We start from the raw sequence: 57,671 nt of genomic DNA, 5'->3' as shown, positions 1-57,671 counted from the left end.
GGGCCGACCTGTCCCACGCGGTGCTCAGGGACGCCCGGCTGGCCGGGGCGCGGCTGGACGAGGCCGTGCTGGTGGGGGCCGACCTGCGCGGCGCCGACCTCACCCGGGCCCGGCTCGCCCGCGCCGACCTGCGGGACGTCGCCATCGAGGGCAGCCGCTGGGACCGGGCCGCGCTGATCGCCGTCACCGGCGTCCCCCGGGACGCGCCGGAGCTGCGCGGCGCGGCCGTGGCGCCCGCCGTCCCAGCCGGGAGGACGCCCGCGAGGACACCCGCGAGGACACGGACGGACGGCGGGCAGGTCGGCGCCGAGCTGGCCCCCGCCGTCGTCGGCGTGCCGTACGGCTACCACTTCGAGAGCAGCCGCCTGCCCGAACCGGTCGCCTACCACCCCGACGGCGGCGTGCTCGCCCTGGGCGGGGAGGACGGCGGGGTTCTGGTCTGCGACAGCGTCACCGGGTCCGCCCTGCGCACGCTGCAGGGTCACCGGGGCCGCGTCTACAAGGTCGCCTACGGCGAGGCCGGGCTGGTGACCGGCGCGAGCGACGGGACCGTGCGAGTGTGGGACCCGGCCACCGGAGAGCTTTCGCACGTCCTGCGCGGCCATCCCGAGGGAGTGTGGCCCGTGGTGACCTCCGGTGACATGGTCGCGGCTGGCGGCGCGGACGGTGTCATGCGGGTCTGGGCGTCCGGAGGGCTCGCGTGGGAGCTGCCGGGCCACACCGCCCCGATCTACACGGCCGTGTTCCTGCCGGGGCTGCTGGTGACCGGCGACAGCACGGGGGCGATCCGCGTGTGGGACCTCGCCACCGGGCAGGTGCGCCACCATCTGCACGGCCACAGCGGAGCCGTCTACAGGCTCGTCCTGAGCCCCGACGGCACCCACCTGGCCGCCGGGGACGGGCAGGGCGTGCTGCGGATCTGGGACCCCCGCACCGGCGCCGCCCTGCACGAGCTCACCGGTCACCCCGGCCGGATCTACTCCCTCGCCTTCCATCCGGAGGGCCGGTTGCTCGCCTCCGGCGACACCGAGGGAGCCGTACGGCTGTGGGACCCGGTCACGGGCACGGCCGCCGGCAGCCTGCCCGGGCACCGCGGCGCCGTCTACCAGGTCCTGTTCGATCCCACGGGCGAGCTGCTGGCGACCGGCGACAGCGACGGGGTCGTCCGGATCTGGGACCACCGCACGGGCCAGGCGCGTGCCGAGCTGACCGGGCATCGGGGGTCCGTGTGGCCGTTCGCGTTCCGCCCGGACGGCCGGCAGCTCGCGACCTGCAGCAACGACGGCACCGCCCGCCTGTGGGATCCGCACACCGGTCAGTGCGTCCAGACGCTGCGCGGCCACGGCCGCCGCATCACGTCGGTCCGCTTCTCCGCCGACGGCGGCATGCTCGCCGCCTGCGGCAACGACGGCTACGTACGGCTGTGGGACCCGGTCACGGGCCGCGGCCTGCGTTCGCTCACCGGGGCGGCCGACCGGCTGGTGTCGGCCGTCTTCAGCCCGGCCGGCCCGCTGCTGGCGACCGCGAGCAACGACGGCGGCGTCTACCTGTGGAACCCGGTGGCAGGGACGTACGAACGCGAGCTCAACGTGGAGACCGACCATGTGTGGGCAGAGGCGTTCAGCCCCGACGGGCAACTGCTGGCCACCGCCAACGACGACGACAGCGTCCGGCTGTGGTATCGCCCCTCCGGGCGGCAGGTCGCCAACCTCGCCGGGCACCGGGGTCGCGTCAGGTCGATCGCCTTCAGCCCCGACGGCAGGCTCGTGGCCACCGGCTGCGATGACCGCAACGTGCGGCTGTGGGACGCGTCGACCGGCCAGTGGGCGGCGACGCTGAGCGGCCACGACGACCGGGTGTACGCGGTGGCCTTCTCCCCCTCGGGCGACCTGCTGGCGAGCGCGAGCAACGACGGCACCGCCCGCCTGTGGGAGGTCGCCTCCGGCGAGTGCCTGCACGTGCTCGCCGGCGGCGGGCGGCTGTGGACGGCCGCCTTCAGCCCCTCGGGTGACCTCCTGGCCACCGCCGGGGACGACCTCGCCGTCCACCTGTGGGATCCGGCCTCCGGCGCGCGCGTCGACACCCTCGCGGGTCACGGCCGCCGCATCTGGTCGGTCGCGTTCCATCCCTCCGGCGACCTGCTCGCCAGCGCCGGGGACGACGGCGTGGTGATCCTCTGGGACGTCCCCGCACGCGAACGCCGCGCCACGCTGCTCGGCCTGCCGGAGGGATGGGCCGCGTTCTCGCCCGGCGGGCTGTACAAGCTGGAAGGCGACGTGACGGGCCAGTTCTGGTACGCGATCGGCATGTGCCGGTTCGAGCCCGGCGAGCTGGACGAATACCTGCCCGAGGTCAGACGGCTGGCCCTCGACGAGCCGTTCTGACCGGCAGTCCACGCCCAGTGCTCGCAGGGCGCTGTCCTCGCAGCGCCCGGTGCGCGGAGGCGCAGTACTCGGAGGCTCGGTGCTCGGAGGCGCAGTGCTCGGAGGCTCAGTGCTCGGAGGCTCAGTGCTCGGAGGCTCGGCGCTCGGAGGCTCAGTGCTCGGAGGCTCAGTGCTCGGGGCTCGGCCGTCGGGGGCCCAGTGCTCGGAGGCGCAGTGCTCGGGGGCCCAGTGCTCGGGGGCCGGTGCGCGGAGGCTCAGTGCTCGCGGGCGGTGCGGAGCCCGGAGATGACCATGTGGGCCAGCAGGGCGTGGCTTTCGTCGAGGTCTTCGGCGAGCTGGAACGCGCCCGCCGCCTCCAGGACGGCGAATCCGTGCATCGCGGCGCGCAGGCAGCGGACCGCGTGGGTCGCTGCCGAGCCCTCCAGCCCGTACGCCCGCAGCGCCGCGAGCATGATGCCGACCAAGCGGTCTGCCGCCTCGGCCGTCTCGGGCCGCGGCGCCTGGATCAGCGCGGAGTAGCGGTGCGGATGCCGGGCGGCGTAGGAGCGCCAGCCGTCCATCAGGGCGCGCAGCGCATCGTCGCCGGACCGGCCGAGCACCGCCTCGCTCGCGATCTCCGTCAGCTCGCCCATCACCCGCCCGGAGACAAGGACGCGCAGCTCGGCGAGGTTGCGTACGTGCTTGTAGAGGGAGGGCGTGGCGACCCCCGCGCGCCCGGCGATCGCGGACAGGGTGAGCGCGTCGGGGCCCTCCTCGTCCACGACCCGCAGCGCGAGGTCGACGACGGCGTCCGGGGACAGAGCCGCCCTAGCCACGAGCCGCCTCCTTGAGGAACGCGAGCATCGCGGCGGCGACCTCCTCGGGGTGCTGCGCGTGCGGGTAGTGCCCGGCGCCGTCGATCATCACCACCGTCCCCAGCCCGGGCGGCATGCCGGCGACGACGCCGTCCGCCTCGGCGCGCGGGTCGGCCCAGTCGGGATCGCGGGTGCCCATGACGACCAGGGCGGGGCAGCGGATGCCGCCGAGGTGGGCGCCGGCGTCCGCGGGCGCGGACGCGCCCATCGCGCTCACCACGGCCATCCGGCCCGGCCTGCGCAGGTCGTTCTCCAGGGCGGCCAGATAGTCCGCCCAGTCGGCGGGCTTGACGCCGGGGTAGGCGTGGTCGAGGTAGCTCTTCCACAGCCCGGTGCTGCGAAACAGCGCCACCCCCATGAGCCGCGTTACGCCCTTGCGGTAGTGGCCGTTGCTCAGCAGGCCGCCCAGGTCGGGCTTCTGCGGGCGGGTGAAGGGGCCGATCTCCACGAGGGCGGTGACCAGCTCCGGCCGCCGCGCCGCCGTGATGGTGGCCGCTCCCCCGGCGAACGAGTGCCCCACGACGACGGCGGGTCCGCCCAGGTGCTCGATCAGGGCGACGATGTCGTTCGCGGTGTCGGCGCGGGTGTAGGAGTCCCAGCCGAGGCTCGACTCGCCGTGCCCGCGCAGGTCCATGGTCGCCACGCGATACCCGGCGACGGCCAGCGCCGGGGCGAGGAATCGGTAGGTGTTCCGGGTGATCCCCATGCCGGGGACCATCACGACCAGCGGGCCCTCCCCCGTCACGTCGTACGCGATCTCACCGTCGCCGACCTTCAGGAACTCGGTCACGCAATCCTCCAAGCTCATTTGCATAGCCCGTAGGCTAATGCCATTAGCTAAGGCGCGTCAAGGCCGGCAGGGCGACATCGGGCAGGATCGGATGGAGGGCGCTCGGGCGGCGGAACGACGGCGACCGCGACGTTCGGTCTGTCCGCCACAAGGGGCGCCTTTACAATGTAGATTCGCAAGGGGTCGCGGGAGTCCATGCGACTTACAGGGAGCGAATCGCCGGCCGCCGGGCCGGCTTGGCGGGCACAGGGTTGCTCACAGCTCGCGCACCGCTGCCGCGGCCGGCGTGCCCGTGGGACGGGGAGCCGAGGCCGCCGACCCCTCTACGGCCCACATCAGGACCGGGACGCCGCCGGGAGTGCGGACCTCGTCGGACGCGCCGGCCGGCGGCGAGGCGGGAACGCGCGGGCCGCGCTCTCGGGGGCCACCGCTCTCCGGTGCCTTCAGGCCCGCGTGGAGACGCGGGCGGCTCAGGCCCGCGTGGAGACGCGGGCGGCTCAGGCCCGCGTGGAGACGCGGGCGGCCAGGTCCTGCCAGACCTTGTCGACCTGGGCGTCCAGCTCGTCCAGGGAACCCTCGTTGCCGATCACGATGTCGGCGATCCTCAGCCGGTCCTCGCGGGAGGCCTGGGCGGCGATCCGGGCGCGGGCGTCCGCCTCCGGCATGCCGCGAAACCGCAGGAGACGCTCCAGCCGGACCTCGTCGGGCGTGTCCACGACGATCACCACGTCGTACAGGGCGGCCAGGTTGTTCTCGGCCAGCAGCGGCACGTCGTAGACGACGACCGCGTCGTCCGGGGCCTCTCGCTGGAGTTGCTCACTGCGCTCGCCCACCTTCGGGTGGACGATCCCGTTGAGGACCTTCAGCTTCTCGGCGTCGGCGAAGACGATCGCGCCGAGCCGTTCCCGGTCGAGCGTGCCGTCGGGGCGGAGCACGTCCTCGCCGAACGCCCCGACGATCTCCGCGAGCCCGGGGGTGCCCGGCTCGACGACCTCTCTGGCGATCTTGTCCGCGTCGACGACGACGGCGCCGCGGGCCGCGAGCCGGCGCGACACCTCGCTCTTGCCCGAACCTATGCCGCCCGTGAGCCCAACCTTCAGCACGTGCCGCAGCCTATCGGGCGGGCCGGGAGCGCGGAGCTACGGGCGACGACGAACCCAGGTCCCGCGGAAATTCCGAGCTCGCGAAGGAATTTTCGTGGGTGGAGCGGAGCGGGCTTCGCGAGGACCGGAGATTCCTTCCGGCGCAGTGACCCCCCACTAGGGCTCCCGGCGCAGGTGGACCAGCATCAGGTGATCCTGCACCCGTTCCCGCTGGGTCTCCCGGTAGCCGAGGCGGCGGTAGAGCCGCAGATTTCCCTCCGACAGGTGCCCCGTGAACAGGTCGAACGCCGCCGCCCCGGGCACGGCCTCGTGCATCGCCGCCAGCAGCGCGCTGCCGATCCCCTGCCCCTGCCGGTCGGGCGCGACCACGAGACGGCCCACCAGGCAGGTCGAGCCGGACATCTGCCCTCGGACCGCGCCGACCAGCCGCCCGCCGTCCGTCGCCTTCAGCACGACCGCCGCCTCGATCACCGTACGCACCTGGTCGAGCGACTCGACGAGCGGCGCGATGAACGGGTCGCCGTAGAGCTGTGCCTCGGTCACGTACGCGGCCCGCTGCAGGGTGAGGATCTCCCCCGCGTCCGCGGGCAGGGCCCTCGTGATCTCCACCACGAGGGCCACCCTATCGGCACGCCTGCCTCCGCCGGGCGCGGGCCGGATTCCCTGAGCTCACCCGCCGCGGCCGGCCACCGTGGTGCGCCGGCCGATCTCCCGGTGCGGGTACGCCGCCGGGTCGGGCTCGTCCGCGCGCAGGTCGTCTGGCCCCCTCGATCCAGACAGGCCCGGTCACCGGCTCCCCGAGATCGCGGGTGCCAGAGCGGGCCGGGCCGTGGTGAAGGACCCCGCGCAGCGGAAAGGCCCCGCCGAAGCGGGGCCTTTCGTCGTGCTATGTGAGGCTCAGATGTGACCTCCGGTCAAGGGAGACCGGGTGTCAGCTCTGGCCGCCCGCCAGCTTCTCGCGCAGGGCGGCGAGGGCCTCGTCGGAGGCGAGGGCGCCGCCGCCGCTGGACTGCGAGCTGGTCTCGCCGCTGTAGGACGACGGAGCGGCCTCGTTGGCCGCCGCCTCCTCCTGGCGGGCCTTCTCGATCTGCGAGCGGTGCGCCTCGAAGCGGGCCTGGGCCTCGGCGTACTGCCGCTCCCACTCCTCACGCTGCTTGTCGAAGCCCTCGAGCCACTCGCCGGTCTCGGCGTCGAAGCCCTCGGGGTAGATGTAGTTGCCCTGGTCGTCGTAGGTCGCCGCCATGCCGTACAGCGTGGGGTCGAACTCGACCTCGGCACCGACGCCCTCGTTGGCCTGCTTGAGGGACAGCGAGATGCGGCGGCGGTCCAGGTCGATGTCGATGATCTTCACGAAGATCTCGTCGCCGACCTGCACGACCTGCTCCGGAATCTCCACGTGGCGCTCGGCCAGCTCGGAGATGTGGACCAGGCCCTCGATGCCCTCCTCGACCCGGACGAAGGCACCGAACGGCACCAGCTTGGTGACGCGGCCGGGCACGACCTGGCCGATCTGGTGGGTCCGGGCGAACTGCTGCCACGGGTCCTCCTGCGTCGCCTTGAGCGACAGCGAGACCCGCTCGCGCTCCATGTCGACGTCGAGAACCTCGACGGTGACCTCCTGGCCCACCTCGACGACCTCGGACGGGTGGTCGATGTGCTTCCAGGACAGCTCGGACACGTGCACCAGACCGTCGACGCCGCCGAGGTCCACGAACGCGCCGAAGTTGACGATCGAGGACACGACGCCCTTGCGGACCTGGCCCTTCTGGAGGGTGTTGAGGAACGTCTGGCGAACCTCGGACTGGGTCTGCTCCAGCCAGGCACGGCGGGACAGGACCACATTGTTGCGGTTCTTGTCCAGCTCGATGATCTTGGCCTCGAGCTCGCGCCCGACGTACGGCTGCAGGTCGCGGACGCGGCGCATCTCCACCAGGGAGGCGGGGAGGAAGCCGCGCAGGCCGATGTCGAGGATCAGGCCACCCTTGACGACCTCGATGACCGTGCCGGTGACGATGCCGTCCTCGTCCTTGATCTTCTCGATCGTGCCCCAGGCGCGCTCGTACTGGGCGCGCTTCTTGGACAGGATGAGGCGGCCTTCTTTGTCCTCCTTCTGGAGAACCAGGGCCTCGACGTGCTCTCCGACCTCGACGACCTCGGCCGGGTCGACATCGTGCTTGATCGAGAGCTCGCGCGACGGGATAACGCCCTCGGTCTTGTAGCCAATGTCGAGCAAGACCTCGTCTCGATCGACCTTGACAACGGTGCCTTCAACGATGTCGCCATCGTTGAAGTACTTGATGGTCTCGTCGATCGCGGCGAGGAAGGCCTCCTCGGAACCGATGTCGTTGACCGCTACCTGCGGGGTGCTCGAGGTGGCCTCAGTGCTGCTCGTCATGTGTGGAATTGCTCCGAACCGGACAGATGTCGTTGTGACAGAAGCGCGGCGGGCCGTTTTTCGTTCACCGGATGATGCTGCTTTCCTGGTAGCCACCAGATGACCGAGCGCGAGCCCGCTCCGTCCGTGACGCGCGCGAGCCCACAGCGCAGCGATCAGCATATGAGACGGAGCGAGCTGGGTCAATCCGAGGCAACCAGACGAACGCCTAGTACGTGATCACCGACTTGGCCCGGGCCGGTGAGAGCGTTCCCCGGAGTTTACGCGGCACCGACACTCGGGCCGGATCCCCATCCGACGTATAACGCTCTCCTGGGTGTTTGTCGAGCCAGTCGAGCCAGTAGGTCGTGCACCAGCGCCGGCATTCACCGTGTTTTCCGTTGGACTGGATCCTCGGGATCGCGTAACGCGGGAAGTTTTTCGCGTAGGGCGAAACCGTGGGCTGCGCCCCGGCCAGGAAGACGGCGTCGAAGTGGTAGCGGGTGCCGTCCCACGTGCCGTCGTGCGCCCTGCTCAGCTTCCTCGGCCGCGATCCGTACGGCAGCGCGAAGGTCGTCGAGGCCGGCGCGCCGATCTTCTTCAGCAGCCGCTCCTGCCGGACGATCTGCTCGCTGACCCGCTTGCCGGAAAGCCGGCGGAGATCGGGATGGGAATAGGTGTGGTTGGCCACCTCGAAGCCGTGGTCGAGCAGCCACTTCACCGCCTGTCTCTGCCGCTCCCGGTCGCGCAGCCCGAAGGGGTCGCGGTTGACCCAGAAGGTGGCCGTGGGCCGGAAGTTCGGGTACTTCGCCGCGACCTCGTAGATGATGCCGACGGCCGTGTCGTTCCTCGGCATGCCGTTCTGGTCCACGGCGAAGTGGCTGGGGTGACCGTCGTCGAAGGTCAGGACGACGGGATGGGTCCCGGCCGGAATGTCGATCTTCCTGGCGGCCAGTTCGGCCGCGGTGATCGGCACGTAGCCGCTCCTGGCCAGGCGCTCCAGCTCCTTGCGCAGCTGAGCGGGAGTCCGGTCGATGGACGCCAGCCGCTTGGGCAGGATGCGGTGGTACATGATCACGGGCACCAGGCCGGCCTCGTTGGCCTTGACCTTCCTGGCCGACTCGGCGGTCGCCTTCGGCGGGGCAGCGCTGGGCGACGGCGACGGCGAGGGCGGGGTCGCCCGCACCTGTGACCGCTCCTCGCCCGCGGACCTGGGCAGCAGCACGAGTGCGACAAGACCGATCACGACAACGACGACATTGGCGATTGCAGTCATTCGGGCAAGGTTGCGCACAGTTATTTGACCTTACTGCCCGGCCTGTCCGTATTCACATGTGTTGCAATTTTCCTGTGGACTGGAGCCTGCGTGCCTGCGGACGGCATGGGCACGTCACCTACGCCCCGGACGAGGAGGCGCTGCGCAACCGCCTGCGCGCCGAGACCGCGCTGGGCGAGGCGTGGCGCTGCCTGCGCTGCGGCGACTTCACCCTGGGCCCACCGCGCGGCGCCGGACCGGCCGGCGACGCGCCCGTCGTGCTGCGGGGCCGGGCGCTGCGGGACGCCGCCGTGCTACGGCTGATCGCCGTCTTCCGCTGGGCCAAGGCCGTGCTCGTGATCATCGGAGCGTACGGCGTGTGGCGGTTCCGGGCCCACCACGACGCCGTACGGCGCGCGTTCGACCAGGACCTTCCGCTGGTCAGGCCGCTGGCCCAGAAGCTCGGATGGAATCTCGACCAGTCGGGCGTGGTGCACACGCTGCGGACCGCGCTGGGCGCGCGGACGACGACCCTCACCTGGATCTTCCTCGCCCTGCTCGCCCTGGCGGCCCTGCTGCTGACCGAGGGGGTCGGCCTGTGGCTGCTGAAGCGATGGGGCGAGTACTTCTCGGTGATCGTCACCTCGGCGTTCATCCCGGTGGAGATCTACGAGATCGCCGAGAAGGTGAGCCCGTTCCGGATCGTGATCCTCCTGATCAACATCGCGGCCGTGCTGTACATCGCGTTGAGCAAGCGCCTGTTCGGACTGCGTGGCGGGCGGGCGGCGTACGAGTCGGAGCGGCACGAGGCGAGCCTGCTGGAGGTCGAGCAGGCGGGCCTGGCCATGGCCGGGCGGGACCACAGGCACACCCGCCCGACCGGCCAGCCCTGACCCCTTGACCAGGCAAGGGCTCAGTGACCGGCGTCCTCCCAGGTGGTCCCGACGCCCACGCTGACCTCCAGCGGCACGCTCAGGTCATAGGCCCGGCACATCTGCGTGCGCACGACCTCGGTCAGCTCCTCCAGCTCGCCCGGCGCGACCTCGAACACCAGCTCGTCGTGGACCTGGAGCAGCATGCGGGAGCGCATGCCCTCGATCGCCTTCTGCACGTTCAGCATGGCGACCTTGATGATGTCGGCGGCCGAGCCCTGGATGGGCGCGTTGAGCGCCATCCGCTCGGCCATCTCCCGGCGCTGCCGGTTGTCGCTGGTCAGGTCGGGCAGGTAGCGGCGGCGGCCGAGGATGGTCTCGGTGTAGCCGTCCTTGCGGGCCTGGGCGACGATCGACTCCAGGTAGTCGCGGACGCCGCCGAACTCCTCGAAGTACTCCTCCTTGAGCGCCCTGGCCTCCGCGACGGGGATGTTGAGCTGCCCCGACAGGCCGAAGTCGGACAGGCCGTAGGCCAGGCCGTAGTTCATGGCCTTGATCCGGGCGCGCAGGTCCGCGTCCACCTGCTCGGGGGGCAGGTCGAAGACGCGGGACGCCGTGGCCTGGTGGAAGTCGTGGCCCGACTCGAAGGCCGCGATCAGCGACTCGTCGCGGGACAGGTGCGCCATGATCCGCAGCTCGATCTGGCTGTAGTCGGCCGTCAGCAGCGTGTCGTAGCCCTCCCCCACCACGAAGCCCTTGCGGATGCGCCGGCCCTCGACCGTGCGGATGGGGATGTTCTGCAGGTTCGGCTTCTCGCTCGACAGCCGCCCGGTGGCCGCCACGATCTGGTTGAAGGTGGTGTGGATCCGCCCGTCGTCGGTGATCTCCTTGATCAGTCCCTCGACCGTGGTGCGCAGCTTGGTCTGGTCGCGGTGGCGCAGCAGGATCACCGGCAGCTCGTTGTCGGTCTGCTGGGCCAGCCAGGCGAGCGCGTCGGCGTCGGTCGTGTAGCCCGTCTTGATCTTCTTGGTCTTGGGCAGGCCGAGCTTGCCGAACAGGATCTCCTGCAGCTGCTTGGGCGAGCCGAGGTTGAACTGCTCCCCCACCGCCTGGTGGGCGGCCTCGACCGCCTGCTTGACGGCCGCGCCGAACTCGGCCTCCAGCGCCGCGAAGTACTGCCGGTCGGCGGCGATGCCGGCCCGCTCCATCTCGGCCAGCACCCGCACCAGCGGGAGCTCGACCTCGGTCACGAGCCGGGTGCCGCCGCGCTTGGACAGGTGGGCCTCCAGCGCGTCGGCCAGGTCGCGCACGGCCTGGGCCCGAAGCGCCAGATCCCGGGCCGCGCCCTCGTCGGCGTCCTCGAACAGGGAGGTCTGCCCGCCGGGCGCGGACTCCGCCCGTAGCTCGCGGTGGAGGTAGCGCAGGACCAGGTCGTCGAGCGGGAACGAGCGCTGCCCCGGCATCGCCAGATACGCGGCGAGCGCCGTGTCGCAGGTGAGGCCGCGCAGGTCGTGCCCGTGGGCCCACAGCGCCAGCAGCGGCCCCTTGGCGTCGTGCACGGCCTTCGGCCTGTCGTCGTCGGCCAGCCAGGCGCCCAGCGCCGCCTCGTCCTCCTCGGTGAGGCGCGTGGGGTCGAGGTAGGCGGCGCCGCCCGGCGAGGCGATCGCCAGGCCCTCCAGCCGCCCGGTGCCGCTGCCGTACGCGCCCTGGAAGGCCAGCCCGGCGCGGTCCTCGGGGAGGGCGGCCAGCCAGTCTGCCACCTGGCCCGGCTCCAGCACGGTCACCTCGAGCTCGAAGCCCTCGCCCGCCTCGGGTTCCGTGGTGCCGAGGGTCTTGAACAGGCGCTCGCGCAGCTCACCGCGGATCTGCAGCGCGTCGAGGAGCTTGTTGACCTCCTCACGGTCCCACACGCCCATGGTCAACGCGGACACCTCGGCGTCGACCGGGGCGTCGCGCTTCAGCTCGGTCAGCATCCGGTTGTGGATCACCTGGCCGAGGTGCTCGCGGAGCTTGTCGCCGACCTTGCCCTTCACCTCGTCGGCCCGCCGGACCAGCTCGTCCAGCGAGCCGTACTCGGAGATCCACTTGGTGGCGGTCTTCTCCCCCACACTCGGGATGCTCGGCAGGTTGTCGCTCGGGTCGCCGCGCAGGGCCGCGAAGTCCGGGTACTGCGCCGGGGTGAGGCCGTACTTCTCCATAACGGCCTCGGGGGTGAAGCGCGTCATGTCGCTGATGCCCCGCCTGGTCATCAGCACCGTGACCTTGTCGTCCACGAGCTGGAGCGCGTCGCGGTCGCCGGTCACGATGAGCACGCTCATGTCCTCGCCGGAGGCCCGCGTCGCCAGCGTCGCGATCAGGTCGTCCGCCTCGAAGCCGGGCACCGACAGGTGGGGGATCCGCAGCGCGTCGAGCAGCTCGAAGATGAGCTGCATCTGGCCGCGGAAGTCCTCGGGGGTCTCCGTCCTGTTGGCCTTGTAACCGTCGTACGCCTCGTGCCTGAAGGTCGGCTCGCTCCGGTCGAAGCACACCGCGATGTGGCTCGGCTGCTCGTCGCGCAGGATGTTGGCCAGCATCGAGGTGAAGCCGTACACCGCCTCGGTGTGCTGGCCGTCGGTGGTCATGAGGTTCGCGTCCTTCAACGCGTAGAACGCGCGATAAGCAAGAGAATGCCCATCCAGAAGCAGCAGACACGGACGGGTGGGGGTCGCTTCACTCTTCGGCACACCCGCAGCCTAGTCTCCCTGTACGACAGAAAACCGATGGTCTTCCCACAGGAGGCGTCCCCTTGACCTTGACGAATCCCGAGGAGTTGATGTCGTCGATGAACGCGGCCGGGGACCACCTGCATCGGCGGATGGGCATCGAGATCCTTGAGGCGAGCGCCGAGCGGGTGGTCGGGCGCATGCCCGTCGAGGGCAACACCCAGCCGTTCGGCCTGCTGCACGGCGGCGCCTCCTGCGTGCTGGCCGAGACGCTCGGCTCGACCGGCGCCGCCCTGCACGCCGGCGCGGGCAGGATCGCCGTCGGCATCGAGATCAGCGCCACCCACCACCGCTCGGCCACGTCCGGCCATGTCACGGCGGTCGCGACGCGGGTGCACGGCGGCCGCACCCTCGCGACGTACGAGATCGAGATCACCGACGACCTCGGGCGGCGGGTGTGCACCGCACGCCTGACCTGCATGCTCCGCGACGCCGAGTGATCCCCCGCGTCGCTCCGGCGAAAGCGGGCATACAACTCAATGATTCCGTAACAGAACGGCCTTGCGACTTTCTTTGCACACCTGCCCCTCAGGTCGCTACCGTGGTGCCCCCAGAGCCCGTGGGGACCGAGTAGACAACGTGCGGAGCCGGGGAAGCTGTGTACGGACCCAAAGGTCCACACGGGCTCACCATGGCCTCCCTCCCGCGCCACCCCAGCGTCTTTCCGGAGGGCGGCCAGGCGGCTACCATGATCGGATGCCCCCCTCGCGGCGTCGGAGATGGTGCGCCACGGCCGCCATCGTCCTCGTACCGGTCTGCTCATCCTGCTCAGGCGGCCCGCTGTCATCGGGAGGCACGGCGAGCCCGTCGGCCACCCCCACCTACATCCTGCCCGCGGAGACGGCACGCCCCGGCGAGACCGTGATCCGTCCCTCTCTCGCCGTGGACGGCCTGACCCGGTTCTGGCTCATCGGCTTCCGCGACGGCATGCCGAGCCTGCTCGGGAGCCACGCGGAGTGGCAGGCCAAGGGACGCTTCGCCCGCGCCAGGATCGTCGTGCAGAACACGGATCGGAGCAACGCCAAGTTCGAGGCCAAGCGCCAGGTCCTGGTCGCGTCGGACGGGCGCGAGTTCCACGTCGACAACTCCGCTCAGGAGATCAAACGGCAGCCCGACGAGATCATGGTGGGCAGCTTCGTCCGCATGGAGTTCGACCTGTGGTTCGACGTGCCGAAGGACGCGCGCATCACGAAACTCCGGCTGTACGGGGAACCCCCGTTCGGCTCGGTCACCCCGACCAAGGGCGTCGAGTTCCCCGTCGGCTGACCGCACGCGTCCACCGCATGGAGGGGCCGGACGGGGAACTCTCCCCGGCCGGCCCCTCCTTCACCGTGCGCCGTTCACACTCCGGCTCAGTGCTGTCCCAGCGCGCCGCCCAGGTACGCCTCCCGGACCTGCGGGTCGTCGAGCAGGTCGGCCGCCGGAGCGGTCTTGACGACCTTGCCGGTCTCCAGGACGTACGCCCGGTGCGCGATCTGGAGGGCCTGCTGCGCGTTCTGCTCGACGAGCAGGACCGTCGTACCCCGGCGGTTGATCTCCTGGATGATCGAGAAGATCTGGGCCACGAGCATGGGCGCCAGGCCCATTGACGGCTCGTCCAGCAGGAGCACCTTGGGCTTGCTCATCAGCGCTCTGCCGATGGCCACCATCTGCTGCTCGCCGCCGGACATGGTGCCGCCCGCCTGGTTCTTGCGCTCGGCCAGCCGCGGGAACAGCTCGAAGACCTCCTCAAGGTCCTTCGAGAAGTCGCCGGACCGGGCGTAGGCGCCCATGAGCAGGTTCTCCATGACCGACATGCCGGGGAAGACGCCCCGGCCCTCCGGGGACTGGCCGATGCCGACCAGCACCCGCTTGTGGCCGGGCAGCTTGCTGATGTCCTTGCCGTCGAAGACGATGCTCCCCGACGACAGCGGGCGCAGACCCGAGATCGTCTTGAGCGTGGTGGTCTTGCCCGCCCCGTTCGCCCCGATGAGGGTGACGATCTCTCCCTCGCCGACGTCGAGCGAGACGCCCTTGAGTGCCTCGATCTTGCCGTAGTGGACGTGGATGTCCTTGATCTCAAGAAGCATTCGCGGGTGCTCCCAAATACGCCTCGATGACCCTCGGGTCGCTCTGCACCTCAGCCGGGAGACCTTCTGCGATCTTCTGCCCGAAGTCCAGTACGGCGATGCGGTCGCTGATGCCCATGACCAGGGCCATGTCGTGCTCGATCAGCAGAATCGTACGGCCCAGGTCCCGGATGCTCTTGATCAGCCCCTGCAGCTCGATCTTCTCCGCCGGGTTCATGCCGGCGGCCGGCTCGTCGAGCAGCAGGAGCTTGGGGTCGGTCGCCAGGGCCCGGACGATCTCCAGCCTGCGCTGGTCGCCGTACGGCAGGTTCTTGGCCGTCTCGTCGGCCCGATGTGCGATGCCGGCGAACTCCAGCAACTCCATCGCGCGCTCCCGGCCCTGCCGCTCGGCGTGCCGGTGCCACGGCAGGCCGAGCGCGGCGCCGACCGCGCCGGTGCGGTTGTGCGCGTCGAAGCCCACCAGGACGTTCTCCAGAGCCGACATGCTGTGGAACAGCCGGATGTTCTGGAACGTACGGGCGATGCCGCGCTTGGTGACCCTGAACCGCTTCAGGCCGCTGATCTTCTCGCCGTCGAAGCGCACCTCGCCTGAGGTCGGCCGGTAGACACCGGTGATCACGTTGAAGACCGTGGTCTTGCCCGCGCCGTTCGGGCCGATCAGCGCGAAGATCTCCCCCTGCCTGATCGTGAGATCGACCCCGCCGAGAGCCTGCACGCCGCCGAAGCGCATGGTCACGGCGCGGAGTTCGAGCAGCTGCGCCTCATCTGGCTCGCTCACTTGGCCACCTCCTCTGCCATGCCATCCGATCCGGTGCCGGATGACCGCGTGCCGCCCGATTGCGTGCCGTCCGGCTCGCTGCTGTTGCCGGCCACGGAACGGCGCCGGCGCGCGGGCAGCAGCCCCTCCGGACGCAGCGCCATCATCAGCACGAGCGCCGCGCCGAAGATGAGGATGCGATAGTCGGCGAAGCCGCGGAACCGCTCGGGGAGCCAGGCGACCAGGAAGGCCCCGATGATGACGCCGGGGAGGTTGCCGGAGCCGCCGAGCACCACGGCCGCCAGGATGGTGGCGGACAGGATGAACGGGAAGTTCGGCGGCTGGATGGCGATGACCTTGCTGGCCCAGATGACACCCGTCAGACCGCCGATCATCGCGCCGACGAAGAACGCCAGCAGCTTGAACTTGAAGGTGGGCACGCCCATCAGCTCGGCCGCGTCCTCGTCCTCCCGGATGGCCTCCCAGGCGCGGCCGACCCGGCTTCGCTCAAGGCGCTTGGCGAAGATCACGACGAGTACGATCGCCGCCAGCAGCAGGTAGTAGTACGGCAGCGGATCGAGCGCGAACTCCACGCCGAAGAGCGACGGCGGGTGAGGGATGTTGGTGATCCCGCGCGCCCCGCCGATGTAGTCGGTGTTCTGTGCGGTGATCCGGACGATCTCCCCGAAGCCCAGCGTGACGATCGCCAGATAGTCTCCGCGCAGCCGCAGCGTGGGCGAGCCGAGGACGATGCCCGAGATCGCCGTCATGAAGATCCCGACTACCAGGACGCCCCAGAAGTTCCAGCCGTACTTGGTGCCGAAGATGGCCATGGTGTAGGCGCCGATGGCGTAGAAGGCGACGAAGCCGAGGTCCAGCAGGCCGGCCTGGCCGACCACCACGTTCAGGCCCACTGCCAGCAGCACGAAGGTGCCGATCGGGCTGAACAGCAGCGACGGCCAGTGCGAGTGCGGAGACATGAACGACCCGATGAAGTCGCTCGGGGCGATGATCGCCAAGAGGATCAGCAGGCCGTAGACGGTCCAGCGCGCCCAACCCGGCGCCCCCGCCCACCAGTCGCGTACCGCGTCGCTGAAGCCGCCGACCGTTCGCCGGAACGCCGTGAACGGGTTCCCACTGTGAATGTTGGAGTTTGCGTTCATGCGCGCGCTCGCTGGAGGGATTCACCGAGGATGCCGGTGGGACGGAACAGGAGGACGAGGACGAGGACGGAGAAGGCGATGACGTCCTTCCATTCCGAGCCGAAGAAGATCGCGCCCCAGTTCTCGATGAGACCGAGGGCGAGCCCGCCGAGGAGGGCGCCGCGCAGGTTTCCGATGCCACCGAGCACCGCGGCGGTGAACGCCTTGACGCCGAGCAGGAAGCCCACGTTGTAGCGGAGGTTCTCGAACTCCATGGCGTACAGCAGCGCGGCGACGCCGGCCATCGCACCGCCGACCAGGAACGTGGTACGGATGATCTTGTCGATGTTCACGCCCATGAGCGTGGCGGTCTCCGGGTCCTGGGACGTCGCCCGGATGCCGCGCCCGATCCGGGTCCGGTTCACGAAGACGTCGAGCAGGATCATCATGACCACGGCCGAGACGATGATGATGACGTGATCGTTCCTGATCTCCGTGTTCCCGATCGTGAAGAGCGAGTCACGCTCCAGGAGCCGCGGCACCGGGACCTGGAGGCGTCCCTGGGACGGACGGTCGAACACCTCGGGGATGACCACGAGGGCGAAGAACTCCTGGAGGAAGATCGAGGCGCCGATGGCTGAGATGAGCGCGGCGAGCCGGGAGGCGCCGTGCCTGCGCAGCGGCCGGTAGGCCACCCGCTCGAGCACGACGGCCGCGCCGCCGGAGGCGGCCATGGCCACCAACATCAGCAGAAGCAGCGTGCCGACCAGCGCCAGCCCCGTGAGCGGTCCGGTGACCCCTATCTGCAGGATCACGAACAACGCCGCGAAGGAGCCGATCATGAAGATCTCGGAGTGGGCGAAGTTGATGAGGCGCAGCACGCCGTACACCATCGTGTAACCGAGGGCGATCAACGCGTAGATGGCGCCGCTGGCCAGACCGCCCACGGTGGAGGGCCCGACCTGGTTGAGGAAGTCGTTGAGCACGGTGGTCGCTTTCGAACCGGGGCGACTGTGGTCGCCGGGCAGTAAGGAGCGGAAGCAGCGGTGTGCTCCCGCTCCCCAGCGTTCTCAGATCGAACCGGGCACGTCAGCCGAGCTGCGCCTGCGTGCTGTCGCCCAGCCAGCTCAGATTGCCATCCTTCACCTGGTAGATGTGAATGATGTTCGCGGCGATGTCACCGTTGGGGCCGAACTTGATCTGCTTGGAGACGCCCTTGAAGTCGACCGTCGCGAGGAAGTCGTTGATCTTCTCCGACGTGGTGTTGCCGGCCTCGATCGCCTTCAGGATGGCCGTCGTGGCGTCGTAGCCCTCGGTCGCGTAGATCAGCGGGTCGGTGCTGAACTTCGCCTTGTAGTTGTCGCTGAAGGCCTTCAGCTCGGGAACGTCGGAGCCGTAGGGGATGAGGCAGGGGCAGCCGAGCACGGCGCCCTCGGCGGCCGGCTTGCCGGCGGCCTCGACGAGCTTGGCGTCCACCGAGCCGTCGCCGGAGGAGACGACCGCGGTCACGCCGCCGTCACGCAGCTGCTTGAGCAGGCGGCCGAGCTGGGCGTAGTAGCCGCCGTAGAAGATGACCTCCGGGTTGGCGGCCTTCACCTTGGTGACCGTGGAGGAGTAGTCCGAGCCGTTCGGGTCGATCTTGTCACGCTGGACCTTGACGCCCTTGGCCTCGAACTCCTTGGCCACCGCGTCGGCGAGGCCGACGCCGTACTCCTGCGCGTCGTCGATGACGAACGCGTTCTTCGGCGACTTGGCCTTCACCAGGAAGTCGGCGATGGCGGGGCCCTGGATGGAGTCGTTGGCGACGACACGGTGCCAGAACTTCCAGCCGTTCTCGGCCAGGGCCGGGTTGGTCGCCGAGGCCGTGACGCTCGGAACCTTGCCCTGCTCCAGAATGGGGCCCACGTTCCGCGACTCACCCGAGAAGCCCGGACCCACCAGAGCCACGATCTTGTCTTCGGTGACGGCCTTCTGGGCCAGCGGGACAGCCTGGTCGGGGTTGCCCTGGCTGTCGTACTTCACCAACTCGACCTTGACGCCTGTCGACTTCGCGTTGAACTCGTCGATCGCGAGCTGAGCGCCCTGCGACGGCGGGATCATGAGCGCGGAGTTCTCACCGGTCAGGTCACCCATGAAACCGATCTTGAGAGTGGTGGCGCTCCCGCCACCGCTCTGTCCAGCGGACGACGCGGTGTCGTCGGAGCCGCCTCCACACGCCGCGAGGCCGAGGGTCAGCGCTGTACCGGCAGCGACAATGCCACCAAGGCGAGCGATCCTGGATCGCAAGGTTGCCTTCCTTTCGCTGGATCCCCGCTTGGGGATCGGATACGCACCCGCCCCATCCAGCGGTCAGCCGAGGGGTCGTGACCGGTAGTACAACCACGGGAAGTCACAGGTCGGTACAGAGGCCATCACGGTTATGACTTTGTTATGTCCGGCCTCTTCGCTCAGTGAGCGACCGGTAACGGAAACGGCAATGACCTCTTCAGCCCTGGTCAACGGCACAGACTATTGCTCTAGGATGTCTTTCCGCCCTGGCCGGCGATCACCCCTGCGGGCTCTCGGGCGCCGCCTCGGTCACCACGATCTGCGCCACCTGGCGCATGCTCATGCGCCGGTCCATGGACGCCTTCTGGATCCACCGGAAGGCCTGCGGCTCCGTCCACCCGTGCTGGGCCATGAGCAGGCCCTTCGCGCGCTCCACGAGCTTCCTGGTCTCCAGCCGCTCCGACAGCGTTGAGACCTCCTTCTCCAGCGCGGCGATCTCCTCGTGCCGGCTGACCGCCATCTCGATGGCCGGAACCAGGTCGCCCTTGGTGAACGGCTTCACCAGGTAGGCCATAGCGCCCGCGTCCCTGGCCCGCTCGACCAGGTCGCGCTGCGAGAACGCGGTGAGGATGAGGCACGGCGCGATGCGTTCGGAGACGATGCGCTCGGCCGCGGAGATCCCGTCGAGCACGGGCATCTTCACATCCAGGATCACCAGGTCCGGACGGAGCTCCATGGCGAGCTTGACCGCCGTCTCACCGTCCCCGGCCTCGCCGACCACGGCGTAGCCGTCCTCTTCGAGCATCTCCTTCAGGTCGAGGCGGATCAGGGCCTCGTCTTCCGCGATCACCACTCGCCGCTGCGTACTCACGCACAAGAGGTTACCGACGTCCGCTACATTAGGACCACGGCAGGGGATGTCCTAAGCGATCTCCAAGCAAGATCGACGGCTACGTGGCATCCATTGCCAAAACCGGACAAATCCGGAAATAGCCCCGATAGACCAATCGGCAGAGTCGATGGCCTCAAAATCCATTCAGTGTGGGTTCGAATCCCACTCGGGGCACTTACACGAATTGTTGTCACACAGAAACCGACGGCAACCACGGCGATGAGATCCGTAGGCCACTCCGGTGCGCCATGGTTGCGCCTAAGCGGTTAGCGGTGACGTACTGTGACCGCCGGGCCCCGCTGGGGTCGCGGAAGTGAGGCCGGGACCTCCCGATGGAATCGGGCGCCCGGCCTTCGCGGTTTCAGAGCCAGACGCCGCGTTTCAGAGCCAGACGCCGCGAGGAGCGGTTACAGGAACTCGATCCTCGGCCCGATGATGCCGAAGCTCTCGCCCTCGCCGCCGAGCCACCACACGACGCTGCCCACGAGTACGTCGGCAAGCCAGAGCAGCTGCCGGCCCTGAGACCCGGCAACCGCTCTCGCAGGTCCGCGCGGACATGCTCCTCCAGCAGTACGGCCCGCCAAGGCGTAGACGTAAGCGTCACCGCTCCTGCGCCGCATGCTTTCGTCGATGAACGCCAAGAGAGCCACAGTGGGCAGGTGATACGCGTTGTCACAGTCCTGTCATTCTGGATGCGGGAAATCAGGTGCCGGGGAGGAGACGGACGGCGTCGAGGGCGAGGGAGAGCTCGACGAGGTCCAGGGGGCGGGCCAGCGACCTGCCGGTGAGCTGCTCGATGCGGCGGACCCGGTTGAAGACGGTGTTGCGATGGCAGTAGAGCTCGGCCGCCGCCCGGGCCGCGGACCCCTCGCAGCGCAGCCACGCCTCCAGCGTCGCGAGCAGCACGCCGCCGTCGGGTGAGGTGATGATCGGGCCGAGGACGCCACCCGCGAGGTGCCCGGCCAGCTCCGGCTGGCAGACCACCAGGGCGGCGGGCAGCCGCCGGTCGAGCCGCGCGATCTCCGGCCCCGTTCCCGAGCAGGTGCGCATGGCCACCTCCGCCAGGCGGCGGGCCGTACCGAGGTCGGCGAGGCTGTCCACCACCGGGCTGACGCCGGCGCTCGCGCAGACGACCGGGGTGATCGCGACCACCAGGTCGTCCAGCTCCCGGTCGTCGAGGTACACCACCGCCATCTCCAGGTCCGGGCGCATGCGCCACAGGAAGCGCAGCCCGCCGATCTCGTCGGGCCGGTGCACGCGGTCGGGCTGGGCGGGCAACCGGGTTGCGACGACCGCATAGCGGCCGTGCTCCGGCAGGCCGAGGGCGTCGGCGGCCACGCCCGCCACGGCCGGGTCGGCGCGGCCTTCCAGGAGGGCGTCGAGCATGGCGTTGACGCGCTGGTTGGTCCGGCCGAGCAGCTCGTTCTCCCGGCGGCGGTAGGCGTCGGCCGCCGCCACGGCCTGGCGGTCGATGGCGTGCCACACGTGGGTGGCGCTGCGCAGCAGGGCGGGCAGCCGCTCCTGCCCCTGGTCGCCGATGATGTCGATGACGCCGTTCCAGGTGACCTGCGCGGCCAGGCGGTAGCTGCGCATGAGCGAGTCCAGCGGGAGCCCGAACTCGGCCCGCCTGCGCCCGACCGTCTGGGCGTACGCGACGTCGCGCCGCTCGTGCCGGGGCTGCAGGATCGCGGTGATGCCGACCCGCAGCCCCTCGTGGGTGCTCTTCCAGTGGTCCTCGTAGGGGACCGTCATACGGTAGGCCTCGTCGCTTTCCCTGCCGCGCTTCACCAGCTCGTCGGCGAGCTCGGGGAGCCGTTCCAGCAGGCCTGCGGCGGAGGTCCGCAGCAGTTCCCGGACCTCGGAGTCCGTCCTGGACCTCATGCCCCGAATGTGCCAGCCGGCAGCGTCCGGAACAAGGTTCGGTTTTCGTTTCGTGATGCGGGATTGTGCTGGAGCACAGGGCACCGCCGAGGGGCATGGGCTGGGGTCCCGACTTGCCTGCGGGTGCTGGACGGCCCTCGACCATGGTGGGTTGGGTGTGCCTTCATCGAAGTCACAGGAGGCGCGGATGTCCGGTGGGGCGGGCCAAGAAATCGGAGGCCCGGGGATCGGAGGCCCGGGGATCGGAGGCACAGGGATCGGAGGCACAGGGATCGGAGGCACAGAGATCGGGGGTCTCGAGATCAGGGGCCTGGAGGTGCGGTACGGCCCTGTGCGCACCCTGCGGGGCGTCCACCTGGCCGTCCCCCGGGGCGCGGTGGCGGCAGTGCTCGGCGCGAACGGCGCGGGCAAGACGACGCTGCTGCGTGCCGTGTCGGGGACGCTGCGGTTCCACCGGGGCGCGATCACCTCGGGGACGGTCGCCTTCGGCGGATCTCGCCTCGACGGCGTGCCGGCGGCGGCCGTCGTACGGCGCGGCGTGGTCCAGGTGCCGGAGGGGCGGCGCGTGTTCGCGCGGATGACGGTGGCCGAGAACCTGCGCGCCGGAGCGCTGGGCGTGCCGGGCAGGCGCGCGGCGGCGGCCCGCGAGCGGGTGCTTGAGCTCTTCCCGGTGCTGGCCGAGCGGGCGCGCCAGCGGGCGGGCCTGCTGTCGGGCGGCGAGCAGCAGATGCTGGCGATCGGCCGGGCGCTCATGGCCGGGCCCTCGCTGCTGCTGCTGGACGAGCCCACTCTCGGGCTCGCGCCGCTGATGGCGGCCCGGATCGCCGACACCGTGCGGCAGATCAACGCCCAGGGCACGTCGGTGCTGCTGGTGGAGCAGAACGCGGCGATGGCGCTCGCGCTGGCCGAGCGGGCGTACGTGCTGGAGGTGGGCGAGGTGGTGCTGTCGGGTCCGGCGGCGGAGCTCGCGGCCAGCGACGAGGTGCGCCGCCGCTACCTCGGCGTCGGCGCGCCCGAGACAGACCGACCGGTCGGTACCGAGTCCCAGGAGAAGCACGAGAGGACCAGGCTGGCGAGATGGACGGCATGACCCACCGCCGCGGCGAGCCGCGCACGCACCCGATGAGGCGCCTCCGCACGCCCAAGGGAAACCAACCGGTCGGTACGGCCGGCGGCGACGGCCCGGCGGAACTCGTGGTCGGCGAAGTGACGGTCCGCTTCGCGGGGCTCACCGCACTCGACGCGGTCAGCTTCACCGTGGCCCCCGGCAGCGTGCACGCGCTGATCGGCCCGAACGGCGCCGGCAAGTCCACCTGCTTCAACGTGCTGTCGGGCGTCTACCGCGCCACCTCCGGCAGCGTGCGCTTCGGCGGCGTCGAGCTGACCTCGCTGCGCCCGCACCGGGTGGCGGCGCTGGGCGTGGCGCGGACGTTCCAGAACATCGCCCTGTCCCCGCACCTGACGGTCCGCGACAACCTCATGCTCGGCCGGCACCGCCTGACCCGTGCCGGCTTCGTCTCGGCCGGCCTGCGGCTGCCCTCGGCCAGGCGCGAGGCCGTACGGCACGGCGCGCGCGTGGCGGAGATCGCGGAGTTCGCCGGCGTCGGCGACACGTTGCCCATCCCGGTGGGGCTGCTGCCGTACGGCGTGCAGAAGCGGGTGGAGCTGGCCCGGGCGCTGTGCATGGAGCCGCGGCTGCTCCTGCTGGACGAGCCGGTCGCGGGGATGAACGGCGGCGAGCGGCGGGAGATGGCCGCGCTCATCCAGTCGGTGCGCGAGAGCCTCGGCATCTCGATCCTGCTGGTCGAGCACGACATGGGCATGGTCATGCGGATCGCCGACGCGGTGACCGTGCTCGACTTCGGCAGGCGGATCGCGGGCGGGCCGCCCGAGGAGGTCCAGCGCGACCCCGAGGTGATCCGCGCCTATCTCGGTGACTTCGGCGAGGACGGCCGCTCCGGCGCGGACGGGGAGGCGTGATGGCCGTCTTCCTGGAGCTGCTCGTCAACGGGATCTCGGTCGGGGCCGTGTACGCGCTGATCGCGCTCGGTTTCGTGGTGATCTTCAAGGCGACCGAGGTGGTCAACTTCACCCACGCGTCGCTGCTGCTGGCCGGCGGCTACGTGATCGCCCGGCTGCACCCGCTGATCGGCTTCTGGGCGGCGCTCGCGGCCGGGATCGCGGCGGCGGCGCTGGTCGGCGCGCTGGTGGAGTTCCTGATCCTGCGCCGGGCGCACGTCGGCTCGCGCGGCGTGCTGGCCATCGTCACGATCGGCGTGGACATCCTGCTCACGACCGAGCTCACCCGCCGGATCGGCGCCGAGGTGCTCGCCCTGGGCGACCCCTGGGGCGACCGGGTGCTGCGGCTGGGCCCGATCACGGTCGCCGAGACCCGCGTCGTCGCCCTCGCGGTCGCCGCCGCGCTGATCGTGGCGTTCCTGCTCGCGTTCAAGTTCACCGGCTGGGGCGTGGCGATGCGCGCCACGGCCGAGGACGCGGAGACCGCCGCGCTGATGGGCGTGCGGCTCGGCCGGGTCTCCCTCAGCGCGTGGGCCGTCGCCGGGGCGCTGGCCGCGGTCGCCGCGATGTTCCTGTGCGTCTTCCCGACGCCGGGCCTGGACAGAGGCACGGCCGCGGCGGCGATGAAGGCGTTCCCCGCCGCCATCCTCGGCGGGCTCGACTCGACCACGGGCGCGCTGGCCGGAGGGCTGATCGTGGGCGTCACCGAGACGCTGATGAGCGGCTACCAGAGCCAGCTCGCCTTCCTGGGCCGCGGCATCGGCGACGCGGCGCCGTTCCTCGTGATGATCGTGATCCTGCTGCTCCGGCCCTCCGGGCTGTTCGGCACGAAGGAGCCGGCCCGTGTCTGAACCCACGCCCGCAGCCGCGACGCCCACGCCCGGCACGCCCACAGCAGGGCCGCCCGCGCCCGGCACACCCACCCCCAGCACACCCAGCGCGCCCACGCCCGCGCGCGGCACGTCCCGGCCCCTCCGGGCCGTGCTGTGGCTCGCGGTGCTCGCGGGGGCCGTCGCGGTGCCCTTCTACCTGGAGGGGTTCTGGCTGCAGGCGGGGCTGTTCGCGATGTCGGCGGCGATCGGCGCGATCGGGATCAACCTGCTGACCGGGGCGACCGGGCAGCTGTCCCTTGGGCATGCCTTCTTCCTCGCGGTCGGGGCGTACTCCTACGTCTACCTGTCGTCCGACCTGGGGTTGCCGACGCCGCTCGCGGCCGTGGCGGCGGTGGCCGTCGCGGGGGTGTCCGGCGGCCTGTTCAGCCCGATCGCGGGCCGCCTCAGGGGCGCGTACCTGGGCATCGCCACCCTCGCACTGATCTTCGTCGGCCAGCACATCCTGTTCAACGCCGAGCCGGTGACCGGCGGCTTCAACGGACGGCCGGTGCCGCCGATGGAGCTGTTCGGTTTCGTCTTCGCCGACACCCCGGAGCTGGTGGTGCTGAACGTGCCGTTCGGTTCGCTCGAACGGCTGTGGTTCCTCGGGATCGCGCTGCTCGCGGGCGCGGCGGTGTTCGCCCGGGGCGTGCTGCGCGGCCGTCCCGGGCTGGCGATGAACACGATCAGGGATCACGAGATCGCCGCCGGGGTCATGGGCGTCCCGGTCGCCCGGTACCGCGCGGGCGTGTTCGTCCTGTCGTCCATGTACGGCGGGCTCGCCGGGGTGCTGGTCGCCCTGGTCTTCCAGCAGGTCGTGCCGGACTACTTCGGCATGCTGCTGTCGCTCGACTACCTCGCGATGATCGTGATCGGCGGCCTGGGATCGGTCGCCGGGGCGGTCGCCGGGGCCGCGTTCGTCTCCCTGCTCCCCCAGTTGCTCACCCGCTACAGCGACGCCCTGCCGCTGGTGGCCGAGCCGGGTTCCGGCGGGGTCTCCCCCGCCGAGGCCGCGCGGATCCTCTACGGCGCCGCCGTCGTCGCGGTGGTGCTGTTCCTGCCCGGCGGTCTGGTCGGGCTCGCCACGCGGCTCGGCCGCGTTCGACTCAAGGAGCTCAGATGGGCAAAATCGGCACCCGCGCCGGCATCGCGGCGTTAGCCCTGCTGTCCCTTGCCGCCACGTCGTGCGGCAGCGGGAAGGCCACGGGCGGTGGCGCAGACGCCGGGGCGGCGGCCGGCGGCGACGGGGTCAGGACCGGCCCCGGCGTCACGGCCACCACGATCACCGTGAGCGCGCTCACCGACCTGACCGGTCCGTACGCGTCGTTCGGCAAGAGCCAGACGCAGGCGCAGCAGCTGTACTTCGACCAGGTCAACGCCGGCGGCGGGGTCTGCGGCCGGAAGTACGAGCTGGTCGTGCGCGACCACGGCTACGACACGCAGAAGGCGGTGGCGGCCTACACCGAGGTCGCGCCCAAGTCGGCGGCGATCGTGCAGTTCATCGGTTCCCCGATGATCACGGCGCTGAAGCAGCGCATCGACGGCGACAAGCTGCTCACGATCCCAATGGCGTGGGCGACCACCCTGCTCGGCAGCCGGGCCATCCAGGTGACCGGCACGACGTACGACGTCGACATGATCAACGCCGTCGAGTTCCTCACGAAGGAGAAGGGGATCAAGTCCGGCGACAAGATCGGGCACCTGTACTTCGAGGGCGACTACGGCGAGAGCTCGCTCAACGGCTCGAAGTACGCCGCGGGCAAGCTCGGCCTGCGGATCGTCGAGCAGAAGATCAAGGCGACCGACCAGGACATGAGCGCGCAGGTGGCGGCGTTCAAGGCGGCCGGGGTGAAGGCCGTGCTCGTGTCGGTGGGGCCCCGGCAGACGGCCTCGCTGGTCGGCGTGTCCCTGGCCAAGGGCATGGACGTGCCGTTCGTCGGCAGCAACTCGGCCTACTCTCCGCAGCTTCTCGCGACCCCGGCCGGGCCGGCCCTGTTGAAGGACTTCTCCTACGTGTCGGCGGGGACGCCGGTCAGCGCGCAGAACCCGGCGATGCGGAAGCTGGTGGCCGACTACCAGGCGAAGTATCCCGGCGAGACCCTCGACAGCGGCGTGCCCACCGGCTGGAGCGCGGCGATGATCGTGGACGAGGCGATGAAGAAGGCGTGCGAGGCCAAGGACCTCACCCGGGAGGGCGTCCTGAACGCGCACCGCTCGCAGTCGAACTTCGGCGGCGACTTCGGCACGCCGATGAACTTCACGTTCTTCGACAAGCCCGCCTCCCGGTCGTCGTACGTGCTCAAGCCCGACAAGGCCGCGCCGGGCGGCTCGGTGGTCCTCAGGGAGGCGGAGGTCTCCGAGCTGGCGAAGGACTACCCGGTGCCCGTGGGCTGACGCACGAGAGCCGTGTCCCCGCCGGGGAGGTTACTCGCTAGTATCCTCCATACCGAACAATCGTCTGGAGAATCGATGCGACGCACCATCTACGGCGAGGACCACGAGGCCTTCCGCGACTCCGTGCGGCAGTTCGTGATCCGCTCGGTCGCCCCGAGGGCCGAGGAGTTCATCGAACGCCGGCTGATCGACCGCGAGGTGTGGCGGGAGGCCGGCCGGCAGGGATTCCTCGGCCTGGAGGTCCCCGAGGAGTACGACGGCGCGGCTGCGGACGACTACCGCTTCAACGCCGTGCTCACCGAGGAACTGGCCGGGGTGGGCATGGCTCTGGCGTCCAGTTTCAGCATCCACTTCGACGTGGTCGCGCCCTACCTGGTGGAGCTGACGACGGACGAGCAGAAGAAGCGCTGGCTGCCGCCGTTCTGCTCGGGAGAGATGATCACCGCGATCGGCATGACCGAGCCGAGCGGCGGGTCGGACCTGGCGGCGCTGCGCACCACCGCCGTCAGGGACGGCTCGGACTGGATCATCGACGGCGCCAAGACGTTCATCACCAACGGCTGTCAGGCCGACCTCGTCGTGGTGGCGGCCAGGACCAGCCCGGAGAAGCGGGCCAAGGGCATCACGCTGTTCGCGGTCGAGGAGGGCATGCCCGGCTTCCACCGCGGCCGCAAGCTGGACAAGGTCGGCCAGCCGGAGGCCGACACGGCCGAGCTGTTCTTCGAGGGCGTGCGGGTGCCGCCCGGCAACGTGATCGGCGAGGTGGACCGCGGGTTCGTCGCCATGATGGAGCGCCTCCCCCAGGAACGGCTCGGCAGCGCCGTCACCAACATCTCCCACGCCGCCGCCGTGCTCGCCGAGACCCTGTCGTACGTGAAGGAGCGCAAGGCGTTCGGCCAGGCGATCGGCAGCTTCCAGCACAACAAGTTCATCCTCGCCGACCTGGTGACGAAGGTGGAGGTGACCCGGGCGTACGTCGACCAGTGTGTGGCCGCCCACACCGACGGGGAGCTGACGGCGGTCGACGCGGCCAAGGCCAAGATGTGGACCGCCGAGGTGCAGAACCAGGTGATCGACGCCTGCGTGCAGCTGTACGGCGGCTACGGCTACATGAGGGAGTACCGCGTGGCACGAGCCTGGATGGACGCCCGGGTGACCCGGATCTGGGCGGGGTCCAACGAGATCATGCGCGAGATCGTCGGCCGGGACCTCGGCTTGTGAACGGGCCTGTGAACGGACCTGTGAACGACCGGACAGCGTATCCGCACTGGCGGGACGTAGCCACCCGCTGGAAGGACAACGACGTCTACGGGCACGTCAACAACGTCGTGCACTACTCGCTGATGGACACCGTGATCAACACCTGGCTGATCGAGGAGGCCGGGCTGGACATCCACGAGGGTCCGGCGATCGGGCTGTGCGTGGAGTCGCGCTGCTCCTACCGGGCCTCGGTGTCCTTCCCGCAGGTGATCAGCGTGGGCCTGCGGATCGGGCACCTCGGCCGTTCCAGCGTCCGTTACGAACTCGGCCTGTTCGCCGGGGACACGCTGGTCGCCGAAGGCGACTTCACCCACGTCTTCGTGGACCGGCACACCCGCCGCCCCGTGGAGATCGGCCCGCCCCTGCGCCCCGCCATGGAACGCCTGCTCCTTCCCCCGGCGTGATCGCGCAGTCGGCTCAGCGACCGTGGACGCTGACCGCCACACCGCTCAGGTGGCCCCTCCGGGGCGATGCCCAGGAGGGTGTCCGCCACGTCCGCCCTGGTCAGGGCACGGCCGCGCGGTGCGGGTCGCGGCTGTCGCCGCCGCGGCAGGGTCAGGCGAGGCTGTCGAGCCAGGCGCGGTGGAGGCGGGCGAAGCGGCCGGAGCCGGCGATCAGGCGGTCCGGCGGGCCGTCCTCCACGATCCGGCCGTGCTCCATGACGAGCACCCGGTCGGCGATCTCCACGGTGGACAGGCGGTGGGCGATGATCAGCGCGGTCCGGTCGGCGAGGATCGTCCGCAGCGCCCGCTGCACGAGGCGCTCGCTGGGCACGTCGAGGCTGGACGTGGCCTCGTCCAGGATCAGCACGGCGGGGTCGGCGAGGAACGCCCGCGCGAACGCGACGAGCTGCCGCTGCCCCGCCGACATGCGGCCGCCGCGCTTGCCGGCCTGCGTCTCGTACCCGTCGGGGAGCGCGGAGACGAACGTGTGGGCGCCGATGGCCTCGGCGGCCCGCACGATCTCCGAATCCGGCGCGCCGGGCCGCCCGAACCGCACGTTTTCCGCGATCGTCCCGCTGAACAAGTAGTTCTCCTGGGTGACCATCACCACGTGTCGGCGCAGGGTGTGTTCGTCCAGGTCGCGCAGGTCCACGCCGTCGAGCAGCACCCGCCCGGCGACCGGATCGTGGAACCGGGCGATGAGCTTGGCCAGCGTGGTCTTGCCCGCGCCCGTGGTGCCGACGACCGCCACGGTCTGCCCGGCGGGAATCTCCAGGTCGAGCAGCGGCAGCACCGGCGGGCCGTCGGCGTAGGCGAACCGCACGGCCTCGAAGCGCAACGCCCCGGCGGCGCGCGGCAGCGGCGCCGGGCGGCGGGGCTCGGCCACCGAGGGCCGCTCCTCCAGCACGCCCGACAGCTTCTCCAGCGCCGCCCCCGCCGACTGCAGGGCGTTGTAGAACTGGGAGATCTCCTGCATCGGCTCGTAGAACTGGCGCAGGTAGAGCAGGAACGCCGCGAGCACGCCGACCGTCACCGTGCCGCGCAGCGCGAGCAGGCCGCCGTACAGCAGGACGGCGGCCACGGTGACGTTGCCGATCAGCTTGATGCCGGGCATGAACACGGCGACCAGGCGCGCCCCCCGCGTGTTGGCGGCGCGGTAGTCCGCGTTGAGCCGCTCGAAGATCTCCTGGTTGCGCGGCTCCCTGCGGAACGCCTGCACCGCGCGGATCCCGGTCATCGACTCCACGAAGTGGACGATGACCAGCGCGACCGCCTCCCGCGTACGGCGGTAGGCGACGCTCGACTGGCGGCGGAACCACCGGGTGAACAGCAGCAGGACCGGCAGCGGCAGCAGCGCCACCAGGCCGAGGCGCACGTCGAGCACGAGCAGCATGACCGCGGTGCCGCACAGGGTGAGCACCGCCGTGACCAGGCCGTCGAAACCGGAGTCGAGCAGTTCCGCGATGGCGTCCACGTCGGAGGTCAGCCGGGAGATGACCCGCCCGGAGGTGTACTTCTCGTGGAACGACAGCGACAGGCGCTGGAAGTGGTCGAAGACCCGGCGGCGCAACTCCAGCAGGATGTCCTGGCCGATCCGGCCCGACATCTGCAGGAACGCCTGCCGGGTGAGCGCCTGGGTGAGCGCGGCGGCCAGCACCGCGCCGACGATCGCGAGCAGCGTGCCCGCGCCCTGCCCGCGAAGCATGGGCGGGATCCCGTCGTCGATGCCCGCCTTGACCAGGTACGGCAGGGCCAGTCCGGCGGCGTTGGACACCACGATGACCGCCGTGAGCACGGCGATCGCCCGGCGGTGCGGGCGCAGCAGGTCGCGGAGCAGGCGGCGCGAGCGGGTGCGCAGCAGCAGGGAGACACGCTCGGAGATCTCGTCCCGGTCCTCGGCGGCGACCCCGCGCCACGCTGTGTCTCCCGCGTCGCCTCCGGCTCGCTCGGTGTCTCCCGCTTCGCCATCGGGGCGCTCACTTCCGCCGTCTTCCCTCGTCGCTCGGAGTCGCTCGTTCCTCGCTCCCCACTCGCTCCTCAGTCCAGACCGGCGGCGCGCCCCTCCGGCTCGCTCGGTGTCTCCCCCGCCGTCAGCGGTCCCTTGGGTCATCGCATCGAGCCTTCGGGGTCGAGGTCGGCGTCCTGGGCGAGCAGTTCGCGATACTCGGGCACGGCCGACAGCAGGTCGCCGTGGCGGCCGACGTGGGTGACGGTGCCGTCGCGCAGCAGCGCCACCCGGTCGGCGAGCAGCACGGTCGAGGCGCGGTGCGCCACGACGATGCCGGTGGCCTCGGCGAGCACGCGCCGCAGCGCCTCCTCGACCAGCGCCTCGGTCTCCACGTCGAGCGCCGACAGGGTGTCGTCGAGGACGAGCACCCGCGGCCTGCCGAGGACCGCCCTGGCCAGCGCGAGCCGCTGCCGCTGACCGCCCGACAGCGACATGCCCTGCTCCCCGATGCGGGTGTCGAGCCCCCACGGCAGGTCGTAGGCGAACGTCGCCTGCGCGATCTCCAGGGCCTGCCTGATCTCCTCCTCGGTGGCGTGCCCGTGGCCGAGCGTCACGTTCTCGCGGACGCTCATCGAGAACAGCGTCGGCTCCTCGAACGCGGTGGCGACCACCGAGCGCAGCGAGGCCAGCGACAGGTCCCGCACGTCGTGCCCGTCGATCGTGACGCGGCCGGCGGTGACGTCGAGCAGGCGGGGCACGAGCGCGGTCAGCGTCGTCTTGCCCGACCCGGTGGCCCCCACGAGGGCGACGGTCTCCCCCGGCCGCACCTCCAGCCACACCTCGCGCAGCACGGGGCGATCGGCGCCCGGGAAGCGGAACCCGGCGCCCTCGAAGCGCACGTGGCCGCGTGGGCGCTCGATGGCGGCCGGGCCGCCGCTGATCGCGGGCGCCGTGTCGAGCACCTCGACCACCCGGTCGGCCGAGGTCATCGCCTCCTGGCCCATCGCGAGGATGTAACCGAGCGACGCGACCGGCCAGACGAGCTGGAGGACCAGCGTGGTGAAGGCGACCAGGGTGCCGAGCGTCAGCGCGCCGGCGCCGACCGCGATCGCGCCGAGCAGCAGGACCAGGGCGAGCGTGACGTTCGGCACGACTTCGAGGAAGGTGAAGAACCGGGAGGCCAGCCGCACCTTCGCCAGCGAGGTGCGGCGGATCTCGCGCGCGGCGGCGGCGAAGTTCGCGAAGACGTGCTCGCGCCGCCCGAACGCCTTGACCGTGCGGATTCCCACGGCCGACTCCTCGACCAGCGTGGCGAGGTCGCCCTGCTGGTCCTGCACCTGCCGGGAGATGACGATGTAGCGCCGCTCGAACCGCAGCGACAGGGCCACGACCGGGACGGCGGAGACGGCGACGAGCAGGCCGAGCGGCCAGTACATCCGCAGGAGCACCACGGTGACCGCGGTGAGCTGCAGGATGTTCATGATCAGGAACAGCACGCCGAAGCCGAGGAACCGGCGGATCGTCGACAGGTCCGTCGTCGCCCGGGACAGCAGCTGGCCCGACTGCCACCGGTCGTGGAAGCTCATCGGCAGCCGCTGGAGGTGCCGGTAGAGGTCGTCGCGGATGGCGGTCTCCAGGCCGAGGACCGGCCCGGCCTGCGACCACCGGCGGACGAACGTGAGCACCGCCTCGGCGACGCCGAGACCGAGGGCGAGCAGCCCGAGCGGGACCAGCCCGCCGAGGTCCCCGTGGGCCACCGGCCCGTCGATGACCTCCTTGCCGACGAGCGGGATCACCGTGCCCGCGGCGATCCCGAACAGCGCCGCGACCCAGGACACCACCAGGCTGGGCACGTACGGGCGCAGGTAGGACCGCAACCGCCACAGCGACCGCCACGACGACCGGCGGACAGTGTCGTCCCTCGCGTCGGGCCCAGCCGCCTGAGGGGAGTCCGGCGCCTGAGGGGAGTCCGGTGCCTGAGGGGAGTCCATCAACGGGCGCAGCGCTCCTCCGGCGTCTGACAGGAAAGGTCGACTCGCTCCTGCCATGCTCCGTCGAAGGGCGCCGCGCCTTCAAGCGGTTTTCTCCCGCCGCCGGGTGCCCCAGGCCGCGTGGCCCTGAGGAACCCGGCCGCCGGGGTCAGGTCGACGGGTGGGCGACCGCCGAGCCGATGGTGTGGACGCGCAGCGAGTTGGTGGAGCCGTGGTTGCCGGGCGGGGAGCCGGCGACGACGACGACCTTGTCGCCCTTCTCGCAGACGCCGAGTGACAGCAGCGAGGCCTCCACCTGGCGGACCATGTCGTCGGTGTGGTGCACGAACGGCACCTCGAACGTCTCCACGCCCCACGTGAGGGCGAGCTGGCCGCGCACCAGCGGGTTGGAGGTGAAGGCCAGCAGCGGGATGGGCGAGCGGTAGCGGGCCAGCCGCCGGGCGGTCTCGCCGGACATCGTGAACGCCACCAGGGCCTTGGCCTTGACGATCGCGCCGACCTCGGCCGCGGCGCGGGCGATGGCGCCGCCGGTCGTCTCGGGCAGGCGCTCCAGCGTGTGGGTGGCCTGCAGTGTGGTGCCCTCCGCGGCGATCGCGATGCGGGCCATCGTGGAGACCGACTCGATCGGGTAGTTGCCGACCGAGGTCTCGCCGGACAGCATCACCGCGTCCGCGCCGTCCATCACCGCGTACGCGACGTCGGACGCCTCGGCCCGCGTGGGCCGGGGGGCGCTCATCATCGAGTCGAGCATCTGGGTGGCCACGATGACCGGGTGGGCCTTCTCGCGGCACAGCTCGATGATGCGGCGCTGGACGATCGGCACCTGCTCCAGCGGAAGCTCGACGCCGAGGTCGCCGCGGGCGACCATCACGCCGTCGAAGGCGTCCACGATCTCCTCGAGGCGGTCGACGGCCTGCGGCTTCTCGATCTTGGCGAGGAGCGGGAGCCTGACGCCCTCCTCCTCCATGATCGCGTGGACGAGCGCGGCGTCGTCCGGCGACCGGACGAACGACAGGGCGATCATGTCGAAGCCGGTGCGCAGGGCCCAGCGCAGGTCCTGCTCGTCCTTCTCCGTGAGCGCCGGGGCGCTGACGGCGACGCCGGGGAGGTTGAGGCCCTTGTTGTCCGAGATCATGCCGCCGATGACCACGCGGGTGACGACGCGCGGCCCCTCGACCGCGGTCACCTCGAGGTTCAGGCGGCCGTCGTCCACGAGGATCGTGTCGCCGGGCTTGACGTCGCCCGGCAGGCCCTCGTACGTCGTGGAGACGATGTCCCGGTCGCCGGGGACGTCCTCGGTCGTGATGGTGAAGACGTCGCCGTAGCCGAGCCGTACGGGACCGGAGGCGAAGCGTCCGACGCGGATCTTGGGGCCCTGCAGGTCGGCGAGGACGCCGACGGCGCAGCCCAGCTCGTCGGCGGCGGCCCTGACCCGGTCGAACACCTCCTTGTGCAGCTCGTGGCTGCCGTGCGAGAGGTTGAAGCGGGCGACGTTCATGCCCGCCTTGATGAGCTCGCGTAGACGCTCCGGCGAGGAGGTGGCGGGCCCGAGGGTACAGACGATCTTTGCTCGACGACTCACAGCACTACCCTAATTGGTACAGACCACTTGCAGTGACGGCGCACACAGCCGTCGCCAAATGTTCAGACACTTCACGCGATCACCCGCGTGCCCTGGCCTTGGCAGCCTTGGGATGTACCCGGACTTGGGGGGTAATAACGGCGCTGTTCACCCTGGCCACGTGCGGAGGCCAGGGTACCGAATCGGCCGCGCCGGCGACGGGCGTTTCGGTGTCGCCGGGCGCGCTGCCACCCGGCGAAGATCCCTCCGGTGCACCGGCCACGGTGGTGGCGCACGTCCAGGCCGGCGACGGGCCGCCGCGGAGATGTCACGCGGCTGGAGATCCGTTGTGGACGGCGGCGACAAGCCACCTCATCGCGACGCCCGCTGCTCCGGCGCGGCGGACGTCCCTGTCGTACGCGCGGGACGTCCGCGGCGCCGGCGGATCCCGATCACGAGACCGGCCCAGGAGACGAGCACGACGGCGACCACGGCCAGCCGCACGTGCCAGACGTACGCCTCCGGGTAGACCGCGCCCTCGATGTAGGTGTCGATGAAGCCGCCGGGCAGCAGGCCGCGCTCCCCCGCCCTGGCCCGCCCCCAGTTCTCCAGCGCGGTCAGCGGGCACTCCACGAGCCCTGCGAGCTGCACCAGCCCCCAGGCGCACAGCGCGAGGTGCGGCCAGATCAGCCGGGGCCGCCACCAGGCGAGGAAGCCGCCCAGCGCGATGTAGGCGATGACGAGGAAATGCGCCACCATCGTGGTCTGCCAGACGAGCCGATAGATCATGGTCTGCCCTCCTCCGCGAAGGAGGGTAGGCCGCCGCGGCCCGCCGGGCATCCGGCGGGCTACTCAGGCGCGTACTCAGGTGTGGGCGAACGTCAGGGCGAGACGGTGGCGGCCCGGGCGGCGTCGACCATGCCGTGGCCGAAGAAGCCGTTCTTCGCCGCGGGGCCCTCGCAGGCCTGGGTCTCGCCCGTGCCGTACCGGTAGTTCCGGGGCGCGGGGCAGCCCTTCGGGGTCGCCGTCGCGTACAGCAGGCGCTCCACCTGCGCGGGGTCCATCCGGAGCCCGCCCTTGCCCGGCGTGCCGAACCGGCCGATGATCAACGCCGCCACCCCGGTGACGTGCGGCGCGGCCATGGAGGTGCCCTCCAGGTACTGGTAGTAGGCGCACTTCCCGTCGTGGCAGTCGCGGATCACCGAGGACGTCTTCGGCTTGCCCTCGGCGTCGATGAGGCCCGTGGCGCGCAGGACGTTCTCTGGGGCGGCGGCCAGGATCTCGCGGCTCGCGCCCTTGAGCCCGGTTCCGGTGTCGAAGACGTCGCCGCCCGGCGCGGCGATGTCGGCCTGCTCGACGCCGTAGTCGGAGTACGGCGCCTTGCGCCCGCTGGGGCCGACGGAGGACACCGAGATGACGCCGTCGAGCTCGGCCGGGACGTTCAGGCAGGTGTTGTCGACGGACCGCTTCTTCTCGGCGCCCTTGGGGAAGTCCGGGCTGGAGGTGTCGGTCTTCACCTTGCCGAGGTCGAGGCCCTCGTTTCCGATCGCGGTGACGAGTGTGACGCCGTGCGCGCGGGCGTACTTGACCGCGCGGCGCATCCCCTCCAGGATCCCGCGCTGCTCCAGGCGCTCCTTCGGCGTGTCGCTCGGGTTGTTCGCGCAGTTGAACGCCCAGGGGTCGACGAAGAAGCTCATGTTGACCACGTCGACGCCGACGTCGGCGGCGTACTCCAGGGCGTCCATGGTGGGCTTGAGGAAGAAGAAGCCCGAGTCGGTGCCGGCGCGCAGGTTGACCAGCGACACGTCGGGGGCGACCCCGCTGACGCCGAGGCCGTTGATCGGCGAGCCGATCGTGCTCGCGACGTGGGTGCCGTGGCCGTCGTCGTCGACGTCGGCCGGGTCCTTGCAGCCCTTGTGCTCGCAGGGCCCGTCGAGCTTCTTGCCGTTCTCGTCGACGGGCTCGTCGATCACGAAGTTGCGGCTCAGCGCCCGGTTGAAGTTCGGCGCGATGTCGGGGTGCTTACCGTCGACGCCGGTGTCGATGATGCCTACCAGCACCTTGTGGCTGCCCCGGGCCTTGGCGTACGACCCGGTGGGGGTGGCGCCGATCATCTTCATGTCCCACTGGCGGTCCGAGAGAGGGTCGCCACCGGGCGCCCGCCGGAGGTGCTCCGTGCCCCGCGTGCCGGCAGAGACGGCGCCGGAGGTGACGGCTGCGTCAGTGGTCTTGCCGATGGGCCGGTCGAGCGTGACGCCGACCACGGAGGCGTCGGCGCCGATCTTCTCGGGAGCGGACGCGCGCACGACGAGGTAGCCGAGCTTGTCGTCCCGCCCCTGGACCGTTCCTCCGGCCGCCTCCGCCGCCCGCTGCGCGGCGGCCCGGCCGCCGTCCTTGTAGAAGACCAGGTAGTTCCGCGCGGGCTCGGACGCGGTCGCCGCCCCCGGCAGGCCCGCGGCCCCCAGCCCGCCGAGCAGCGTGATGGACATGATGGCCCCGGCGAGCCGCCCCCGTGCGTACAACGATCCTCCTCGGTTGCGGGCCCCTGGTGCCGGGGCCCCTCGATCCGGGCACAGCATCCTCCCGGTAGCCGTGTGCGCTCGCAACCCGGCCACCGAAATGAGAATATGCCCGTTTTATCCCCTCAACGCCGACGGCCGTGGTCCGGTCCCCTGGGACCACGGCCGCCGGGTCACTTCTCAGACCAGAGGCCGCGCCGTCGGCGGGATGGCAACGGGCAGGACCGTCCGCCCGCTCAGGTAGCGGTCCACCGCCGCCGCCGCCGACCGGCCCTCGGCGATCGCCCACACGATCAGCGACTGGCCCCGGCCCATGTCACCGGCCGCGAACACGCCCTCGACCGACGTCTCGTACGACGCGTTCCTGGCCACGTTGCCCCGGGCGTCGAAGAACGACTCCGGGTCGGCGGACAGCGCCGCGAGGTCGTTCAGCAGCGGGCCCTTCTCGGGGCCGAGGAAGCCCATGGCGAGCGTCACCAGCTCGGCCGGGATCTCCCGCTCGGTGCCGGGGATCGGCCTGAACCCCGACGCCGGGCCCTCGACCTCGACCAGGCGCAGCGCCCGCACGTTGCCCTCGTCGTCGCCGGCGAACTCGGTGGTGGACACCGCGTACACGCGGTCGCCCGCCCCGGCCTCCAGTTCCTCGTGCGCGCTCTCCATCTTGAACAGCATGGGGTACGTCGGCCACGGCTGGCTGCCCGGACGAGTCGCCGGCGGCCTCGGCATGATCTCCAGCTGGGTGACCGAAAGAGCGCCCTGCCGGATCGCCGTGCCGATGCAGTCGGCGCCGGTGTCGCCGCCGCCGATCACGACGACGTGCTTGCCCTTCGCCGAGATCGGCGACTCGGCGTAGTCGCCCTCCTGGGCCTTGTTGGCCGGCGGGAGGTACTCCATCGCCTGGTAGACGCCCTTGAGCTCGCGGCCGGGCACCGGCAGGTCGCGCCAGGCCGTGGCGCCGCCCGCCAGCACGACGGCGTCGAACTCCTCGCGGAGCCGGGCCACCGTGACGTCCACGCCGACGTCGACGCCGGTGCGGAACTCGGTGCCCTCGGCCTCCATCTGGGCGATGCGGCGGTCGACGTGCCGCTTCTCCATCTTGAACTCGGGGATGCCGTAGCGGAGCAGCCCACCGATCCGGTCGGCCCGCTCGAACACGACCACGTCGTGCCCGGCACGGGTGAGCTGCTGCGCGGCGGCGAGGCCGGCCGGGCCCGAGCCCACGACCGCGACCCGCTTACCGGTCTTCGCGGCGGGCGGCTGCGGCGCGACCCAGCCCTCGGCGAAGGCGCGGTCGATGATCTCGACCTCGACCCGCTTGATCGCGACCGGGTCGGAGTTGATGCCGAGGACGCACGCCGACTCGCACGGCGCCGGGCACAGGCGGCCGGTGAACTCCGGGAAGTTGTTGGTCGCGTGCAGCCGCTCGCTCGCCTCGCGCCAGTCGTCGCGGTAGACGAGGTCGTTCCACTCGGGGATGAGGTTCCCGAGCGGGCAGCCGTTGTGGCAGAACGGGATGCCGCAGTCCATGCAGCGGGCCGCCTGCTTGGTGAGCGCGGGCCGGGGGAAGTCCTCGTAGACCTCGCGCCAGTCGCGGATGCGAACGTCGACCGGGCGGCGCGCCGGCAGCTCGCGCCCGTGTGTCAGGAACCCCTTCGGGTCAGCCAACGGTGTTACCCCCCTCTATCCCTGCGTGGAAGCGGTCGTGGAAACGGTCGCGGTGATTCGCATCGGCGTCACCCGTGGGCGGCGGCCATGACCGCCTCGTCGATGTCGCGGCCCTCGGCCTCGGCGGCGGCCCTCGCCTGAAGGACCCGCTTGTAGTCGGTCGGCATGACCTTGCCGAACCGGCCGAGCGCGGCGTCCCAGTCGGCGAGCAGCGCCTTGGCCACCGTGGACCCGGTCTCCGCGAAGTGCTTCTCGACGATCTCCCGCAGGAACTCGGCGTCGTCGTCGTCCAGCGCCTCCAGCTCGACCATCTCGCGGTTGACCCGCTCGGGCCGCAGGTCGAGCACGTACGCGACGCCGCCCGACATGCCGGCGGCGAAGTTGCGGCCGGTCGGCCCGAGGACGACGGCCCGGCCGCCGGTCATGTACTCGCAGCCGTGGTCGCCCACGCCCTCCACGACGGCGGTCGCGCCGGAGTTGCGCACGCAGAACCGCTCGCCCACGATGCCGCGGACGAAGACCTCGCCGGACGTCGCGCCGTACAGGCCGACGTTGCCGGAGATGACCTGCGTCTCGGCCTCGAACGGCGCGTCGGGGTGCGGGCGGACGACGATGCGGCCGCCCGACAGGCCCTTGCCGAGGTAGTCGTTGGCGTCGCCGGTCAGCCGCAGCGTGACGCCGCGCGGCACGAACGCGCCGAACGAGTTGCCCGCCGAGCCGGTGAACGATACGTCGATCGTGTTGTCCGGCAGACCGGCCCCGCCGTACAGCTTGGTCACCTCGTGGCCGAGCATCGTGCCGACCGTGCGGTTGACGTTGCGGATGGGCAGCTCCAGCGTGACCGGGTCGCCGAAGTTCAGCGCGCCCTCGGCGAGCTGGATCAGCGTGTTGTCCAGCGCCTTGTCGAGCCCGTGGTCCTGCTCGACGACCTTGCGGCGCGGGGTGCCCTCGGGCAGCTCCGGCTGGTGCAGGATCGGCGACAGGTCGAGGCCGGAGGCCTTCCAGTGCTCGACCGCCTGGGTGGTGTCGAGCAGGTCGGCCCGCCCGATGACCTCGTCCAGCGAGCGGTAGCCGAGCTCGGCGAGGTACTCGCGCACCTCCTGGGCGATGAATTCGAAGAAGTTCACCACGAACTCGGGCTTGCCGGTGAACCGCTTGCGCAGCTCGGGGTTCTGGGTGGCCACGCCCACCGGGCAGGTGTCGAGGTGGCAGACCCGCATCATGACGCAGCCGGAGACGACCAGCGGAGCGGTGGCGAAGCCGTACTCCTCGGCGCCGAGCAGCGCCGCGATGATCACGTCGCGGCCCGTCTTGAGCTGGCCGTCCGCCTGGACGACGATGCGGTCGCGCAGGCCGTTGAGCAGCAGCGTCTGCTGGGTCTCGGCCAGGCCGAGCTCCCAGGGGGCGCCGGCGTGCTTGATCGAGGTCAGCGGGGAGGCGCCGGTGCCGCCGTCGTGGCCGGAGATCAGCACGACGTCGGCGTGGGCCTTGCTGACGCCCGCCGCCACGGTCCCGACCCCGACCTCGGCGACCAGCTTCACGTGGACGCGGGCGCGCGGGTTGGAGTTCTTCAGGTCGTGGATGAGCTGGGCCAGGTCCTCGATCGAGTAGATGTCGTGGTGCGGCGGCGGCGAGATCAGGCCGACGCCGGGCGTGGAGTGCCGGGTCTTGGCGATCCACGGGTAGACCTTGTGGCCGGGCAGCTGGCCGCCCTCGCCGGGCTTGGCGCCCTGCGCCATCTTGATCTGCAGGTCGTCGGCGTTGACGAGATACTCGCTGGTCACGCCGAAGCGGCCGGAGGCCACCTGCTTGATCGCGCTGCGCCGCTCGGGGTCGTGCAGCCGCTCGGGGTCCTCGCCGCCCTCGCCGGTGTTCGACTTGGCGCCGAGCCGGTTCATCGCGATGGCCAGCGTCTCGTGCGCCTCCATCGAGATGGAGCCGTACGACATGGCGCCGGTGGAGAACCGCTTGACGATCGACTCGACCGGCTCGACCTCGTCGATCGGCACGGGCGCGCCGCCGGGACGCAGCCTGAACAGGCCGCGCAGCGTCATGAGCTTCTCGGACTGCCCGTCCACCAGGGACGTGTACTCCTTGAAGATCTCGTACCGCCGGGTGCGGGTGGAGTGCTGCAGCTTGAAGACGGTGGTCGGGTTGAACAGGTGCGGCTCGCCCTCGCGGCGCCACTGGTACTCGCCGCCGACCTCCAGCCGCCGGTGCGGGTTCTCCGCGCGGGGGTAGGCCCGCGCGTGCCGCTCCAGCGCCTCCTTGGCGAGCACGTCGAAGCCGACGCCGCCCAGGCGGGAGGTCGTGCCGGTGAAGCACTGGTCGATGACCTCGGCGCCGAGGCCGAGGGCCTCGAAGATCTGCGCGCCGGTGTAGGAGGCGACCGTGGACACCCCCATCTTGGACATGACCTTCAGCACGCCCTTGCCGTACGCCTTGATCAGGTTGCGCACGGCCTTGCGCGGGTCGAGGTCGAGCTGACCGCTGGCGATCAGATCCTCGACCGTCTCCAGGGCGAGGTAGGGGTTGATCGCGCTCGCGCCGTAGCCGATGAGCAGGGCCATGTGGTGGCACTCGCGCGCCTCGCCGGTCTCGATCACGAGCCCGACCCGGGTGCGGGACTTCTCCCGGATGAGGTGGTGGTGCACCGCGCCGGTGAGCAGCAGCGACGGGATCGGCGCCTTCTCGCGGGAGGACCCGCGGTCGGACAGCACGATGATCCGCGCGCCGTCCTCGATGGCCCGGGAGACCTCCTGACGGATCTCCTCCAGCCGCCGCACCAGCGCCTCGCCGCCGCCGGCCGCGTCGAACAGGCCGGACACGACGTACGGCTGGAAGCCGGGCAGCGCGCCCTCGTCGTTGATGTGGACGATCTTCGCGAGCTCGTCGTTGTCGATCACCGGGTAGGGCAGCACGAGCCGGCGGCACGAGGCCGGGCCGGGGTCGAGCAGGTTGCCCTCGGGGCCGATCGTCGACTGCAGCGAGGTGACGAGCTCCTCGCGGATGGCATCCAGCGGCGGGTTGGTGACCTGCGCGAACAGCTGGCTGAAGTAGTCGAACAGCAGCCTCGGCTTCTCGCTCAGCACCGCCACCGGGCTGTCGGTGCCCATCGAGCCGATGGGCTCGGCGCCGTTCCTGGCCATCGGCGTGAGGATGACCCGCAGCTCCTCCTGGGTGTAGCCGAAGGTCTGCTGCCGCTTGACCAGCGCCTCGTGGGTGGGGTGCTCGTGCTCGCGCTCGGGCAGCTCCTCGAAGCGGACCAGGCCCGCGTGCAGCCACTCGCCGTACGGCTCGGCGGCGGCGAGCTCGGCCTTGATCTCGTCGTCCTCGATGATCCGGCCACGCGCGGTGTCCACCAGGAACATGCGGCCCGGCTGCAGGCGGCCCTTGCGGACGACCTTCTCCTGCGGGATGTCGGACAGCACGCCCGCCTCGGAGGCGAGCACGACCAGGCCGTCGTCGGTGACCCAGAACCGGCCCGGGCGCAGGCCGTTGCGGTCGAGGACCGCGCCGACCAGGGTGCCGTCGGAGAAGGTGATGGACGCGGGGCCGTCCCAGGCCTCCATGAGGGTGGAGTGGAACTCGTAGAAGGCCCGGCGGGCCGGGTCCATCTCGGTGTGGTTCTCCCACGCCTCCGGGATCATCATCAGCACGGCGTGCGGCAGCGACCGGCCGCCGAGGTGCAGCAGCTCCAGCGTCTCGTCGAACGAGGCGGTGTCGGAGCCGTCAGGGTCGCAGATCGGGAACAGCCGCCGCAGGTCGCCCGGGATCAGGCCGGTGGCGAGCATCGCCTCGCGGGCGCGCATCCAGTTGCGGTTGCCGCGCACGGTGTTGATCTCGCCGTTGTGCGCGACGTACCGGTACGGGTGGGCCAGCGGCCAGGAGGGGAAGGTGTTGGTGGAGAAGCGCGAGTGGACCAGCGCGATGGCGCTGACGTAGCGCTCGTCGGACAGGTCGGCGAAGAACGGCTCGACCTGCAGCGAGGTCAGCATGCCCTTGTAGACGATGGTCCGCGAGGACAGCGAGGAGAAGTACACGTCCGCCTCGTGCTCGGCCCGCTTGCGGAAGGCGAACACGATCCGGTCGAGGTCGACGCCGGTCTCGCCGCCGGGCGAGGTCACGAACAGCTGCGCGAAGTGCGGCATGACCGCCCGAGCGGTGGCGCCGGGCAGGTCGCGGTCCACCGGCAGGTCGCGCCAGCCGAGGATGGTGACGCCCTCCTCTGCGGCGATCTGCTCGATGAGGCCGATCGCGGTCCGCCTCGCCTGCTCGTCCAGCGGCAGGAACGCGGCGCCCGCGGCGTACGCGCCTTCTGGCGGCAGCGGGAAGTCCACTACCGCGCGGAAGAACGCGTCGGGGATCTGGGTGAGGATGCCCGCACCGTCGCCGGTGTCCGGCTCGCTGCCGCTGGCACCCCGGTGGTCGAGGTTGCGGAGCGCGGTCAGTGCCTTGGCGACGATGTCGTAGCTGCGGCGGCCGGCGACATCGGCCACCATGGCTACGCCACAGGCGTCGTGCTCGAATCCGGGGTCGTAGAGTCCCTGGGGCTCGGGGAGACCTCCGGGAAGGCCAAGGCGGGCAGCAGGCATGTAGTCACTCCCGTCGTCAACGTCTGCGTGGAACAGAGGGACGACGCTGGCCCTGCTGCGGTTGTGGTCCTTAGAGATTACAACACGCTGCCGGAATAGTGCCCCTCAGGTCCGCTTCGCGAACCTTCACAGGTCAGCGCCGTGGATATGGTTTGCGCATGGGTGGTCATGAGGCGATCGACGAACTGCTGGCAGACGCCGGCGTGGACGGCCTGCGCCTGCGCGGAGCGCTGGCGCTCCTGTCAGGCGGCCGCTGGTGGACCCTGCCCGACCTGGTCAGGGAGACCGCGACGTCGCGGCGGACGATCGAGTCGCTGCTGCGGGTGCTCCCCCTTGAGCACAGCGGCGACCGCGTCCGTATTCCCAGTGATCAGGTCAACCGCTACAACGTCCGAATTGATACGGATATTTCCGGTCTGGGGAATCCGGTCGCCGAAATGGTCGCGGCGCACGCCGAGACGCTCGAACGCCTGGAGACGCTGATCGCCGAGGCCCCCCGGGGGCGGCACGCGCTCGACCACGTCTCCGCGACCGCCGAGACCGTGCTGCGCCGCGCCCTCCTGCTGGGGCGGCGGTTCTGGCTGCCCGGCGCCCGCCTGCTGTGCGTCGGCGACCACGACCTGACCTCGCTGGCCGTGCGGATGGTCCATCCGGAGGTCGAGGTCGCCGTGGCCGACATCGACGACCGCATCCTGGAGTACATCGACGCCCAGGACCTGGGGGTGCGCACCCGCTGGGCCGACCTGCGTCTCGGCCTGCCGTCGTCGCTGCGCGGCTGGGCCGACCTCGCGATCACCGACCCGCCGTACACGCCCGAGGGGATCGGGCTGTTCGCCGCCCGCGCCGCCGAGGGCCTGCGCGACCGCGACCAGGGACGGATCCTCGTGGCGTACGGCGCCTCCGAGCGCACTCCGATGCTCGCGCTGAAGGTGCAGAAAGCCCTCTTCGACCTCAACCTGCTGAACGAGGCGATATTTCCGCACTTCAACCGGTATCACGGGGCGGAGGCGATCGGCAGCGCGGCGGACCTGTACGTGCTGCGTCCCACCACGAAGACGTGGCCCGCGATCGCCGCCCGGCTCGACCGCCTCGCCACGGCCATCTACACGCAGGGCCCCCAGGCCGTCGAGTCCGCCCCCGCGGCGCCGCCGGACGAGGCGGCCGTGACCGCGTTCGGGCCGGACCTGCTCGCCGGCGACTGGCCGCGCGGCCTGCTGCCGCAGGTGCCGCGCACCCGGCTCGCCACCCTGCTGGCCAAGCCGTACGCCGCCGACCCCGAGCGGGTGGCGGTCGCCGTGCCGGCCGGGCTGGAGGCGGCGTTGCCCCGCCTGCTGCTCGCGACGCGGGCCCGGCACGTGCGCGTGCTCACCGCGGGCCCTGTGGTGGACACGGTGGCGGACCTGCCCGCGCTGGCCGCGCTGCTGGCTCCCGTCTACCGCCTGGCCGCCGAGGGCCACGTCCTCGACGCCGTACGGCTCGCGCCCCCGGACAGCGGCCCGGACCGGGTGGTGCGCAGAATGATGGACAGCGCGCACGGGAAGGTCGTCAACGCCTGGCGCGAGGCACTGACCGAGACCGCCGGGCTCACCAAGCGGCAGGCCAGGGCCGCCGTCGAGGAGGCCGCGCCGTGGGCCCTCGACGCCACCCCGCTGGAGCTCCCCCTCCACCGCCTCGCCCAGATGAGGGCGCGGGCTCTCGCCACGGTGTGACGAGGACCGGCCCCTCGGAACCGACGGCACCCGGCTCCCCCGCATGTCGGGCGGACGTCCGTCTCGCGCACCCGTCCGCAGGGCGGCAGGCACGACGGCGGAACGACCGCCGTCGACGGCGAGGCTGTCACTGCCGGGCCGGGTCCATGCCACCGTGTCCATGCCACCGTGTCCATGCCGCCGTGTCCATGCCGCCGTCTCCATGCCACCGTGTCCATGCCGCCGGGTCCATGCGCCAGGTCTGCGGCGCCGGGTCTACGGCTGGGTGGAAACGGACGGCTGTGCGGACGTGCTCGCGCCGGGCGCGGACACCGCGGGAGAGGCGCCGGGATCGGAGGGAGGCTCCTCGGAGGGCTGGGCGGTGTCGGCCGGGCCCGGTGGTTGCGCGGGGTCCGACGGCACCCCGGCGACCTTGACCACGCGGCGGAAGACCGCCTTCTCGGCCTCCCGTACGGCCAGCCCGAGCATGATGAAGTCGTCCTTCTCCCCCGGTTCCGCGCCGTCGGCCCGGCCGATCCAGGCCACCCCGAGGTAGTGCCCCAGGACATAGGCGTTTCCCTCGCTGTAGACGCCGAACTTCGCCCGCGGCGACTCCAGCGGCTGCACCCAGGCGCCCCGATAGAGCGACGCCAGCGACTTCGCCAGCGACTCGGCCGCCGCGACGTCCGCGAGGTTGAACAGGGTGTACTGCGCGACGTACGCCCCGTTCGCGGTGGCGTACAGGCCGCGGACGGCCTGGCTGCATCCGGCCTCGGCCAGGGCGTCGGCGAGGTCGGCACCCCACACGGCGCCCGCGCACGCCTGGTCCAGGCGGCTGGCCAGCCTGCGCAGCGTGACCTTCCCGGCCGTGAGCGTCCGCGCGCCGAACACCTCCTGGGCGGTCAGCGGCGCGGTGTCGGCCTTCCTGTCGGTGATCGGGGCCAGTTCCTTCAGCGACGGCCAGGACTGGAAGGAGGCGGGCAGGCCCTCCCCCGGCGCGTCGCCCGACGCCCGCGCCGACTGCGACTGCCCCCCGCCGATCGCGTTGACCACGAGCGTCAGCACCAGGGCGATCGCCAGCACTCCCACAGCCGTGACCGACCACACGAACACACGCTGCTGCCGGTCGTCCAGCCCCAGCTCGGCGAGGGTGGACCCGGTCCACCCCTCGGCCGGCGCGGACGACCGGCGCTTGCGCTTGGTCATAGACCGCCGGTTCCAATCAGCGAGCCCAGGCCCCAGGTCAGCGCCGCCGCCACGGCCCCCACCAGGAGCTGGCGCAGGCCGCTGAACCACCAGCTGCGGGCCGTCACCCGGGAGACCACGGCGCCCGCGGCGAACAGCGCCACCATCGACACCGCCGCCGAGATCCACAGCCCCCGCACGCCCAGCAGGTACGGCAGGAGCGGGACCAGCGCGCCGAGACTGAACGACAGGAACGACGACACGGCGGCCAGCACGGGCGACGGCAGGTCGTCGGGATCGACGCCCAGCTCGGCCCGCGTGTGGACCGCCAGGGCCTCGTCCGGGTTCCGGGAGATCTGCCGGGCGACCTCCCTGGCGGTCTCCGGGTCCACGCCCCGCTGCTCGTACATCCGGGCGAGCTCGGCCTCCTCGGCCTCGGGGTGCCGCTCCAGCTCCCGGCGCTCGACGTCGATCTCGGCCTGGGCGAGCTCGCGCTGGCTGGCGACCGACACGTACTCGCCGCCCGCCATGGAGAACGCTCCGGCGGCCAGGCCGGCGATGCCGGCGAGCGCGACGATCCTGGTCTCCGCGGTGCCGCCGGCGACGCCCGCGATCAGCGCGAAGTTGGAGACCAGCCCGTCCATCGCGCCGAAGACCGCGGGGCGTAACCAGCCGCCGTTGACGTCCCGGTGCTCGTGGTGGATCTCGGCCCGCGCCCCCGTCGTGGCCTTCGTCATCGCCGGCCGGCCTCGGGTTCCGCCGCCGGGCCGTCGCTCGCGGCGCCCGCTCCCGCGGTCGCGGTCCGCTTGCCGGAGCCCGCGTCGCCGCCCGGCGCGGGCGGGTCGTCGGCGCCGCCTCGCGCCTCCCCGTCCTGTGTCTCCCGATCCCCGGCCTTCTCGTCCCGTTCGCCGTCGCGCAGGAGTTCCGGCTCGTCGGCCTGGTCCCGCCCGTGGGCGGGGTCGGCGTGATCACCGCCGGCGTCGCCGCTCTGCGCGCCCAGCGGCTCCTCGCCCGTACGGTTGCGGGCCAGCCACAGGTACGCCAGCGCGCACAGGAAGATGACGATCGAGGTCCACTGGTTCAGCCGCAGGCCGAGGATGTGGTGGGCGGGGTCCACCCGCAGCCCCTCGATCCAGAACCGGCCGAGCGTGTAGCCCGCGACGTACAGCGCGAACACCCGGCCGTGCCGCAGGCCGAACCGGCGGGCGGCCAGGATCAGCACGCCGGCGAGTGCGAGGTCCCACAGCGACTCGTACAGGAACGTCGGGTGATAGGTGGTCGCGCCGGGAACGGTGCCCGGGCGGCCCGGCTCGATCTCGAGCCCCCACGGCAGGTCGGTGGGGCCGCCGAACAGTTCCTGGTTGAAGTAGTTGCCCCATCGGCCGATGGCCTGTGCCACGGCCACGCCGGGGGCGAGGGTGTCGGCGACGGCGGTGAAGGAGATGCCGCGCCGGCGGCAGGCGATCCAGACGCCGAGCGCGCCGAGGGCGATCGCGCCCCAGATGCCGAGGCCGCCCTCCCAGATGAACAGGGCGTCGATCGGCCGCTTGGGCGCTTCCGAGCCGAAGTAGATCTGCCAGTCGGTGATGACGTGATAGAGACGCCCGCCGACGAGGCCGAACGGCACGGCCCAGACCGCGAGGTCGGTGACCGTCCCGGGCGCGCCGCCGCGGGCGCGCCAGCGGCGTTCGCCGATCCATACGGCGACGATGACGCCGAGCACGATGCACAACGCGTACGCGCGGATCGGGATCGGTCCGAGATTCCAGACCCCCTGTGACGGGCTGGGAATCGAGGCGAGGAGGGGCATGTAACGTGACGTTACCGCAAGAGAGGGCGGGCCCGGAGCGAGGCGCGGGCATCCGTCCCGCGACCTGCGCCGACCGTCCGCCGCACCCCGCTCAGAGCCCGTCGTCCGGCGTCTCGCGGAGGGCGGCGAGGCGTGCCGCGAGGTCCCCCAGGCCCGGGTGTTCGCCGAGATCCACCAGCCCCAGCCAGCTCAGCGCGGCGACCCCCTCGGGGTCGCGGGCGCCGAGGACGCCGCCCACGAGCGCCGCGACCGTGTCGGCGTCCCCGCCGAGCGACACGGCGTACGGGAGCGCGGCGGCCAGGTCCGGGGCCTCGCGGATCACGTGGACCACCGCGGCGGCCGTCTCCACGGCGTCCAGGGAGACGCCCTCGGGCGGGGGCGACCACCGGCCGCGTGCGGCGTCCACCACGGCGTCCATCGGCCCGTAGCGCTCACCCGCCCAGCGGGCCTCGGCCGCCGCCGCGTCCAGCAGACCGGCCACGCCCGCGCCCTTTACCGCGTCCCCCACCGCCGACGACGCCATGGCCGCGATCACGCAGGCCGCCGCCACGGCCGCCGGCGCGCGGTGCGTCGCGGCGGACAGCGCCTCGCACAGGATCCGGCGGCGCTCGGGCCGGTGGGGCGGCACGGCCCAGCCGGCCGGGGCGATGCGCATGGCCGCGCCGTTCGTGGGCAGGTCGCCGGACGAGGGCACCGGGAGCTCCCCCGTGGCGCGGAAGTGCGCGAGGGCGCGCCTCGTCGTCGGCCCGAGGCCGCGCACCCCGGGCGCCGCCTCGGCCAGGCGGGCCAGGAAGTCCATGGAGGCGGGCCGCCCGCCCGTGTCGGCCAGGCACCGGGCGACCAGCACCATCTGCGCGGTGTCGTCGGAGGTCGACCCCCGAGGCCATCCCCGGTCCGGAGCCGGCAGCCGGACGACCTCGGCCGCGTCGATGCGCTCCGGCGGGCGGCCCTCCCAGGGCACGCCGAGCGCGTCGCCCGCCGCGAAGGCGATCATCGCCGCGTGGATCCTCCTCGCGGCGCCCGCGGGTCCGGCGGAGGGAGAACGGTCGTCGTACGACATGCGGGCATGCTAACCACGGCCGCGGAGGTGAAACCCGGCGAAATCGGCAGGGAACCCGGCCGTGCATCGGGCCGCGCCCACCGCCAATGGAACGTGCGCGCGGCCGCCCAGAGGCTCTCCGGGACGCGTCAGAGCTGCTCGCGCACGCCCGCCTCGTGCGCCAGCCCCTTCGTCTGGTCGCGCAGGTCGCCCCGGAGCGCCGTACGGGCCCGGCCCCGGCGGGCCACCGGGAGGAGCGTGCGCCCGTGCGCGTCCTCCAGCTCGAACGCCAGGGCGGCGTAGTAGGCGACGACCGCGAGCAGCAGACCGGCGGCTCCCGCCGTGGTCCTCCATCCCGCGGACCCGGTGAGCTCGTAGACACCGGTGATCGCGAATCTGATGGCGGACATCGCCATCACGGCGGCGGCCACCAGCTTGGGCAGGCCCGCGAGGGCCGGGACGAGCATCGCCGCGGCGGCCGTGAGCAGGACGACGCCGAGCGCCGCGCTCGTCTCACCCGGCGCGGAGGTGAGCGTGACGCCGCCGATCACCGCCCACGTGCCCGAGAGGACGCCCATCGCGGCTCCGGCGACGGCGTCGCGGGCGAGGAAGCCGAGGACCGAGACGAGGAACTGCAGCGGCGCGGTGAACAGCAGCGCGGCCAGGGCGGCGACGCGCCCCTGGGCGGCGGGCACCCAGCCGAGCTCCACGGCGCCGAAGGCGGTCGTGGCCAGGGCGAGGCCGAGGAACCCCAGCGGCAGCGGGCTTCCCATCGGCCGCAGGACGACACGGGCGACGCCGTCCTGCCCGCCGGCCTGCCCGCCGGTCTGCTCCCCGGGGAGGTCGCGCGCGCTCATCGGCCCGGCGGCACCGCTCCACTGCGGCCTCGCCCTGCCGGTGCGGGGGCCCGGCTTCCCGGCGTCGCCGGTGGCACGACCGGCGGCCCAGCCGGCCCCGGCACCGGCCGCCGCTCCGTCACGACCGGTTGTCCGGCTCTTGGGTGCGGCTGTCGAACTCGGTGTGGCCGTTCGGGCACTTCGGGATCGTGTCGCCCTCCTTGACCTGCACCTTCTCCCCGCAGACGGCGCAGTGGAACACGCCGGTCTTGCGGGCCTTCTCACCGGTGTGGGCCGGCACGGCGCCTCCTGCTCAGCTCATCGCGGCGGATTCGCTCGCGGCAGGCGCGGGCGGGACTCCGGTCGCACCGGCCTCTCCCCCGCCCTGTGCGGAGCTTGTGACATCGCGCTCGATACCCCCGTGCGGGAGAACCACGCGGCCCTTGCCCGATTCTTGGCGAGGATCGGCCGCCGCCGGGGACCCGGGGACGGCGTCCCGGCGGACGGCGCACCGTTCCGCCCGTCGGCGGTCCCGCCGAGCGAACCGTCAGGCCGGAGGACGGCCCGCGCGGGGGCCGTCCCGGCGGGAGGTCACTTGCCGGCGGGAGGTCACTTGCCGGCGCTCTCCACCGCGTCACGCAGCGAGCTGGGCACGAAGGCGACGTTGGTGTCGAGTTCCTTGCCGTTGAGCTTGACGGTCGGCGTGCCGGTCAGCTTCTGCGCGCTCATGGTCTGCTGGGAGAACTGCTGGTGCGCGGCGACGTTGCGCTGCTGCCGTACGCAGTTGTCGAAGTCCTCGGCGGTGACGCCGGCCTCCTTGCCCCACTTGATCAGCTCGTCGATCGTGAAGCCCGTCACGGTCTCGCTCGGCTGGTTCTTGTAGAGCTTGTCGTGGAACGCCAGCCACTGGCGGCCGTCGGTGACGCAGCGGGCGGCGGAGGCCGCGCGCAGCGAGTTGCCCTTGGTCGGCTCCTGCGTGAAGATCGTGATCGGGTGGTAGACGACCTTGGCCTTGCCCTCGGCGGCGAGGTTCTTCAGCGTGGAGCCGCTGGTCTCCTCGAACTGCTTGCACGCCGGGCACTGGAAGTCCTCGAACACGTCGACCACGGGCGCGGTCACGCCGGACTTGGCCATCACGACCGTCCCGTCCTTCTCCACGGTGACGGGAGCGACGTCCCCGGAGGCGTCCTCCGCGGTTCCCTGCCGCACCGACCACACCGTGAAGGCGACGGCGATCACGACGATCACCGCGATGGTGACGATCATCGTGATGCGCTTGCGCTGCTCCTGCTTGCGCAAGGCCTCCCGCTGGGCCGCGATCCGGGCCCTCGCCGCCTCACTCGTCCGCTTGCTCACGAAACTTCCCCCCTGGCTTTGCTTTCCGGTTCCGTTCGCGCACTACCGTCGGCCCCGCGCGGCCGGGGGCGGTAGGGCCGAAGGACCCGTGAACGGTCGCCGTGCCCGGCGAACGTCATCCGTGGTCACGCAGCGTCGTCCTCGCCGCCGTCCGAGCCGTCCTCGTCCGCCGTTTCCCGCTCCCCCGTGAAGCCCAGCGCGGAGTCCAGCGACAGGCGGCTCGCCGGCCTGACGACGATCCACGCCGCGCAGACGAGCAGCCCGAGGTCGCGCATCAACTCCCAGAAGTAGTTGGGGTCCTGTCCAGCGGCCAGCGTGCCGTCGCCGCCGAAGCAGCCGCAGTCGATGCGCAGCCCCCTGGCCCAGGCCGACGCGATGCCGATGACGAACGCGATCATCAGCACCCCGCCGATGGCCGCCACCGCGCGCGTGAACAGGCCGACGAGCAGCAGCAGGCCCGCGATGATCTCCAGGACCGGCAGGCCGTACCCGACGACCTGCGCGACGGAGTCGGGCAGCAGCTGGTAGGCCCGCACCGCCTGCACGGACAACGCGGGCGCTCCGATCTTGAGCGCCCCGGCGACGATCAGTACGCCGGCGAGCACGACCCGTGCGGCGGTCGTGACCCAGGAGAGCACGGGTTTCGCAGGCTGTAACCGTTCGGACACCGAGGCGCCGGATGCCAACTGAACCATGAGTCTCCTCGCCCGGTAGGCAACACCGACTGAACAGTACCGGGACTCAACCTCACCATGTGCTGGATAAGAGCATGGTAAGCCGCCTTATCTTGGCTGGTCGCAGCGCACCTGCGGGGAGGAAACCCCAGGGCCGCTCAGCGCCGGACGCCCCGGGCGAGTTCCGACCCGAGCTCGCGTACCGCCGCAAGACCGGACTTCTCGTCCGGCGCGTCGAGCAGGCGCCGGATGAAGGCGGACCCGACGATGACACCGTCGGCGTACGCCGCGACCTCGGCGGCCTGGGCGCCGGTGCCCACGCCGAGCCCGACGCAGACGGGCAGCGTCGTGTGCGCCTTGGTCCTCTTGACCAGGCCCTCCGCGGCCGAGCTGACGGTCTGCCTGGCACCGGTCACGCCCATCAGCGAGGCCGCGTACACGAAGCCCGTGCAGCAGGCGGCGACCCGGGCGATGCGCTCGTCCGGCGAGCTGGGCGCGACGAGGAAGACCGTGTCGATGCCGGCCTCCTTGCTCGCGGAGAGCCAGGGATCCGACTCCTCGGGCGTCAGGTCCGGGGTGATGGTTCCGACGCCGCCCGCCGATGCGAGGTCGCGCGCGAAGCGCTCGGCGCCGTAACGGTCGATCGGGTTCCAGTACGTCATGACCAGCGTCGCGGCCCCCGACTTCGCCACGCCCTCGACGGTGCGCAGCACGTCGGCGATGCGGGTGCCGTTGGTCAGCGACCGGTGCACCGCGTCCTGGATGGTCGGGCCGTCCATGAGCGGATCGGAGTACGGCAGGCCGATCTCGATCACGTCGCAGCCGGCCTCGACCATCGCCGTCGCCGCGGAGACCGCGCCGTCCTTGGTCGGGAAGCCGGCCGGCAGGTAGCCGACCAGCGCGGCCCTGTCCTCGGCGCGGGCCTTCTCGAACACGGCTTGGAGTGTCGTCATCGGGATGCCCTATCGATACTGGATCAGAGGTTGAAGTACTTCATAGCGGTGCCCATGTCCTTGTCGCCGCGGCCCGACAGGTTCACCAGGATGACCGCCTCCGGGCCGAGCTCGCGGCCCAGCCGCAGCGCGCCCGCGAGCGCGTGCGAGGACTCGATGGCCGGGATGATGCCCTCGGTGCGGGCGAGCAGGGCGAAGGCCTCCATGGCCTCCTCGTCGGTCACGCCCTCGTAGGTGGCCCGGCCGGTGTCCTTGAGCCACGCGTGCTCGGGGCCGACGCCGGGGTAGTCGAGACCGGCCGAGATCGAGTGGGACTCGATCGTCTGGCCCTCCTCGTCCTGCAGGACGTAGGTGCGTGCGCCGTGCAGCACGCCGACGCTGCCCTCGGTCAGGGTCAGCGCGTGCTCGCCGGTCTCCACGCCCCGGCCGCCGGCCTCGTAGCCGTACAGCCGGACGTCCTCGTCTTCGATGAAGGCGTGGAAGACGCCGATGGCGTTCGACCCGCCGCCGACGGCGGCGCAGACCGCGTCGGGCAGGCGGCCGGTCAGCTCCAGGACCTGGCGGCGCGCCTCCACCCCGATGATCCGGGCGAAGTCCCGGACGATCTCGGGGAACGGGTGCGGCCCCGCGACCGTGCCGAACAGGTAGTGGGTGTGGTCGACGTTGGTGACCCAGTCGCGGAACGCCTCGTTGATGGCGTCCTTGAGGGTCTGGCTGCCGTTGGTCACCGGCACGACCGTGGCGCCGAGGAGCTTCATCCTGGCGACGTTGAGCGCCTGGCGCTCGCAGTCGACGGCGCCCATGTAGATGACGCACTCCAGGCCCATCAGCGCCGCGGCGGTGGCGGTGGCGACGCCGTGCTGGCCCGCCCCGGTCTCCGCGATGACGCGCCGCTTGCCCAGCCGCTTGGTCAGCAGCGCCTGACCCAGCACGTTGTTGATCTTGTGCGCGCCCGTGTGGGTCAGGTCCTCGCGCTTGAGCAGGATCCGGGCGCCGCCCGCGTGCTCGGCGAACCGCGGCACCTCGGTCAGCGTCGTAGGGCGGCCGGCGTACGTGCGCAGCAGGTGGTCGAACTCGCGCAGGAAGCCGAGGTCGGTCTTGGCCTTCTCATACTCCGCGGCCACCTCGTCGAGGGCCGGGATGAGCGCCTCGGGCACGTACCTGCCGCCGAACCTGCCGAACTTGCCGTGCGGGTCCGGGTCGTCGCCGCGGACCCCGTTCCCGGCCAGGTCGGCGGAGGTGATGACGGTCCCTTCCGTCGAGGTCACGCGGCCTCCTTCTGCAGCGCTGTCGTTCACGGGTGCCTCTCGGAGCCGGTGTCCTGCCGCGAGGCCGGGTGAGCGCCCGCGGTCACCAGGTCGTTGACCGCCGCCTTGGGATCCCTGCCGGTGACCAGGCTCTCGCCCACCAGCACCGCGTCCGCCCCCGCCCGCGCGTACGCGAGCAGGTCGTGCGGGCCGCGAACCCCGGACTCCGCGATCTTGATGATGCCGTCCGGCACCTTGGGCGCGAGCTTGGCGAACACCTCGCGGTCCACCTCGAGCGTCTTGAGGTTGCGGGCGTTGACGCCGATGATCTTCGCGCCGGCGTCGACCGCGCGGACCAGCTCCTCCTCGGTGTGCACCTCGACGAGCGGGGCGAGCCCGATCGACTCGGCCCGCTCGATCAGCGAGACGAGCGCCTGCTGGTCGAGGGCCGCCACGATGAGCAGGGCGAGGTCCGCGCCGTGCGCCCTGGCCTCCCACAGCTGGTAGGAGGTGACGATGAAGTCCTTGCGCAGGATGGGGATGTCCACGGCCGCGCGCACGGCCGCGAGGTCGGCGAGCGTCCCGCCGAACCTGCGCCGCTCCGTCAGCACGCTGATGACGTGGGCGCCGCCCTCCTCGTAGTCCGCCGCCAGGGCGGCGGGATCGGCGATGGCGGCGAGCGCGCCCTTCGAGGGGCTCGACCGCTTCACCTCCGCGATGACCGACACCCGGTCGCCGCCGAGCGCGGCGTAGGCGTCCCGGGGCTCGGGGGCGCGGGCGGCGAGCCGCTTGAGCTCCTCGATCGGCACGTTGCGCTGCCGCTCCTCGAGGTCCTCCCGCACGCCCGAGATGATGTCCTCAAGAACACTCACGCGTCCTCCTCGCCTTCGGCTCGGAGCTCGCGCGATTTGCCTGTCCGCTCGCTCACGCGTAGGAGTCCCTCCGGTCGGCTGCTCTGCGTGTCCTGCCCTGCGATGGTATCGGCCCGTCTCGCGTCGATCCGCCACCGGGTCGATTCACGGTGCGAGGAAGTGCCCGAAAGGCGTGTTACGCACCACCCAGAAGACGGCCGCGACGGCGAGGAGTCCCCACAGGTGAGCGGGGTGCGCGATGTTCGTGCGCGCGGACCGTCCCTGCCATGATCGTAACGCCCAGCGGGCCCACAACGTGATTACGACAGGGACGCAGAAGACAAAGAGCAGGTTCATCCGCGCCGCCCCGGCGAGGTCGGCGTGGGCGAGGTCATGCACGGCGCGCAGCGCGCCGCAGCCCGGGCAGTACAGGCCGGTCAGGTAATAAAGCGGGCAGACGGGGTAGTGACCTGGCTCGTGCGGGTCGACCACCGCCAGGTACGTCACCGCCGCGGCGAGAACGGCCGCGGCGCCGAGCGGCGCGCGCAGCGACCGCACCCGGTCCCACGCGCGCCGCTCGGTCACGTCCACAGGGGTCAGCCTAACGCGGGGCGCGCACGACCACCGTGCCGACGATCTTGTCGGCGAAGGTCTGCCGCTTGGCGTCCCAGAGCGGCCACAGGTAGCCGATGTAGCAGGGCAGGCCGTCGACGATGTGGCAGATGTACCGGACGACGGCCATGCCGAATCCGATGTACTCGCCGGTCTGCTCCTTGACCGTCTGGATGCCGACGACCTTCTTGCCCACCGTCTGGCCGGTCGTGCCCTCCTTGTGCTTCAGCCACAGGCCGAGGCCGAGGGCGACGACGATGGCCACGAGGGAGAGCACCAGGCCGATCCCGAAGCCGGAGCCGACCTGACCGGTCTCCTGGTCCACCGAGCCGGCGCTCAGGGCGCTGCCGATGATGCTCAGGATCCAGGTGGGGACACCGACGATGAGGCCGTCGATCAGCGTGGCGCCGACGCGCAGGCCCCAGTGCGCGAGCTCGGGAGCCGGGTAGCCGCCGGGCGGGCCGTACGCGCCGTACTGGCCGCCGTACTGGTCACCGCCGGGCGGGGCCGGGTACGAGCCCTGCGGCGGCGGGTAGCCGCCCTGGGGGTAGCCGCCGCCCTGCGGAGGGGGGTAGCCGCCCTGCGGAGGGGGATACCCGCCCTGCGGGCCGGGCTGGTTCTGGGGGTAACCACCCGGGTTGTAGCCCGGGTCGTTGCCGTACGTCATGTGGTGCTCCTGCGTGAGTGGGGGAAAGGAGTCTCGGATCTTCTTCAGCGCGACGAGACCGGAGACGACCCCGATGATCCGCGGAGCACCGCATCGAGACGGGCCGGGGATGCCGGGGAGGAGCGACGCGACGACCATGCCGTTCCCGTCGACGCCGGAGGGTGGCCGGCGCCGGCGCGGACCGCCCGGGGCGGGTGGCGATGGCCGCCGGAGGCCGGCGGCCGGTCACCCCGGCCGGGCGGGCAGCCGTGGCCGCCCATGCCGCCCGGCTGACTCCCGTGGCTCATTCGGTCTCCTGTGCGGTGATCAGAGGTCGGCGCGAAGCCTACCGGCCGCAGGGCACCCGGGCCGCGTGGAAATCGGCTTTGTGGACAATTTGTAATCTGAGGTGGGAACGATCCAACGCCCCGAAGAGCGCCCCCCGCGACCTAGGCGGTGGGGTCCTCGCCTTCGTCGATCGCGTCCCACATCGCCCTGTCGGCGTCCTTCACCCGGGCGGCCCCGCCCGTTCCCGCGCGCCCGGCCCCGCGCTCGTACCTGCTCGACATGCCGGGCCAGCGCACGCTCAGGACCGCCGCCGCCACGCCCGCACCGGCCAGGACGAGCCCGCCCGCGGCGGTCAGCACCGGCCAGACCCAGGCGCGCGACTCCAGGGGGACGAAACCGTCGGACGTCACGCCGGTGGTCACATGCGTGGCGATCGCGGCGGCGATCGTCCCGCCGCGCGTGCCGTCCCACGCCCCGGCCGCGACCGCCGCGCCGAGGAGGGCGACCACCACGCCCGTCACCCGCCGCGCGACGCCCCGGGTCGCCAGCACCGCCAGCACGGCGGCGAGCGCGGCCAGCGCCGCGGGGGTGAGCCAGGCGACGAGGTCGTTGCCGGTGAGAGAGCCGCCACCCCCTCCTGTGGGCCCGCCGGCCGCGCCGAGCGTGACCCAGACGCGGCCCGCGGCCAGCAGCGCGAGACCGCCGCCCACGGCGCAGGCGGCCAGCCAGGCGAGCAGCGAGCGCCGCGCCGTACGCGCCTGGTCGCGGGCGGGAGCGGTCACGGCGCGCCGCTCACGTCGAGGACGTCGGCGTCGAAACAGGTGCGGTCGCCGGTGTGGCAGGCCGCCCCCACCTGGTCGACCTTGAGCAGGATCGTGTCGCCGTCGCAGTCGAGCGCCACGTGCTTGACCCACTGCAGGTGGCCGGAGGTGTCGCCCTTCACCCAGTACTCCCCCCGGCTGCGGGACCAGTAGGTCGCCCGGCCGGTCGTGAGCGTGCGGTGCAGCGCCTCGTCGTCCATCCAGGCGAGCATGAGCACCTCACCGGTGTCGTGCTGCTGGACGATCGCGGGCACCAGGCCGTCCGGTGTGCGCTTCAGCCGGTCGGCGATCTTCGGGTCGAGGGCCATGAGGCCAATTGTGCCGCAGGCACCGGCCGCCCCCGCCGCCGCTACCCTGCCATCCTCGCTGCCGCACCCTGCCTTCCCCGCTGCCGCACCCTGCCACCCTCGCTGCCGCTATGTGGCCCCGCCGGCCGTCGTGGTGACCAGCGACAGCGGCAGGTCGCCCACCCGGCGTACGGAGAAGCCCTCGGAATCGCCGCCCCGGTAGACCGACCCCGCGACCCAGCTCGCGGTGTTGGAGGCGATCACCCGGCCCTCGGCGTTGACCAGGAACGCCGGGCCCGGGATCTCCCGCAGCGCCGGGAGCACCGCGGCCTCGAACCGCCGGACGAACACGTCGGCCGCCGCCACCCCGGCGAAGCTCCCCGCGGCCAGCACCGGCACCGACAGCGTCAGGCTGTACTCGTCGGTGCACAGGTAGTCGACGTACGGGCCGCAGATGGTGCGCTCGGCACCGGCGGACGGGCCGGCGTACCAGTCCCAGTGGGTGTAGTCGTAGAAGGCGCTGCTCGCCGGGTCCATGTCCCGCAGCAGCTGCACGGGGTCGCCGGAGGGGTTCTCCTGCCACCATTCGAGGTACCACGGCGCGTCGGCCAGCAGGCCGGGCGCGGCGATGAAACCGATCCCGGCGATCAGCGCCGGCAGATGGGCCGGCAGGCGGGACGGCAGGCGGGCGGGCAGCCCGCCGCCGCG

49 protein-coding genes and 1 tRNA gene (1 of these 50 running past the window's edge) are annotated in these 57,671 nt (G+C 71.6%); 13 read left to right on the top strand and 37 right to left on the bottom strand.

Annotated elements, in window-relative coordinates; translation table 11 throughout:
- On the top strand, window positions 1-2,384 hold the 3' portion of the coding sequence (locus tag ABZ857_RS27175) for a TIR domain-containing protein (protein ID WP_357047643.1). 3,475 nt of this gene lie to the left of the window's left edge; the window shows 2,384 of its 5,859 coding nt (coding positions 3,476-5,859); its start codon lies off the left edge, out of view; its stop codon occupies window positions 2,382-2,384.
- 254 nt (window positions 2,385-2,638) lie between these two features.
- Here the strand turns inward: ABZ857_RS27175 and ABZ857_RS27170 are convergent, their stop codons facing one another.
- The 6 genes from ABZ857_RS27170 to ABZ857_RS27145 form a co-directional block, all read right to left on the bottom strand.
- On the bottom strand, window positions 2,639-3,199 hold the full coding sequence (locus ABZ857_RS27170; protein ID WP_357047640.1) for a TetR/AcrR family transcriptional regulator: 561 nt from the start codon (window positions 3,197-3,199) through the stop codon (window positions 2,639-2,641).
- On the bottom strand, window positions 3,192-4,028 hold the full coding sequence (locus ABZ857_RS27165) for an alpha/beta hydrolase (protein ID WP_357047637.1): 837 nt from the start codon (window positions 4,026-4,028) through the stop codon (window positions 3,192-3,194). Before ABZ857_RS27165 ends, ABZ857_RS27170 begins: the two co-directional genes overlap by 8 nt.
- A gap of 497 nt (window positions 4,029-4,525) precedes the next feature.
- Window positions 4,526-5,131 (bottom strand): dephospho-CoA kinase, encoded by a 606-nt coding sequence (coaE, locus tag ABZ857_RS27160; RefSeq protein WP_357047634.1) that lies wholly within the window; start codon window positions 5,129-5,131, stop codon window positions 4,526-4,528.
- A 156-nt stretch (window positions 5,132-5,287) separates the two neighbouring features.
- Window positions 5,288-5,743, bottom strand: a complete 456-nt coding sequence (locus ABZ857_RS27155) for a GNAT family N-acetyltransferase (protein ID WP_357047631.1) — start codon at window positions 5,741-5,743, stop codon at window positions 5,288-5,290.
- 319 nt (window positions 5,744-6,062) lie between these two features.
- A complete protein-coding gene (gene rpsA, locus ABZ857_RS27150; RefSeq protein WP_357047628.1) occupies window positions 6,063-7,526 on the bottom strand; it encodes a 30S ribosomal protein S1 in 1,464 nt (487 codons plus the stop codon).
- 208 nt (window positions 7,527-7,734) lie between these two features.
- Window positions 7,735-8,781: a polysaccharide deacetylase family protein gene (locus ABZ857_RS27145; protein WP_357047625.1), complete on the bottom strand. Its 1,047-nt coding sequence runs from the start codon at window positions 8,779-8,781 to the stop codon at window positions 7,735-7,737.
- A 74-nt stretch (window positions 8,782-8,855) separates the two neighbouring features.
- Between ABZ857_RS27145 and ABZ857_RS27140 the strand changes: the two genes are divergently transcribed.
- Entirely contained in the window at window positions 8,856-9,653 is a 798-nt protein-coding gene (locus ABZ857_RS27140) for a DUF2127 domain-containing protein (protein ID WP_357047623.1), read from the top strand.
- 20 nt (window positions 9,654-9,673) lie between these two features.
- On the opposite strand, the gene polA is transcribed toward ABZ857_RS27140, so the two are convergent.
- Window positions 9,674-12,355, bottom strand: a complete 2,682-nt coding sequence (gene polA / locus ABZ857_RS27135) for a DNA polymerase I (RefSeq protein ID WP_357047620.1) — start codon at window positions 12,353-12,355, stop codon at window positions 9,674-9,676.
- Between the two features lie 89 nt (window positions 12,356-12,444).
- Here polA and ABZ857_RS27130 point away from each other — a divergent pair, with 89 nt between their 5' ends.
- Together ABZ857_RS27130 and ABZ857_RS27125 are read left to right on the top strand one after the other, a co-directional pair.
- Complete coding sequence (locus tag ABZ857_RS27130; protein WP_357047937.1) at window positions 12,445-12,834, top strand: hotdog fold thioesterase; 390 nt, start codon at window positions 12,445-12,447, stop codon at window positions 12,832-12,834.
- A 256-nt stretch (window positions 12,835-13,090) separates the two neighbouring features.
- The gene (locus ABZ857_RS27125) at window positions 13,091-13,660 is read left to right on the top strand and encodes a DUF4352 domain-containing protein (protein ID WP_357047617.1); all 570 of its coding nucleotides are present in this window, start codon (window positions 13,091-13,093) and stop codon (window positions 13,658-13,660) included.
- An 86-nt stretch (window positions 13,661-13,746) separates the two neighbouring features.
- Here ABZ857_RS27125 and ABZ857_RS27120 read toward each other — a convergent pair whose 3' ends face one another.
- The 6 genes from ABZ857_RS27120 to ABZ857_RS27095 form a co-directional block, all read right to left on the bottom strand.
- Window positions 13,747-14,463, bottom strand: a complete 717-nt coding sequence (locus ABZ857_RS27120) for an ABC transporter ATP-binding protein (RefSeq protein ID WP_357047614.1) — start codon at window positions 14,461-14,463, stop codon at window positions 13,747-13,749.
- Window positions 14,453-15,193, bottom strand: coding sequence for an ABC transporter ATP-binding protein (locus tag ABZ857_RS27115; protein WP_357047934.1), 741 nt, complete (start codon window positions 15,191-15,193; stop codon window positions 14,453-14,455). Before ABZ857_RS27115 ends, ABZ857_RS27120 begins: the two co-directional genes overlap by 11 nt.
- A gap of 44 nt (window positions 15,194-15,237) precedes the next feature.
- The gene (locus ABZ857_RS27110; protein WP_357047611.1) at window positions 15,238-16,383 is read right to left on the bottom strand and encodes a branched-chain amino acid ABC transporter permease; all 1,146 of its coding nucleotides are present in this window, start codon (window positions 16,381-16,383) and stop codon (window positions 15,238-15,240) included.
- Window positions 16,380-17,348: a branched-chain amino acid ABC transporter permease gene (locus ABZ857_RS27105; protein ID WP_357047608.1), complete on the bottom strand. Its 969-nt coding sequence runs from the start codon at window positions 17,346-17,348 to the stop codon at window positions 16,380-16,382. The genes ABZ857_RS27110 and ABZ857_RS27105 overlap by 4 nt, the downstream gene beginning before the upstream one ends.
- A gap of 103 nt (window positions 17,349-17,451) precedes the next feature.
- Window positions 17,452-18,648 carry a branched-chain amino acid ABC transporter substrate-binding protein gene (locus ABZ857_RS27100; RefSeq protein ID WP_357047605.1) on the bottom strand — a complete coding sequence of 399 codons (1,197 nt, stop codon included), beginning with the start codon at window positions 18,646-18,648 and terminating at the stop codon, window positions 17,452-17,454.
- 259 nt (window positions 18,649-18,907) lie between these two features.
- Complete coding sequence (locus tag ABZ857_RS27095; protein ID WP_357047602.1) at window positions 18,908-19,501, bottom strand: response regulator; 594 nt, start codon at window positions 19,499-19,501, stop codon at window positions 18,908-18,910.
- A 121-nt stretch (window positions 19,502-19,622) separates the two neighbouring features.
- Between ABZ857_RS27095 and ABZ857_RS27090 the strand changes: the two genes are divergently transcribed.
- Window positions 19,623-19,696, top strand: a tRNA-Leu gene (locus ABZ857_RS27090).
- 528 nt (window positions 19,697-20,224) lie between these two features.
- Here ABZ857_RS27090 and ABZ857_RS27085 read toward each other — a convergent pair.
- Window positions 20,225-21,403, bottom strand: coding sequence for a helix-turn-helix domain-containing protein (locus tag ABZ857_RS27085; protein ID WP_357047599.1), 1,179 nt, complete (start codon window positions 21,401-21,403; stop codon window positions 20,225-20,227).
- A 331-nt stretch (window positions 21,404-21,734) separates the two neighbouring features.
- Here ABZ857_RS27085 and ABZ857_RS27080 point away from each other — a divergent pair, with 331 nt between their 5' ends.
- The 7 genes from ABZ857_RS27080 to ABZ857_RS27050 all read left to right on the top strand — a co-directional run bounded on the left by ABZ857_RS27080 (window position 21,735) and on the right by ABZ857_RS27050 (window position 28,352).
- A complete protein-coding gene (locus tag ABZ857_RS27080) occupies window positions 21,735-22,493 on the top strand; it encodes an ABC transporter ATP-binding protein (RefSeq protein WP_357047596.1) in 759 nt (252 codons plus the stop codon).
- On the top strand, window positions 22,481-23,383 hold the full coding sequence (locus ABZ857_RS27075) for an ABC transporter ATP-binding protein (RefSeq protein ID WP_357047593.1): 903 nt from the start codon (window positions 22,481-22,483) through the stop codon (window positions 23,381-23,383). The genes ABZ857_RS27080 and ABZ857_RS27075 overlap by 13 nt, the downstream gene beginning before the upstream one ends.
- On the top strand, window positions 23,383-24,273 hold the full coding sequence (locus ABZ857_RS27070; protein WP_357047590.1) for a branched-chain amino acid ABC transporter permease: 891 nt from the start codon (window positions 23,383-23,385) through the stop codon (window positions 24,271-24,273). Before ABZ857_RS27075 ends, ABZ857_RS27070 begins: the two co-directional genes overlap by 1 nt.
- Before the next feature lie 130 nt (window positions 24,274-24,403).
- Complete coding sequence (locus ABZ857_RS27065) at window positions 24,404-25,453, top strand: branched-chain amino acid ABC transporter permease (protein ID WP_357047931.1); 1,050 nt, start codon at window positions 24,404-24,406, stop codon at window positions 25,451-25,453.
- A complete protein-coding gene (locus ABZ857_RS27060; protein WP_357047587.1) occupies window positions 25,414-26,688 on the top strand; it encodes an ABC transporter substrate-binding protein in 1,275 nt (424 codons plus the stop codon). The genes ABZ857_RS27065 and ABZ857_RS27060 overlap by 40 nt, the downstream gene beginning before the upstream one ends.
- Before the next feature lie 75 nt (window positions 26,689-26,763).
- Window positions 26,764-27,909, top strand: a complete 1,146-nt coding sequence (locus ABZ857_RS27055; protein WP_357047584.1) for an acyl-CoA dehydrogenase family protein — start codon at window positions 26,764-26,766, stop codon at window positions 27,907-27,909.
- A 20-nt stretch (window positions 27,910-27,929) separates the two neighbouring features.
- Window positions 27,930-28,352: a thioesterase family protein gene (locus ABZ857_RS27050; protein WP_357047581.1), complete on the top strand. Its 423-nt coding sequence runs from the start codon at window positions 27,930-27,932 to the stop codon at window positions 28,350-28,352.
- A gap of 151 nt (window positions 28,353-28,503) precedes the next feature.
- Here the strand turns inward: ABZ857_RS27050 and ABZ857_RS27045 are convergent, their stop codons facing one another.
- From ABZ857_RS27045 to gltB, 7 genes are all read right to left on the bottom strand, one after another.
- Window positions 28,504-30,501 (bottom strand): ABC transporter ATP-binding protein, encoded by a 1,998-nt coding sequence (locus tag ABZ857_RS27045; protein WP_357047579.1) that lies wholly within the window; start codon window positions 30,499-30,501, stop codon window positions 28,504-28,506.
- The gene (locus ABZ857_RS27040) at window positions 30,498-32,330 is read right to left on the bottom strand and encodes an ABC transporter ATP-binding protein (protein WP_357047576.1); all 1,833 of its coding nucleotides are present in this window, start codon (window positions 32,328-32,330) and stop codon (window positions 30,498-30,500) included. The genes ABZ857_RS27045 and ABZ857_RS27040 overlap by 4 nt, the downstream gene beginning before the upstream one ends.
- Window positions 32,331-32,478: 148 nt before the next feature.
- Complete coding sequence (gene pyk / locus ABZ857_RS27035) at window positions 32,479-33,912, bottom strand: pyruvate kinase (RefSeq protein ID WP_357047573.1); 1,434 nt, start codon at window positions 33,910-33,912, stop codon at window positions 32,479-32,481.
- Window positions 33,913-34,263: 351 nt separating this feature from the next.
- Complete coding sequence (locus ABZ857_RS27030) at window positions 34,264-34,680, bottom strand: DUF2784 domain-containing protein (RefSeq protein WP_357047570.1); 417 nt, start codon at window positions 34,678-34,680, stop codon at window positions 34,264-34,266.
- A gap of 92 nt (window positions 34,681-34,772) precedes the next feature.
- Entirely contained in the window at window positions 34,773-36,413 is a 1,641-nt protein-coding gene (locus ABZ857_RS27025) for a S8 family serine peptidase (protein WP_357047567.1), read from the bottom strand.
- A 177-nt stretch (window positions 36,414-36,590) separates the two neighbouring features.
- Window positions 36,591-38,075, bottom strand: coding sequence for a glutamate synthase subunit beta (locus tag ABZ857_RS27020; RefSeq protein ID WP_357047564.1), 1,485 nt, complete (start codon window positions 38,073-38,075; stop codon window positions 36,591-36,593).
- A 68-nt stretch (window positions 38,076-38,143) separates the two neighbouring features.
- Window positions 38,144-42,670, bottom strand: a complete 4,527-nt coding sequence (gltB, locus tag ABZ857_RS27015; RefSeq protein WP_357047561.1) for a glutamate synthase large subunit — start codon at window positions 42,668-42,670, stop codon at window positions 38,144-38,146.
- A 158-nt stretch (window positions 42,671-42,828) separates the two neighbouring features.
- Between gltB and ABZ857_RS27010 the strand changes: the two genes are divergently transcribed.
- The gene (locus ABZ857_RS27010; protein ID WP_357047559.1) at window positions 42,829-44,379 is read left to right on the top strand and encodes a bis-aminopropyl spermidine synthase family protein; all 1,551 of its coding nucleotides are present in this window, start codon (window positions 42,829-42,831) and stop codon (window positions 44,377-44,379) included.
- Window positions 44,380-44,634: 255 nt separating this feature from the next.
- Here ABZ857_RS27010 and ABZ857_RS27005 read toward each other — a convergent pair whose 3' ends face one another.
- The 16 genes from ABZ857_RS27005 to ABZ857_RS26930 form a co-directional block, all read right to left on the bottom strand.
- Entirely contained in the window at window positions 44,635-45,564 is a 930-nt protein-coding gene (locus ABZ857_RS27005; protein WP_357047556.1) for a hypothetical protein, read from the bottom strand.
- On the bottom strand, window positions 45,561-46,280 hold the full coding sequence (locus ABZ857_RS27000; protein WP_357047553.1) for a VIT1/CCC1 transporter family protein: 720 nt from the start codon (window positions 46,278-46,280) through the stop codon (window positions 45,561-45,563). Before ABZ857_RS27000 ends, ABZ857_RS27005 begins: the two co-directional genes overlap by 4 nt.
- On the bottom strand, window positions 46,277-47,353 hold the full coding sequence (gene lgt / locus ABZ857_RS26995) for a prolipoprotein diacylglyceryl transferase (RefSeq protein WP_357047550.1): 1,077 nt from the start codon (window positions 47,351-47,353) through the stop codon (window positions 46,277-46,279). Before lgt ends, ABZ857_RS27000 begins: the two co-directional genes overlap by 4 nt.
- A 91-nt stretch (window positions 47,354-47,444) precedes the next feature.
- A complete protein-coding gene (locus ABZ857_RS26990) occupies window positions 47,445-48,413 on the bottom strand; it encodes an ADP-ribosylglycohydrolase family protein (RefSeq protein ID WP_357047547.1) in 969 nt (322 codons plus the stop codon).
- A 128-nt stretch (window positions 48,414-48,541) separates the two neighbouring features.
- Entirely contained in the window at window positions 48,542-49,249 is a 708-nt protein-coding gene (locus ABZ857_RS26985; RefSeq protein ID WP_357047544.1) for a hypothetical protein, read from the bottom strand.
- A 118-nt stretch (window positions 49,250-49,367) separates the two neighbouring features.
- On the bottom strand, window positions 49,368-49,529 hold the full coding sequence (locus ABZ857_RS26980; RefSeq protein WP_357047541.1) for a hypothetical protein: 162 nt from the start codon (window positions 49,527-49,529) through the stop codon (window positions 49,368-49,370).
- Between the two features lie 308 nt (window positions 49,530-49,837).
- A complete protein-coding gene (locus ABZ857_RS26975; protein WP_357047538.1) occupies window positions 49,838-50,584 on the bottom strand; it encodes a thioredoxin domain-containing protein in 747 nt (248 codons plus the stop codon).
- 125 nt (window positions 50,585-50,709) lie between these two features.
- Window positions 50,710-51,279 carry a DoxX family protein gene (locus ABZ857_RS26970; protein ID WP_357047536.1) on the bottom strand — a complete coding sequence of 190 codons (570 nt, stop codon included), beginning with the start codon at window positions 51,277-51,279 and terminating at the stop codon, window positions 50,710-50,712.
- 137 nt (window positions 51,280-51,416) lie between these two features.
- Window positions 51,417-52,211, bottom strand: coding sequence for a tryptophan synthase subunit alpha (trpA, locus tag ABZ857_RS26965; protein ID WP_357047533.1), 795 nt, complete (start codon window positions 52,209-52,211; stop codon window positions 51,417-51,419).
- A 23-nt stretch (window positions 52,212-52,234) separates the two neighbouring features.
- The gene (trpB, locus tag ABZ857_RS26960) at window positions 52,235-53,440 is read right to left on the bottom strand and encodes a tryptophan synthase subunit beta (RefSeq protein WP_357047928.1); all 1,206 of its coding nucleotides are present in this window, start codon (window positions 53,438-53,440) and stop codon (window positions 52,235-52,237) included.
- A 65-nt stretch (window positions 53,441-53,505) separates the two neighbouring features.
- Window positions 53,506-54,330 carry an indole-3-glycerol phosphate synthase TrpC gene (gene trpC / locus ABZ857_RS26955; RefSeq protein ID WP_357047530.1) on the bottom strand — a complete coding sequence of 275 codons (825 nt, stop codon included), beginning with the start codon at window positions 54,328-54,330 and terminating at the stop codon, window positions 53,506-53,508.
- A gap of 144 nt (window positions 54,331-54,474) precedes the next feature.
- On the bottom strand, window positions 54,475-54,900 hold the full coding sequence (locus tag ABZ857_RS26950) for a DUF2752 domain-containing protein (RefSeq protein WP_357047527.1): 426 nt from the start codon (window positions 54,898-54,900) through the stop codon (window positions 54,475-54,477).
- A gap of 10 nt (window positions 54,901-54,910) precedes the next feature.
- A complete protein-coding gene (locus tag ABZ857_RS26945; protein WP_357047524.1) occupies window positions 54,911-55,726 on the bottom strand; it encodes an RDD family protein in 816 nt (271 codons plus the stop codon).
- Between the two features lie 290 nt (window positions 55,727-56,016).
- Entirely contained in the window at window positions 56,017-56,637 is a 621-nt protein-coding gene (locus ABZ857_RS26940; protein ID WP_357047521.1) for a Trp biosynthesis-associated membrane protein, read from the bottom strand.
- Window positions 56,634-56,984, bottom strand: a complete 351-nt coding sequence (hisI, locus tag ABZ857_RS26935; RefSeq protein WP_357047519.1) for a phosphoribosyl-AMP cyclohydrolase — start codon at window positions 56,982-56,984, stop codon at window positions 56,634-56,636. Before hisI ends, ABZ857_RS26940 begins: the two co-directional genes overlap by 4 nt.
- A gap of 108 nt (window positions 56,985-57,092) precedes the next feature.
- On the bottom strand, window positions 57,093-57,671 hold a 579-nt coding region (locus tag ABZ857_RS26930; RefSeq protein ID WP_357047516.1), incomplete at its 5' end, for a cache domain-containing protein.

The sequence above is a fragment of the Microbispora sp. NPDC046933 genome, assembly GCF_040644635.1.
In the GTDB taxonomy this organism is placed as follows: domain Bacteria; phylum Actinomycetota; class Actinomycetes; order Streptosporangiales; family Streptosporangiaceae; genus Microbispora.
The sequence above is the reverse complement of the archived record's forward strand: the minus strand, read 5'-3'. Positions and strand labels throughout refer to the sequence as shown.

Coding starts and splice junctions, on each gene's coding strand:
- rpsA (WP_357047628.1), bottom strand. CDS start 7,526: ATGACGAGCAGCACTGAGGCCACCTCGAGCACCCCGCAGGTAGCGGTC.
- ABZ857_RS27145 (WP_357047625.1), bottom strand. CDS start 8,781: ATGACTGCAATCGCCAATGTCGTCGTTGTCGTGATCGGTCTTGTCGCA.
- ABZ857_RS27130 (WP_357047937.1), top strand. CDS start 12,445: ATGTCGTCGATGAACGCGGCCGGGGACCACCTGCATCGGCGGATGGGC.
- ABZ857_RS27125 (WP_357047617.1), top strand. CDS start 13,091: ATGCCCCCCTCGCGGCGTCGGAGATGGTGCGCCACGGCCGCCATCGTC.
- ABZ857_RS27120 (WP_357047614.1), bottom strand. CDS start 14,463: ATGCTTCTTGAGATCAAGGACATCCACGTCCACTACGGCAAGATCGAG.
- ABZ857_RS27115 (WP_357047934.1), bottom strand. CDS start 15,193: ATGCGCTTCGGCGGCGTGCAGGCTCTCGGCGGGGTCGATCTCACGATC.
- ABZ857_RS27110 (WP_357047611.1), bottom strand. CDS start 16,383: ATGAACGCAAACTCCAACATTCACAGTGGGAACCCGTTCACGGCGTTC.
- ABZ857_RS27085 (WP_357047599.1), bottom strand. CDS start 21,403: ATGAGGTCCAGGACGGACTCCGAGGTCCGGGAACTGCTGCGGACCTCC.
- ABZ857_RS27075 (WP_357047593.1), top strand. CDS start 22,481: ATGGACGGCATGACCCACCGCCGCGGCGAGCCGCGCACGCACCCGATG.
- ABZ857_RS27070 (WP_357047590.1), top strand. CDS start 23,383: ATGGCCGTCTTCCTGGAGCTGCTCGTCAACGGGATCTCGGTCGGGGCC.
- ABZ857_RS27060 (WP_357047587.1), top strand. CDS start 25,414: ATGGGCAAAATCGGCACCCGCGCCGGCATCGCGGCGTTAGCCCTGCTG.
- ABZ857_RS27055 (WP_357047584.1), top strand. CDS start 26,764: ATGCGACGCACCATCTACGGCGAGGACCACGAGGCCTTCCGCGACTCC.
- ABZ857_RS27045 (WP_357047579.1), bottom strand. CDS start 30,501: ATGACCCAAGGGACCGCTGACGGCGGGGGAGACACCGAGCGAGCCGGA.
- ABZ857_RS27040 (WP_357047576.1), bottom strand. CDS start 32,330: ATGGACTCCCCTCAGGCACCGGACTCCCCTCAGGCGCCGGACTCCCCT.
- ABZ857_RS27030 (WP_357047570.1), bottom strand. CDS start 34,680: ATGATCTATCGGCTCGTCTGGCAGACCACGATGGTGGCGCATTTCCTC.
- gltB (WP_357047561.1), bottom strand. CDS start 42,670: ATGCCTGCTGCCCGCCTTGGCCTTCCCGGAGGTCTCCCCGAGCCCCAG.
- ABZ857_RS27010 (WP_357047559.1), top strand. CDS start 42,829: ATGGGTGGTCATGAGGCGATCGACGAACTGCTGGCAGACGCCGGCGTG.
- ABZ857_RS27005 (WP_357047556.1), bottom strand. CDS start 45,564: ATGACCAAGCGCAAGCGCCGGTCGTCCGCGCCGGCCGAGGGGTGGACC.
- ABZ857_RS27000 (WP_357047553.1), bottom strand. CDS start 46,280: ATGACGAAGGCCACGACGGGGGCGCGGGCCGAGATCCACCACGAGCAC.
- lgt (WP_357047550.1), bottom strand. CDS start 47,353: ATGCCCCTCCTCGCCTCGATTCCCAGCCCGTCACAGGGGGTCTGGAAT.
- ABZ857_RS26990 (WP_357047547.1), bottom strand. CDS start 48,413: ATGTCGTACGACGACCGTTCTCCCTCCGCCGGACCCGCGGGCGCCGCG.
- ABZ857_RS26985 (WP_357047544.1), bottom strand. CDS start 49,249: ATGAGCGCGCGCGACCTCCCCGGGGAGCAGACCGGCGGGCAGGCCGGC.
- ABZ857_RS26970 (WP_357047536.1), bottom strand. CDS start 51,279: ATGGTTCAGTTGGCATCCGGCGCCTCGGTGTCCGAACGGTTACAGCCT.
- trpA (WP_357047533.1), bottom strand. CDS start 52,211: ATGACGACACTCCAAGCCGTGTTCGAGAAGGCCCGCGCCGAGGACAGG.
- ABZ857_RS26945 (WP_357047524.1), bottom strand. CDS start 55,726: ATGGTCGTCGCGTCGCTCCTCCCCGGCATCCCCGGCCCGTCTCGATGC.
- hisI (WP_357047519.1), bottom strand. CDS start 56,984: ATGGCCCTCGACCCGAAGATCGCCGACCGGCTGAAGCGCACACCGGAC.